This is a genomic window from Sphingobium sp. TomMM35A (assembly GCF_054771735.1).
This window is the reverse complement of sequence record NZ_BSRC01000001.1, coordinates 1,917,959-1,972,546: the sequence shown is the minus strand read 5'-3', so window position 1 is coordinate 1,972,546 and position 54,588 is coordinate 1,917,959. Positions and strand designations below refer to the sequence as shown.

Below are 54,588 nucleotides of genomic sequence, written 5' to 3'. Positions count from 1 at the left end.
GCCCCGGCGGTCCCAATGTCGGCATCGCCACGCGCACCCGCGCGCGCACCAAAAAGCCGTCTCTCTACAAGGTGTTGATGCTGAACGACGATTACACGCCGATGGAATTCGTCGTGCACGTCCTCCAGCAATTCTTCCGCATGGATATGGAGGAAGCGACCCGCGTCATGCTTCACGTGCACCAGCGCGGCGTCGGCGTGTGCGGCATCTTCAGCTATGAAGTGGCGGAAACGAAGGTGAACCAGGTGATGGATTTCGCCCGGCAGAACCAGCATCCGCTGCAATGCACGCTGGAAAAGGCCTGAGCTTCCGCTTCGGCAGGGGCTGATCGGCCTTATATCCTGTGATGCTACGGAGGCCCGCAGCGCCTGGCATGGTTATCATATTTTAAGGATGGATCGCTAGGCAGGCATCGTCATGTCTGCCGCTCTTCGTTCCCCATCTCCCAGACTGGCGCCGCTGATTGCCGGTGTTGCTTATTTCACGATCGCGTCGGTGGCCCTGCTTTGCTCCCGCTTCGAAGGCGGCATCGCGTTCATTTGGGCTGCGAACGCCTTGTTGATGGCCGAACTGCAGACGTCGGAGACCAGCTACTGGCCGCGCGCGATCACGGCATGCGGCATCGCCAGCATCCTGTCGACGGCGTTGTTCGGCATGGGGCCGTGGGCGGCCGCTCCGATGGCGATCATCAACATAGCCGAATCGCTGATCGTCGCCATCCTGTGCCGCCGCTTCATTCCCGTTCATCTGAGTGATGGGTCCAGGCGCTCCCTTCTGGTCTTCATCTTCGCGCTTTGTATTCCCGCCAACATCGTCGCCGGTACAGGGGCGGCTCTGGTTGCGTCGGTGTTTACCCCGGTCTCGTTCGGCGCGTCCTGGCTGCAATGGTATAGCGGGCATATTCTGGGCGGCCTTGTCTGCACGCCGATCCTGACGATGCTCCTGCAGGGGCAGGTGAGCGAATGGCTTGGCGAAACGTCCGGCCGGAAGAAGTTGGAGGTGCTATGCCTTCTGCTGCTCTTCTCGCTCGTCGCCGTTCATGTCTTCTTCTTCGCCCATTACCCGCTTCTGTTCCTGCTGGTGCTGCCGCTGGTCACGATCGCCTTTCGCATCGGTTCTTTGGGTGCCGCGGCCTCCATCGTGCTGCTCGCGCTGATTGGCGGAGGGGCGACCATGACGGGCCATGGACCGATCGCCCTGATCAGCAGCGACATTGGTGACCGCACGCAATTGTTCCAGCTGTTCCTAGCCCTGAGCTTCCTGCTTGCCATGCCGCTCGCCGCCGAACTGAACGGCCGCCGCCGCTTGTTCCAGACATTGCAGGCGAGCGAGGCGCGCTACCGCGCCATTGCCGAACATAGCGGCGACGTGGTGTTGAACATCAGCGTCGATGGCATCATCCAATATGCGTCACCCTCGGCTGCCGAGCAGATCGGCTGTGCGCCCGCCTTGCTGGTCGGCCGCGCGGCGGAAATCGTCGTGGATCCTCAGGACCGGGCTGAGGTGAAGGGGGCGCATCAGCGCGCGCTGGCGCGGCCGGGGGATGTGCAGACGGTCGAATTCCGCCCTGCTGCTTTCACCGACGGGGCCGACTGGTGCGAAATGGTGACGCGCGCCATGCTGGACGAACAGGGGCTGCCCACGGGCGTCGTCAGCACGATTCGGGACATGTCGCGGCACAAGGCGCGTCAGCGGGCGCTGCAACGGGTTGCGGCGGTGGATACGCTCACCGGGGCGGACAGCCGCTGGGCCTTTCTGGAAAAGCTGGACCAGGAAATCCAGCGGGTCTCGCGCGGCGCCCAGGCTTGCCTGCTGCTGATCGACATCGATCATTTCAAGTCGATCAACGATCGATATGGCCATGGTGTTGGGGATCAGGTGCTTTCCAGCTTCGTGGAACGGCTGCGGCCGGGCCTGCGCGGCGGCGACAGTATCGGCAGGCTGGGCGGCGAAGAGTTCGCCATCCTTCTGACCGGCGCCGACATCCAGCGGGCGAGCATGGTGTGCGAACGGCTACGGGACATGGTTTCGGAGCGGCGGATCAGTACCGTCGGCTGCGAATCCGTCATCGTCACCTTCAGCGCCGGGCTTGTGGAACTGAAGGGCAGGGCGGACCGGGCGGGGCTGCTCGACGCTGCGGACAAGGCGCTCTACCGCGCCAAGAACAGCGGACGCAATTGCCTGCGGCTTGCCGCCTGACTTTTCCCATTCCCGCGTCCGCCATGCCTTGAAACAAGCTCATATTTATACAGATGATATGTTGTAACTTCATCTGGTCTGGCCTATGTAGTGGCCACCATGCCGATCAGCATCCGCTCCAGCCTTTTGAATGGCCGCCTAGACCGCGCCGCGATCGCGCTATCGGGCCTGTGCGTTGCGCATTGCATCGGCACCGCCGTGCTGCTCGGTCTTCTCGCTTCTGCGGGCGGCATCTTCGAAAATCCGCTGTTCCACGAGGTCGGCCTCGTGCTCGCGATCATGCTGGGCGCGATCGCGCTCGGTCATGGCGCTATGAAGCATGGTTTCATGATGCCCGCCGCGATCGGATCGCTGGGCCTTGGCATCATGGCCGGCGCGATGACGCTCGACCATGGCTGGCAGGAAAGCGCCTATACATTGCTGGGCGTTGTGACGCTCGCCCTCGGCCACGATCTTAATCACCGCGCCGGACGTTAAAGACTTCAAACAACAGGCCTGATCGACCGGCAAAAAAAAGGGGACGATCCGCCCCCTTTTTTCCATTCACTCATGCATTCCCGCTCAGAAATGCTTGCGATCCACATGATGCTCGCCCTTCACCCAGCGGACGGTGCCCGTGCTCGCGCGCATGACGACGCTGTCCGTGGTCAGCTTGCCGCCCGGCAACCGCTTCACACCGGCCAGCAGTGATCCATCGGTCACCCCGGTCGCTGCGAAAATGCAGTCGCCCTTAGCCAATTCCTTCAGGTCATAGACTTTGTCGAGATCGGTGATGCCCCATTTGAACGCCCGCGCGCGCTCGTCATCGTTCCGGAACAGGAGCTTGCCTTTGAACTGCCCGCCGACGCAGCGAAGCGCGGCGCAGGCGAGCACGCCCTCGGGCGCGCCGCCCGATCCCATGTAGATGTCGATGTTGGTTTCAGGGTTGGTGGTCGCGATCACACCGGCCACGTCGCCGTCCGGGATCAACATGATGCCGCACCCGATCGCGCGCAGTTCCCCGATCAGCTTCTCGTGGCGGGGCCGGTCGAGAACGCAGACGATGATCTCGTGGGGATCGACACCCTTGGCCTTCGCCACGGCCTCGACATTTTCCTTCACCGACTTGTTGAGGTCGATGATCCCGTCGGGGTAGCCGGGACCTACCGCCAGCTTTTCCATGTAAACATCGGGCGCGTTCAGCAGGCCACCTTCTTCCGAGATGGCAAGCACCGCAAGGGCATTGGGCCCGGCCTTCGCCGTGATCGTGGTCCCTTCCAGCGGGTCGAGCGCAATGTCGATCTTTGGGCCGGATCCGATCGCGTTTCCGACCTTCTCGCCGATGTAGAGCATCGGCGCTTCGTCGCGCTCGCCTTCGCCGATGACCACCGTGCCATCCATGTAGAGGTCGTTGAACGCCATGCGCATCGCTTCGACAGCGGCAGCATCAGCCGCCTTTTCGTCGCCGCGTCCAATCAGCTTCGAGGCGGCGATGGCGGCCGCTTCGGTGACACGCACCATCTCAAGCACCAGGACACGATCGAGAACTGAGCTAGCCTGCACCATGATAATCCCTCTGCTGTCTCTTTGTGATCAGCGCGATAGGAGGTCCTCCTTGGCTTGTCGACCCATCCAGCGGACATGATCCCGCTTTTCGCGGCGCCAATGCAACGGAAGGTCGTCTGCGGCGTTGGGCGGGCTAATCAGGATAAAGGGTCGTGATGATGATCGCCGCGCTGCTTGCCGCCAGCTTCGTTCAACCTACAATCATCACGGCGCAGCATAAGGTACATGGTTCAGCACCGTGCCTGGCGTCTCCGCAACTGTGCGCTTCGGGATCATCCCCATCGGCGCGGCTCAAGGGCGACGCCATGGCTCCAGGGCCCGATAACAAGATGAGCGCCTACCGCTTTGACGCGCGCCCCTGCCGGATAATCGGCAACATGGGCTGCCCCAAACAAGCGCGGTTGCGGCTGTTCCGCTTGGGTGAACCTTTGCGCGATACGCTCATGCGCAGCTTCGGGCCGCGTTGACGCGCAGGCTCTTCAGTCGAGTATGTGCATGACCATCGGCGTTTGAAGCACGCTATCCGATCCTTTGAGCCGTTCCAGCGTGCTGCGGACGCACCGTTCTTCGCCCGCATGGGTGACGATCGCCATGAGCACGCTGTCGTCGTGGCTGGCGCCGCGCTGGATCATGCTCTCGATCGATACGCCTGCATCGCGCGTTGCCGCCGCGATTTCGGCGAGTACACCCGGCCGGTCCTGTACCTTGAACCGCAGATAGCTGCGGCCGATGCGGGCGCCTGCGTCTGCCGCGGGCTGTTGCGCCAGTGCAGCGACCGGCATGGCGAGCGCATCGCCATATTCATCGCGTGCCACGTCGATGAGGTCCGCCACCACTGCCGAAGCCGTCGGGCCGTCCCCTGCGCCCCGTCCCTGGAAGAACAGGCGGCCGACGAAATTGCCTTCCGCGACAACGGCGTTGAGTGATCCGTCGACATGGGCGAGGGGATGGTCGAGCGGCACCAGCATGGGATGAACCCGCTGGAACAAACCCCCGGGACCATTTTCAGCCATGCCGACCAGGCGGATTCGATAGCCCAACGCCGCTGCTTCGGCGATATCGGCGGCAATGACGTGGCGGATGCCCGTCACCGCTACATTGCCAAAGTCCAATTCAGTACCAAAGGCGAGGCTGGCAAGGATGGTCAGCTTGTGCGCGGCGTCGACGCCATCGATATCGAAGCTCGGGTCCGCTTCGGCATAACCCAGTTCCTGCGCTTCCTTCAGTACGTCGTCGAAGCTGCGGCCTTCCTTTTCCATCGTGGTCAGGATGTAGTTGCAGGTGCCGTTGAGAATGCCATAGACGCGGCTGATCTCGTTGGCGGCTGCCCCTTCGCGCAAGCCCTTGATGACCGGGATGCCGCCGGCAACCGCTGCTTCATATTTGAGCGCGATCCCGGCCTTTTCCGCTAGAGCCGCCAGATCCAGCCCATGATGGGCCAGCATGGCCTTGTTCGCGGTGACGAAGGGCTTGCCGGCAGCCAGGCACTGGCGGGCGAGGGTAAGGGCGGGGCCGTCGGCGCCGCCGATCAGTTCGACCACGACGTCGACATCTTCCCGGCCGGGCAGGGTGGTCATGTCGTCCACCCACTCATAGGGCGAGAGGTCCACCCCCCGATCCTTGTTGCGGTCACGGGCGGAAATGGCGACGATCTGGATCGGGCAACCTGCGCGGCGGGCAATCAGGTCCGCGTTCGTCTGCAACAGCCGGATCACGCCACCGCCCACCGTGCCGAGGCCGACAAGCGCGACGCGCAGCGGGGCATGGCGGTGCAGATTGGTCATGATGATGGCTGTCCTCAGGCTGATATGAAGCCGCGCTGATAGCCGCCAACGCGCTGCTGTCCAAGCAAAAGGACATGTAGCGCGCGTGGGACGGCCATCAATTGGCTGTTCTGGTGCGCCCGCAATTGCCTAGCGACTGGATGACGAAAGCATAGTCCGCGCGCGCCTGCTCTGCGTCGATCGGCGCGAGAGCCTTGACCGATGACATTGGCAATGTCGCTGGCAAGCTGCATGCAAGTCGATACCAGAGCAGGCTACCGGAAGCAGGGGGACGCGCTGCTTCATCGACGATTTCGCCGAGCGCGACGGCCCATCTGGGTTCCTGTCCCGGGCGCCGGAGAATCGAGAGCGACACGGGGTCTCCAGTGGCTGTCCGCAGGAAAATCTGTGTCTCGCCTTCACCAGCGACTGTCCCAGCGACATGGAATGCGTCGCCGATGCCGAGAATCCTGGGCGGAGCCTTCGTGGCGACAAGTTCAGACAGGATAGCCTTCACCTGCTGAATGTCCGAAGGCGTTGCAAATATCTGGGCGTCGCGGGCCACAAGCTGAATTTCGCCCGGCCGGGTCGCAGGTCGGGCAAAGAGGATGACCTGCGCTTTCTTGAGCTTGGGGAGCTTTCCGCGCGCGGTGAGGGTGGCATCATAAAGGTAACGAACGCGCGGGCTGATTCCCCCTTCACCGCGAATCAGTGACTGAATTTCGGCTTCGACATAGACTCGTTTTTGACCGGTAGGGACATTTTGAGCGGCTTTTTCGGGTAGTGCAATTATGCTTCGGATGCGTGCCACCGCCACCAGCGGCGCAGCGTCGGCCAAGTCCGCAAGATCAGCATAGGACAGAGTGGCGGATTCGGTCGGCTGGCTCGTTTGAGCCGCCGAAACCAACGGAGATGCGGCCAAAATGAGGCATGCTGCAGCAGCGGTCTTGAAGGTCATGGAGGATTTTCTTTTCATGTTCGTCCTGCCTAAAGTCATCCGTGACAATGTTGTCACAGGCAAGTCATTCTGTTTTAAAATGCTCATCGGAAATCAACCTATCGATAAAGCGTTTGCGTGCCACGATGCGCCGCGATAGGAGTTTCGACGGTAGCAAATGCGCGGATGGGGGCCAAAGGTGGCCAGGGACGACCTGGTCAACTGGGGCCGCTTTTGGCTTGTTTGCTTATAACAATGGTAAGTTGAGTTAAGGAGTGTCGTTGCCGAATGGCCTATGCTGACCACTCGCAAGGATCGAGTCGCACGATCTCGATTATCATCGTCGCCCTGATTCACGCTGTTCTGGGTTATGCCTTTGTTACCGGCCTTGGCATGAAATATGTCAAAAAGGCGGCGGAACAGCTGAACGTGATCGACGTGAAGGAGGAACCGCCGCCACCAGACGAGGAACCGCCGCCGCCGCCGCCAGACCAGCCGGTCGAACCGCCGCCGGTCGTCGCGCCCCCGCCGATTGTTCAGACGCCGGCTCCTGCGCCGCCCATCCAGACGGTGCGTACGCCGCCGCCGGTATTCAACCCGGTGCCGGTTGCCGCTCCGCCGCCGCCTGCTCCGCCGCCGCCGCCAGCCGTTCCGGCTTCGCGCGCTACGCCGCGCAGCTCGCCGGGCAGCTGGCTCAGCGATGCCGACTATCCGAGCCGCGCACAGCGCGAAGAACGTTCGGGTACGGCTGGTTTCCGGCTTGAGATTGGACCTGACGGTCGTGTCACGAGCTGCACCATCACCTCTTCTACGGGTCATCCCGACCTTGACGAGGCGACGTGCCGTCTCCTGCCGCGCCGTGCGAAGTTCAAGCCCGCTACGGCAGCCGGAGGCGGACCCATGTCCGACACCTACAATGGTCGCATCACCTGGCGACTGCCTGAATAATTGTAACGGGAAGGCTGGCGCTGCTGCCGCCTTCCCCTTTTATTGATCCTTTTGAGAGGGAAGTCTTGAAAATGTTGATGTATCTCGCAGCAGCTGCGGCGCCCAAGCCGGAAAATCCCTACGGCCTCATGGAAGCCCTGGAGCAGGGCGGCACCATCGCATGGACCGTGTTCATCATCCTGGTCGCCATGTCTGTCGGCACCTTCTACATCCTGTTCACCAAGCTGATCGAACAGCAGAAGGTTCTCAATCAGGGCAAGAAGGTTCGCGCAACCTTCTGGCGCGCCGCGACCCTGAAGGAAGGTTCGGCCAAGCTCGAAAAGAACTCGGCCTACAAGCAGATCGTCGACGACGGCATCAAGGCTCAGGAAGAACACACCAAGCTGACCGACCCGGTCGAAGCTCATGACTGGCTGCACGGTTCGCTCGCCCGTTCGGAAGCGTCGATCAACTCGAAGCTCGGCGGTGGCCTGGCGTTCCTCGCGACCGTCGGTGCGACCTCGCCGTTCATCGGTCTGTTCGGTACGGTTATCGGCATCTACCGCGCGCTCATCAAGATCGGTGCTGCCGGTCAGGCATCGATCGACGCCGTCGCCGGCCCGGTCGGTGAAGCTCTGATCATGACCGCGCTGGGTCTGGCCGTGGCCGTTCCTGCGGTGCTTGCCTACAACTTCCTGCAGCGCCGCAACAAGTCGATCGCCGAACAGCTGAATGGCTTCACCGTCGATCTGCTGGCTCACCTGGTGTCGAACGGCGCCGTCAAGCCTTCGTTCGCGACTGCTCCGGCTGCGCCTGCCGCCAAGCCGGCTGCTGCTCCGACCAAGGCCTGATAGGGTCAAGGAGCCGGTGCGGATCCGTAGGCGGCTGCGGCTACTGTTTCCTCACCGGCTATGGGCCCCACGAGAAGGGGCACCATCGACACGCATGTTAGGAAATTAATCAATGGCAATGAGTGTTGGCTCCGACGGCGGTGATGAAAAGCCGATGTCCGACATCAACACGACGCCGCTCGTCGACGTCATGCTGGTGTTGCTCATCATCTTCCTCATCGCGGTCCCGGTCGTCGTCCAGACGGTTCAGCTGCAGCTCCCCAAGGTCGCGTTCGAGCCGACGACGACGAAGCCGGAGAATGTCTCGCTGTCGATCACGCAAGCCGGAGACGGCAGCTGCGCGGTTTACTGGAACCTGACCAAGGTGTCTTCGGACGAGTTGCTCGACCGTGCGGTCGCGAAGCTCGAAGCGGACATCAAGAAGGCGGGCGGCGTTGAAAACCTGACGCCGGAGGATCTGCCTGAAGTGCATATCCGCGGCGACATCAATACGCCCTACCGGTGCATCGGCGGCACCATCTATACGATGCAGCGCGCCGGTTTCCCGAAGGTCGGCTTCATCTCCGAACCCGAACCGGGTTCGCAGACGCAGCGGCTCTAAGTTTTAGGAGTATCGCCCCATGGCAATGAGTGCCGGAAAAGATGATGGCGAGCCGATGATGGAGATGAACACGACGCCGTTGATCGACGTCATGCTCGTTCTCCTCATCATGTTCATCATCACGATCCCGATCCAGACCCACGCGGTCAAGATCGACCTGCCGCAAAACGCGCCGCCGACCGACAGCGTTATCGACCCTGTCAAGAACAAGGTCGCGATCGATGCCGGTGGCATCATCACCTGGAACGGTTCGGCCATCGACCTGCTGACCCTGCGTCAGTATCTGCAGCAGTCGCTGCGCTTGCCGGTCGAACCCGAATTGCAGTTCCAGCCCAACGCGGCCACCCGTTATGTGGTCGTTGATGAGGTGCTTGCGGAGATCAAGCGCGCTGGCGTCACGAAGCTGGGCTTCGTCGGCAACGAACAATATGGAAATTTCTAAAGGCTGGCTACGCCGCCGCCGTCTGGCCGGGAATGTTCGACTTCCCGTTTCCGGGCGCGGGCTGGGGTGACGCAATCAGCTTTTGGCAATTGATCAAGGGTCGCTTCGGCGGCCCTTCTTTTTTTGCCCGCTCATCTTCAAGACTTCTTAACTGCAATCAGCGACAATGCGCCGCAAGGGACGCATCTGACCATGGGCGCAGAAATTCACATTGAGCCGAACGCAAACGGCAGCCGCCTATCGGAGCGGCGCTATGTCCACGTGCCGGTGAAGGTGAGGCGGCCGGGTGAAACCTGGTTCAAAAGCCGCGTCGCCGATCTCTCCGTCAGCGGTTTCCGGTTGCAGAGCTTCATGAAGCTTGCTGCGGGCGATTGCCTCTGGGTGATGCTACCGGGTTTCGAAGGGCGCCGTGCCCATGTCCTCTGGACGCGTGGCCACGAAGCAGGTTGCCAGTTCGAACGGCCGCTCCACCCCGCCATCCTCGATCACATCGTGCGGATCAGCGACTAGTCGAGCGGCGAGTGGTGGAAGCCTTCAGGCCGGCGCTCCATCTTGAAACTGAAGGCTCGCCAGCCGCGCGTACAAGCCCTTTTCCGACATGAGTGCGGCATGATTGCCCTGCTCGACGACCCGGCCTCCATCAAGCACGATGATACGATCCGCAGCACGCACCGTCGCCAAACGATGGGCGATGACGATCGTCGTCCGGCCCGACATCAAACGCGTCAAGGCGTCCTGCACCAGCCGCTCCGACTCCGCGTCCAGAGCTGATGTCGCCTCGTCCAGCAACAGGATAGGCGCATCCCTCAGCAGGGCGCGAGCGATCGAAAGCCGCTGCCTTTGACCTCCGGACAGACGAGCACCCCCTTCGCCCAAAAATGTATCAAGCCCTTGCGGCAGCGCGCGCAGAAAAGTCTCCGCATTCGCGGCGCGCGCGGCGTTCCAGATCTCGTCGTCCGACGCATCCCATCGGCCAAAGCGGATATTGTCCCTGGCGGAGGCAGCGAAGATCACGCTGTCCTGTGGCACCATCGCCATCATGTCGCGAACGGCTGCCGGATCTGCTTCGGGCAGACGAATGCCGTTCAACCGGATTTCGCCCGCATCAGGATCATAGAAGCGGAGGGCGAGTTGGATCAGCGTCGATTTGCCGGCCCCTGACGGTCCGACGATCGCAACCGTCTCACCCGCCGCGATGTCGATCGATATGCCGTGCAGGGCCGCCTCGTCAGGCCGGGTCGGGTAGCTGAAATGCACATCATCGAATTGGAGGTTGGCGCCCGTTGGAAGCTGCGGGATTTGCCCGGGTGAGGCGGGCGCGACGATGTCGGGCTTCGCCGTCATCAACTCATGCAGGCGGCTTGCAGCGCCCGCGCCTCGCAGCAGGTCGCCCCAAGTTTCGGAAAGCGCCCCGAATGCGCCTGCCACAAGGCCGCCAGTCAGAACGAAGGCTGCGATGCTGCCTCCTGACAGACGGCCCGCAGCGACGTCCAGCGCGCCCTGCCACATCACCGCAGTGATCGACCCAAAGACCAGCGCGATGACCACGGCGGTCATGGCGGCGCGAAGAAGGATGCGGCGACGGGCCGTCGCAAACCCGGCTTCGACGGTTGCGTCGAAGCGCGCGGATTCGCGCGATTCCTGCCCGAATGCCTGAACGATCTTCATGGCTCCCAGCACTTCGGCGGTGACGCTGCCGACGGCGGCAAGCCTGTCCTGGCTTGCGCGGGAGAGCAGGCGGACGCGGCGGCCGAGGCTGATCATCACGACGAGGATGATGGGTATGCCGAGCACCAGTAGCCCTGCCAGCTTGGGCGCAAGCGCGAACAGGTAGATGAGGCCGCCGATCCCCGTGACCAGATTGCGCAAGGCGACGGACACGGTGGAGCCGACGATCTGGTCGATGATGGCGGTGTCGGCCGTCATGCGTGACGCGATCTCCGACGGGCGGTTCTCTTCGAAAAAGCGCGGTTCCAGGCGCAGGAGATTGGCCTGGGTGGCCGACCGGATGTCGGCGACCACACGCTCGCCAAGCCAGGATACGAAGTAGAAGCGCGCCGCCGTGGCAAGCGCCAGGATGAGCACGATCAGCAGCAGATATTGAAACCACCGGCTGATATCGCCACCGCCCATGAAGCCGCGGTCGATGACCAGGCGGAAGCCGCTGGGGATGGCGAGCGTGGCGGCGGAAGAAACGATGAGCGCGGCGAGCGCGGCCGCGATCCGTCCGGGATAATGCGAGGCAAAGCGCCACAGCATGGCGAGGCTGCCAAGGGACGAACGCGCGCCGCCGCGCGGCATGGATTGTTCCGCATCTTGCATGCGCGCGCGCTTAGCAGCCCGGGGCGCAAGCCTCAACGAGGATCAGTGGAGCGGGGGCTCAGCTGGCGGGCGTGATCTCCGCCGCCAGCGTCATGATGCGGCGGGCAGCGGTGCGGCCGGTAAGGGCGTAGGCCATGTCGCCCGCTTCCCAATAAGCGATGATGTCGGTCGCGCGCCGGGCGATCAGCGGCCGCGCTTCGGCGGGGGTTTCCGCCTTGTCCGCGAAGAAAGAGAGCTGTTCGCCCGCCGGTGTCACGAGAGATATCGCAATGGCCGGACTGTCCGGCGTCGGAAAAAGCTGAACGTCAGTGACGCGCCAGCTGCGCGGGAAAGAGGGTAGGATGATGCCGGTCGAACGGCGTATCTCCTCGCTGTTGAGGGTCGCGCTCTCCACCTGGGACGCCATGTTCTGGCGCAACAGGCCGGCACGGTGCGAGGCGGCGGCTTCGTCAAGGAAGGGACTGGCCTGAGCCGCCTGCGGAAATTCGCCCAGCGCGCCCCTCGCGATCCAGCCAGTCGCCAGTAGGGCGGCGATCGCGGCGGTCCGGCGTAGATGTTGCCAGCCGCGTCCGCTTTCATTGTCGTTGGCGACAGGGATCGACATGTCTCGCCTGCGGCCAACCAGCGTCCCTTTGGTGCCGTCATGCATCAGGCGGAAATCGATGTGCGGCCAGCGCTGGCGCCAGCGTTGCGCCACGATCCGTTCGCCGGGCCGGGCCGCATCATCCAGCAGGACAACGGCGTTGGGCGACAGCCGTGCAAACAGGCTGTCCGCTGCGCCCCGCACCAGCGGGTGAACGGACCATGGCGGCCCGTCGATGATCAGAAGGTCGATGCGCTCGGGCAGATCGTCCAGCGCATACCAGCGCCCCGGCCAATCGCTGCTTTCCGATGCCAGCGGCGCGTGGCGCAGATCGGCGTGGAGGCCATGGTCGGAAAGCCAGGTCCGGGTTGCGTCAACAAAGCCGCCATGCTGGTCAAAGCTGGTCAGGCGGCCGCCGCCATGCATCGCCAAAGCCTTTGCCGCGATCAAGGTGGACGCCCCTGCGCCCAGCTCCACCACCTGGGCGGGCCGCAGACGCGCTATTTCCCGGACGATATGCCGCAGGAAACCGACATCCGCTTTCCAGCTGCCGAGATGCGGGAGCGCGTCATGCGGCAGCTTGAGCTCATCCAGCAGAGCGCGTTTGTCAGCCTTCCGGCCGCCGGACAGGCTGGCGAGCAGCCAGGGCCAGCTGATGGCGCCGAAGCCGATGCGCCAGGCAAGGTCCGACATGCGGCTTTGCGCTGTCCCGGCTTCCTGCTCGGCCAAAGAAAGAAAACCAGTCAACTCACGGGAGGTCACGATGCACCCATCCTCATATTAGAATTCGGCGGGACTATGCGGCGCTGCGCGATTTTCGCATAGAGCCTTGTGTCCGCCCTTGTTCCGCCGCTCAGGAAACGCCGATGAACCGCATAATTTCCGCTACCGTCGAACGCTGGCCAGTCGCTGGCGCCTTCATCATCAGTCGGGGCGCGAAGACTTCGGTCGATGTCGTGGTCTGTACCGTCGGCGATGGAGAGCAGGTGGGCAGGGGTGAGGGCACGCCCATCTATTATGAAGGGGAGACAGCCGAGGCCTGCGCCGCTGCCATCGACGCCTATCAGGGGCCTCTCGACCGTGAGGCACTGCTGGGGACGATGCCCCGAGGTGCTGCCCGCAACGCGCTGGATTGCGCTCTTTGGGATCTGGAAGCCAAGCAAGCGGGCGTGCCGGTGTGGCAGTTGGCGGGCGTGCAGTCGCCCACGCCGCTGCCGACGGCTTTCACCATCAGCCTGAACGACCCGGCCCAAATGGAACAGGATGCACGTGCTGCCGCGGGCAGAGGCTTTGCCCTGCTGAAGTGCAAGCTGACCGGAGAGGGCGACCGGGAGCGGATCGGAGCGGTTCGTGCCGGTGCGCCGGGTGCGCGCCTGATCGTCGACGCGAATGAAAGCTGGCACGACCTCGACATCGCGGCTGAAGCGGAAGCGCTTGCGGCGCTTGGCGTCGAAATGGTGGAGCAGCCGGTTTTTCACGGGCGTGAGGACAGGCTGGCGAGCGTCAAGTCCCCATTGCCCCTTTGCGCCGATGAAAGCTGCCATACGCGTGCCGACCTGGATCGCCTGGGGGACTTCGATGCGGTCAATATCAAGCTGGACAAGGCGGGGGGCCTGACGGAAGCGCTGGCCCTCGCCCGCGCCGCAAGGGAGCGGGGTTTCCGCATCATGGTGGGCTGCATGCTTGGCACGTCGCTCGGCATCGCTCCCGCCGCGCTGGTGGCGCAGGGCGCGGACTGGACAGATCTGGACGGAGCGCTGCTGCTGGCCAAGGACCGGGAGGGCGGCCTGTCCTTGCAGAACGGCCTGCTGCAACCCGGAAGCCTTTGGGGCATGGGTCAGTAGCCGAGCGTCAGGCCCGCGGTATAATATTTGGGACCGACATTGCCTTTCACGCGCAGCTTGGGAAGGATCGGCATTGCGATGGTAGCATAGGGCCTGGCCTTGTCACTGCTGAAGCGGACGCCAGCGCCCACCGTCGCAAAGGCTGGCAGGGTGTATGTCGCCTCTACCCGGCCGTAAAGCTTCGCCGCGCCATCGCGCAGATAGACGCCCACGCCGGGGGTCAGGCTGAACCCGGCCACGTCCAGTGCATAGCCTGCGCCGATTTCAGTGCCCCAATGTCCGTTTGCCCGGCCGTAATTGGCTTCGGCTCCAAGCCCTTCGGCATGGACGGCGGGAGCGGTGGCAAAGGATGCCGCCAAAGCGGCGGCGGCGAGTGTAGCGCGTGAAATCATCTTCATGTCCCCGATCGGATTTGCCGCTGCCTGACCCGCTGGCAGGGGCGAGGCAAGCGAGGGGAAGATGAAGCGAATCGAAAACCGGTTCAGGTGAGCCGCGCGGTCCCTTCATGGTCGATATGCAGGGGATCGGGATAGGGCATGATCGTGCGTCCGTCCGGCGCGGCTGTGAAGCTTGTCTGCGTGGGATAGGCAAATTCGATGCCTTCCGCCTTGAACCGCTTCCAGATCGCCAGGCCGATGCGATGGCGCGACTGGAAATAATCATGCTGGTCAGGGTAGGGCACGTCGAAATTCAGCTCATAATCGAGCGAACTCGCGCCGAAACGCACCAGGCCCGCGTTGACGAAGTTCATCCCTTCGGCCGTCACGATTTCCTCAAGCAGGGCCGGGATGGCATCGGCCTTTTCATCGGGCGTCTGATAGATGATGCCCAGGGAAAAGGTCACCCGGCGCTGCTCCAGCGTTTGAAGGCTGGTGATCTCCTTTTGCAGGAGGTTGGCGTTGGAAATGACCTTCTTCTCGCCCGTCATCGCGCGCAGCCGCGTGCTCTTGAGGCCGATGCGTTCGACGCGCGCGGTCGTCTGGTCATAGGTAATCACCTCGCCCCGGCGGAAGGGTTTGTCGAAGATGATCGACAGCGCGGCGAACAGGTCGGAAAATATGCCCTGCGCCGCAAGGCCGATCGCGATGCCGCCGATGCCGAGGCCAGCCACCAGCCCGGTGACGTTGACCCCTAGATTGTCGAGCACGACCACGGCGGCGATGGCGAACAGGCCAAAAGTTACCAGGACGCGGATGAGCCCCATCGCGTTGGCAAGGGTTTCGCCGTGGGCGTCTTCACCGACTGTCTTGCGTTCGACAAGGCCCAGGATGATCTCGCGCGCCCAGATCGCCGCCTGGAAAACCGCAGCGATGGTGAAGAGGAAGCCTACCGTCTTCATCACCATCAGCGGAGGATTGGCATAGCTGACCACCAAGCGGGCAGCGACGAGAGCCATGAAGAAATGGGTGGTCCGGGCGATCGCGCGGCCAACCACGTTGGATACGGCCAGGGTGCTGCCCGGCTTGCCACGGAAGCGCTTGCCGAATCCGCGCAGTGCGGCGAGGCCGAGATAGATGGCTATGCCGATCCCGACGGCAATCACTATCTGCAACGAGTGAACCGCGAACCAGTTCGCCGTGGCATGCCACATTTCCGAAAGGTTGGGAGGGCGAACGGTGATTTCGGTGAATGCAGGCTCTTTCTTCGCGGCCATGGGGATCCCTGAAAATTGAAGAGCGGTCAGGCCGCCAAAGGAAGAGAGGGGCTGGCCCCGCGCTCTTCCAGAAAGGCGATCAAACCGCGTTCGTAACGGGTCAGATAGCGCGTACTGCGCGGCAAGCGAAGCCCCGCCCGTGGACGAGGCTTTGCGGCATGGGCTCCTTCTCAAGAGCCTCTAACCCGCCTTGCCGCTTTTACGTTCCCGGCTCTAACCCATGTGGGTCAGGAACGGCCACCGAAACGTGCCGCTGCTGCGCAGCCGCCAATGGTCCGGATGACGGCGAATGACGGACAGATGGGCGAGCGTCAGGGTCGTGGCCAACAGGGCGGCAGGCATGGCGATCATCGTGGCGCCGGGAATGAAGAGGGCGGCGCCGAAGCATCCGACAGCTGCCGCTGACGTGAGCAGAGTAGCCCGCGCTTCGCCATCCGGTCCGCGCATCCAGAATACGCAGCCGCTCACGCCCAGCGCGAACGCCATGGCGAGCCGGGCGGGCTGGCCCTGTCCGGCTAGCCCGCAGCCGATGATCAGCAGAATTATGAGCAGCGCGATTCCCGGGCGCGGCAGTCGGCCAAGCAGATAGGCACCGGCAGGATAGAGCATCAGCTCTGCCATTAGCACCGCCGCCAGGATCGATCCGGCCAGGATCGCCTGCTCGGGACCCGCGATAACCGCCACGACCGCCGTCGCCGCCCATGGGACGAGGCGTCCGGGCGCCATGCGTATGTGGCTGACCCAGCCCCGCAGTCCAGCGCGCGTATCCCATCGCCGGTCGGCCAGGCGCAGCTGGAACGCCGCGATGATGAACAATGCCTCAACGCCCCAGGGCAGGAATGCCTCGCCTATCATGGGCGAGGCCAAGACAAGGCCCAGCAGCAAGCCGTGCGCCATGCCCAGAATGCGGAGTTCTCCGCTCATCATACTCCCCCTGTGACCGGCTTGAGCGGCCGCAACGCCATGGCCGGGCTCCGCACCGTCTCCCGCTGCTTGCGCGCGAGATAGGTGTCGAGGCCGATTTGCAGCGATAGCATCATGAAGATGAAGGGTTGGTAAGCGATGCCGACGAACAGCGATCCGATCATGTAGATGACATGCCCCTGCTGAAGCGCCAGCGCGAAAGGCGCTATCCATGCCTCGCCTGGACCATCTCGGCCGCGATAGCGCCGCCGGATCGCTTCGGTCCGGATGAAGCAGATCAGATGTATGAGTAGCCAGACCGCGAAGCCGAAATAGCCTTGCTCGCCGAGCATTTCGAAATAAGCGCTGTGATAGGCTCGGCCCTTGTCGGTGACGAGCCGCCGCTCGACTCGCGATCCCCCACTGTCGATCACCCGTTCCTGCGTGAAATAGGTGAAGCTGTTCTGGAGATAATTGTCGAAGCCGCCGCCGCCCGGATGCTCCTTCACATAGTCCAACGTCCACTTCCACACGGCCAGGCGTGTGGAGGCGCTCTCATCGCCCTGATGATTTTCGATGGTGGACATGCGCTGGGTGAAGCTGGCGGGCAGGAAGGGGATGGCGGCCAGCGCTGCCACGGCCATGAGTGGGCCGTAGACAAAGCGCCGCTTCGACCGCATCAGCATCATGCCAGCGAGGATGACGATGCAGACGAGGCCCGTGCGAGCCTCCGTCCCGATCGGCATCAGCAGGCAGGCGAAGCATAGCGCATAGGCAAAGCCGCGCACCCGCCAGTCGGGGGGAAAGATAGTGCCATGCTTTGCCAGCCACAGGATGAGCGGAATGAGCGAGATGGCAACGCAGCTGATGATGCTGCCTTCATAAAGGCCGCTATTATTGTCGACCATCAGGTTGAGCACGCCATAGCCGCCGCCCGACAATGCCGTCTTCATGCCGCCATTGATGATGATCGTGCTTGCGCACAGCACCATGAACAGCGCCAGTGCCTCTAGCCGCAACCTCGTGCGGAGGGTGAGCGGCAGGAAGATGGCGAAGATCATCGCCTTCCACACCCATTCCCATTTCGTGTGAGCGTTGAGCGGGAAGTCGGCCGTCGCGGTCGTATAGCCGCACCAGGCCAGCAGGATCAGCAACAGAAGCTGGCGCATGGAGAAGCGGCAGTCCGTTTTCTTGTCAACCAGCAGCCAAGCGCCGACCGCCAACGCAAAGGCGATTGCGGAGATCGGGATGCGGTTCAGGAGGAAATAGGACAGCCGCTGCGGCGAAACGATGTCGATATAGGCATAGACGGCGACCAGCAGGAATGGACGCCGCAACCCCAGCAGGAAGAAGGCGCCAAGAAACGCGAGGAAGAAGAGATCACGCATCGGGCGATTGCTCCGCCCGCGATTCGTCATCCAGGTCCGGGCGCGACAGCAGCCGCCAGGCCGCCAGCATGATCACGCCATGGCTGACCAGCAGGGAAAGGGCGTCAATCATCGCGCGAAGGGTTCTTCCATGGCCACGGCCTTTCCCTAGCGCGGCAGAGTTGACGGGCCGTTAAACCTTTTCCGGCACAAGAAGCGTCATGACTCGGATACTCCATGTGCTCGATCACAGCCTGCCGATGCATAGCGGCTACACCTTCCGGACGCGTGCGATCCTGCGGGCGCAAATGGCGCAGGGCTGGGACGTGCGGGGCATCACCGGATTGCGCCACGGCGCCAAGGGACCAGCGGAGGAGGTCGTCGATGGCCTCCATTTCCATCGCACGCCGGGCCACCCGGCAACGGGCAACCCTCTGCTGCGCGAATGGCGAGACATCGCCGCGCATGCGGACGCGATCGATTCGCTGATCGGCCAGTGGCGGCCGGACGTCATCCACGCCCATTCCCCCGTCCTGAACGCCATGGCTGCCCAGCGCGCGGCCAAGCGGCACGACATTCCGATGATCTACGAGATTCGGGCCTTCTGGGAGGATGCAGCGGTCGGCAACGGCACCGGCACCGAGGGAAGCCCGCGCTATTGGCTGACTCGGCAACTCGAAACCCACGCGGTGCGCGCAGCCGATGCCGTAGCCGTCATCTGCGAGGGGCTGCGCGGCGATCTGGTGGCAAGGGGGATTGATCCCGCAAAGATCATCGTCTCGCCCAATGGCGTGGACATGGAGCAATTCGGGACGCCGGTGCCTCGGGACCCGGCGCTGACGACCCGGCTGGGGCTGGATGGCGCGGACGTCGTCGGCTTCATCGGCAGCTTCTATGATTATGAAGGGCTGGACGACCTGATCGCCGCCATGCCCCGGCTTGTCCGCGCCCGCCCCAGGGTGAAGCTGCTGCTCGTCGGTGGCGGACCCTGTGAACGGGCGCTGAGGGATCAGGCGACAGCTTCGCCCTTTGCCGACCATATCGTCTTCGTCGGACGCGTGCCGCATGACGAGGTCGAGGATTATTATGCGCAGGTCGATGTGCTCGCCTATCCGCGCAAGGCGATGCGGCTCACCGATCTTGTGACTCCCCTCAAGCCGCTGGAGGCGATGGCGCAGGGGCGGCTGGTGGCGGCTTCCAATGTTGGCGGCCATCGCGAACTGATCGAGCATGGGGTGACCGGCACGTTGTTCACGCCTGGTGATCCGGCCGCGATCGCGTCTGCATTGGCGGAAATGTTCGCCGATCGGGGCTTCTGGGATGATCGCCGTGCAACGGCGCGCGCCTTTGTCGAGCGGGAACGTAACTGGTCGTCAAATATTCTGCGCTATCAGCCGGTTTATGAGCGGTTGCTGGCGCAGCGGCCCGCCCATGTCCGTGCCGCCGCATGAGTGGGAGCTTGATTGTAGGACGATCTCATCAAGCGATGACCCCGGCCATATTGGCGGGGATCGCGGTGGGCATGATCCTGCTGACAATGCCCGCCGGGCTGGTCGAGACGATCGTGGCGTCCAGCGGCCTGAGCGAGGCCATGCCCGCTGCCGCGCCGCCATTGGGGTTGAAGGCACGCTTGCTGCTCGCCGGGTTCGGCGCGCTGATGGCGACAGGCGTTGCATGTTTGGGCGCTGCGCCAGTGCCGATGAAAAAGGATCGACGCCGTCACAGCGTCACGGGAGTGAGTGATATGGGTTTTGCATTGCCGAAGCTGAACTGGCTGTCTCGCGGCCGGGCGACCGGAGCGTCCAGAATATCGCGCCCGCTGGCGCGCCGTGCTGACGCGCATCCCGATGCGCCTGCACGTACGCCGATCTTCGCCAGCCGGGACTTTGGCGGGCTGGAGATCTTCCCCCGGATCGCGCCCGCGCGCGGGGAGCAACCGGAAGTGCCTGAGGTCGAAGAGCAGGCGATCATCCAGCCGGGCCTATCCTCTTTTGAAGAAGCTGGCCACGATGAGCCCACCTATGCCGAGTTCGAGGATATTGCTCCTCCTGCTCCCGTAGAAGCGACTCGGACGGAGGCTCCCGTATCGGCGATGCCGTCCCTTGCCGAGTTGACGGCCCGGTTCGAAAGGGGGCTAGCCGAACGCGTGCGGGGAAGCAGGACGGCTCTCGAGGCCGACGTCATTGCGGACATGCCCGTCGAACAGCGCGTCCCGGTGCGGGATCATGTCGAGGATGACGTCGATCAGGCGCTGCGGGCCGCGCTCGGCACATTAAGGGCCATGGCAGACCGCACGCGCTGATCCCCGCCGCTCACCAGTCTTCGATGGTGAGCGCGGAAAGCTCGATCCGTTCCTGATCGGCAGCCGAGCGGCCGCCGTCAATCTTGATGTCGGCAACGAAATGCCGGGTCAGGGACCACTCGGCATCCTCCAGCCCTAAGGCGAAGCGTGCCCGCCTTTCCTTCGCGTCCGGCCCAGTCATCCGCAGGGCGATGACGTGCCGACGTCCCTGAAACAAGGCGCTGGCCCATGGGCGGCTGGTCGCCCGCTCAATGCTGGCGGGCTCGCCTGCGCGTTCGATGAGTTGCGCGAGCAGCCGTGGCAGCGGGTCAGTGCTGCGGCGCATTCCTTCGTTTGCGACCGGACCTCGGCTCTGGCGGAGATGATCCATACTTGTCATTGGCCCGCGCTCCTGCGATATGTGTTCATGAAATGTTCTATACGTCTCTTGATCCGTTCCCCCGGCTCCCGCCCTTGGCGCAGGTCGAATACCAACCGCGGATCGCGGACGCTCTCCCGGCCAAAGCGGGTTGCTGGAATGCCGTTGTCCCGCAGGAACTTCTCTACGGCGCGAATCAACATGCGTTTCAATCTCCCTCTGCAACAGGATTCGCCCGCCGCGAATCTCTAGGATGTTTCCTATCTGTTCCTGCATTTCCTACTTGTCTAGGAAAAATCCTATCGATAGGATTCTGTCATGGCCGTTGATTTGGAAGATCCGCGCATAGTGCTGGAACGGCTGATCGCCGAACGAGGGGAGAATTATTCTGACCTCTCCCGGCGGCTGAAGCGCAACCCCTCCTATATTCAGCAATTCATCAAGCGCGGGACACCGCGCAAGCTGGATGAGGAAGACCGGCGGATTCTCGCCCGCTATTTTGGCGTTTCCGAGGACGTGCTGGGCGGACCGGCGCGGCAGGAGTTCATGGTGGAACGGAAATCGCGGCCGTTGCCTGCCGTGGTGCCGGTGCCGCGCCTCTCCTTGGGCGCTTCGGCTGGCCCCGGGTCGCTTGACGAGGACGAGCGCGCGGCCGGCGTGATGGCTTTCGACGCGAAATGGTTGCGCCATCTGGGCGTGCGGCCACAGCGCGTTTCGATCATCAGGGTGGACGGCGAATCGATGGCGCCCACGCTCAATGATGGCGATGAGATCATGGTCGATCATGATGATGACGCGATGCGGCTGCGCGACGGCGTCTATGTGCTGCGGCTGGATGGCGTGCTGATGGTGAAGCGGATCGCCATGGGGCCGCGCCGGGGATTGTTCAGCGTGCTCAGCGACAATGTCCATTATCCCGATTGGGTGGATATCGATCCGGCGCTGGTGGCCATCGTTGGCAGGGTCGTCTGGACCGGGCGGCGGCTGGTCTAGAGCGCGCCGCGTTTAATCGGACGCAGGTCGCGCGCTCTGGTTTTTGTTATCGCATCGTTTGAAGCGCGAACCCGGTCCCCACTTTTGCGCACGATGCTCTAGCTTGGCGCGATGGCGAAGGCTTCCTATGTGCGGACGGCGCAAGGAGGCTCCGATTGAACGACAATGACGCGGTGATCCGCAAGGCGATCGAATGGCATGGCCAGCCGATGGCGCTGGCCACGGTCGTATCGACATGGGGATCTGCGCCCCGGCCGCGCGGCAGCCATATGATCGTCCATGGCGATGGCCGCTTCGAAGGCAGCATTTCGGGCGGCTGTGTCGAAGCGGACGTGCTGCAACGCGCCGCGGACGTCATCGCCGGGCGTGCTGCGCATGTCGAACGCTATGGCGTTGCCGATGGCGATGCGTGGGCCGTGGGGCTTCCATGCGGGGGCGAGATCAGCGTGCTGGTGCAGCCAGTAGCCGAGGGGATTTTCGCGCCGCTGCTCTTCGACCGGATTGCGCAGGCGCGGCATGAGGGGCGGGCGCTCACCCTTTCCACCGACCTTGGCACAGGCATCACCCGTGAGGGCGTGGTCGAGGGTCAGTTCCAGAACCGGTACGATCCGCCGCGCCAGTTGCTGATCGTAGGCGCGGTGCAGATTGCCCAATCCTTATGCGCGCTCGCGCAAGCCATGGGGGTGAGGCCTGTGGTGATCGATCCCCGAGGCCGCTTCCTGACGCAGGAGCGTTTCCCGGGCGTCGAGTTGGACGATCGCTGGCCCGATGAAGCCATTGCAGCGCGAAGGCCGGGTGAAGCGACGGCGGTCGTGACGCTCAGCCATGATATCAAGATCGACGACCCCGCGCTGGCGGAGGCTTTGCGCGCGCCGACTGGCTATGTGGCGGCGCTGGGATCGCGCAAGAGCCATGCCGCGCGGCTTGAGCGGCTCTCCGCCATGGGGTTTTCCGAAGATCAACTGCGGCGGATCGATGGCCCGGCGGGCATCGACATCGGCGCGGCGGGTGCGGCTGAAATCGCCCTGTCGATCGCGGCGGGCATGATCGCAGGCTTCAACGCGCGCGGCTGACCCCAACGGTCAGCAGCATTTGCCGCCATTCTTGCCGCCATAGCGGGCTTCCTGCCGTTCCCGGAAAAACTGGGTGCGGGTCATGACAGGGGCGCCGGGATGGTGCGCCTGCATGTGGCCGACATAGCCGTCATAGTCGGGCATGCCGACCATCATCAGCGCTGTCTGGCGAAGCTTGGCGAACAGCCGGGTCATTCCGCTGGCACCAGAGATGCGGGGATTTCGCGTGCGGTGGGTGCATCAACGCGCCGCGCGGCGATGCAGGTGCGGATAGTGAAGAACAGCAGGGACAGCACCACCAGAAGGAAGATGCCTACCAGGGCCGCATCCACCCGATCGTTGAAGATGATCTGCTGCATCTCCGCCATGGACTTGGCGGGGCTCAGCAATTTGCCTTCATTCGCCGCCGTGGAGAATTTGGCTGCATGCGCAAGGAAGCCGACCTTCGCGTCCGCCGAAAACAGCTTCAGCAGCCCGGCCGACAAGGTGCAGACCAGCAGCCACGCCGCCGGGATCATCGTCACCCAGGCATAGCGGTCGCGCTTCATGCGGAACAGCACCGCCGTTGCCAGCATCAGCGCGATCGCCGCCAGCATCTGGTTGGAAATGCCGAACACCGGCCACAAGGTGTTCACGCCGCCCAAGGGATCGGTGACGCCCTGATAAAGGAAGAAGCCCCATGCCGCCACGGTGAGACCGGTCGCCACAAGGCCGGGGCCAATGCCGGACGTATCCTTGAAACGAGGCACGACAAGCCCGATCAGGTCCTGCAACATGAAGCGTCCCGCTCTCGTCCCTGCGTCCACCGCCGTCAGGATGAACAGCGCCTCGAACAATATCGCGAAATGATACCAGAAGGCCTTCATCGCAGGCCCGCCGATCACATGGGAAAAGATTTCCGCCATCGCGACGGCCAGCGTCGGCGCGCCGCCTGCGCGCGATATGATGCTATGCTCGCCAACATCCTTCGCGGTCTGGGTGATAAGCTCGGGCGTGATGGGGAAGCCCATCGCCGTGACCGCCGCCGACGCGCTTCCGGCGTCGGTGCCGATCACCGCCGCCGGGCTGTTCATCGTGAAATAGATGCCGGGATCTAGGATCGACGCTCCCACCAGCGCCATGATCGCGACGAACGCTTCCATCAGCATCGCACCATAGCCGATCAGCGGCGCGTCGCTCTCGCTCGCGATCAGCTTGGGCGTGGTGCCGCTGGCGATGAGGGCATGGAAGCCCGACACTGCGCCGCAGGCGATGGTGATGAAGAGGAAGGGGAAGAGCCCGCCCGACCAGACCGGGCCGTTGCCGTCCACGAACTGCGTGACGGCATGCATCTTGAGCGGCGGCGCCATGATGACGATGCCGATGGCAAGCGCGGCGATCGCCCCGATCTTGAGAAAGGTGGACAGATAGTCACGCGGCGCCAGCAGCAGCCAGACCGGCAGTACCGACGCCACCGCGCCATAGCCGATCAGTATCCAGCACAGCTGCACCGGCGTGAAGGTGAAGATCGGTCCCCACAAGGGTGATTCCGCAATCGCCTGCCCATAGATGATCGCAGCCAGAAGCCCGACGAGCCCGATAAGCGACACCTCGCCAATGCGCCCCGGCCTGATCCAGCGCGTGTAGGCACCCATCAGCAGGGCAAGCGGGACCGTCGCCGCCACGGTGAACATGCCCCAGGGGCTCTCTGCCAGCGCCTTCACCACGATCAACGCCAGCACGGCTAGGATGATCACCATGATCATGAAGGCGCCGAACAGCGCGATGGTCCCGGCGGCCTGGCCCATTTCCATGCGGATGAGTTCGCCCAGGGATCGCCCGTCGCGGCGCATGGAAATGAACAGGACCATGAAGTCCTGCACGGCGCCCGCCAGCACCACGCCCACGATGATCCAGAGCGTGCCGGGCAGATAGCCCATCTGCGCGGCAAGAACCGGCCCGACGAGGGGACCGGCACCGGCGATCGCCGCAAAATGATGCCCGAACAGCACCACCCGATCCGTCGCGACATAGTCCAGCCCGTCCGCCCGCCTGATTGCGGGCGTCGGCCGTGCGGGGTCGAGCCGCATCACGGCTCGGGCGATGTACAGCGCATAATAGCGGTAGGCGACGAGGAAACTGCTGACAGCAGCCACGACGATCCAGAGCGCGTTGACCGCCTCCCCGCGCGATACGGCAACCACCGACAGCGCCACCGCCCCGACTATCGCCATCAGGATCCAGGGGATGTGCCGGGTCATCGCTCTCTCTATCATTGTCGCAGTGTGGGCCGCCACAGTAGGGCCGCGCCCTCCAAAGACAATCACCGATGTGGGCACCGATGTGGGCGGCCCGCTGCTTTGCGATTGAACGGCCATTCGACCGCGGTGCTGGCCCAGAGCGCCCACCATATGATCAGCGGCTGCAACAGCAGGCGCGGGCCATGATACCACCAGCCAAGGTGCACGCCGCCCAGCGGAATGTCGTTCAGCGCGTGATTGATATTGGCGGGCCAAACGCATAGGGCGTAAAGCGCGAGGCCAATTCCGGCCGCTCTCCGGAATCGAGGGATGTGCAGCCCTATGGCGCCCGCAATCTCAGCGATCCCCGTGAGGGTAATGATGTCAGCCGGATATGGCACCCAATGCGGGGTAATGGCGATGAAGCCGCCCGGTCTGGCTATATGGGCGACGCCGGCGATCAGGTAGAATGCAGAAAGCAGCCAGCGCGAGGCCGTTCTTACATTATTGCCATCGCCTCGCGCATCGCCACCGTCAGAGCGTGATCTCCCCCTCATCTTCGCCATCCCAATAATGCGCCCTTTCCGCGCGTACCTTGATCATCACCAGGCCCGGCGTGTCGACGCCTTCGTCGAACCAGCGGTCAAGATCGCTGTTCCAATGCGCCGCAAACTGCGCCTTGTCACGGATCAGGTCAGCGCGCCCTTCGACCGCCACGAACAAGGGGCGCTGCTTCAGCAATCCGGCCGACCCCTGGAATGACAATCCCACCTTTGGATCGCGCTCGATATCACGAACCATGACGGTATCGTCCGTCGTGAAATAATAGCTGTCGCCGTCATAATCGACGTCACCATTGTTGCTCATCGGGCGAGCGGCGATCTGGCCGCCCTCAGCGCGGGTAGAAAGCATGGCGAAGTCGATGTCCTTCATCTTCTTTGCCAGCTGCGGCAGCGTCAGTTGAACCATCCAGTACACTCCTTTGACGAGATCATGCCAACGTCCCGCCGCAAAATAAGCTCCGGACTCGTCACCGAATGAATAAGAACATATAGTGAACAAACGAATCGGAAAGGATCAGCCATGCGCCACGACAAGCGCGCCGCAACTTTGTATCGTCTCTTCTTCGCGCTGAAGCCGCCTGTAACGGTGGCGCGGCAGACCGATCATCTGGCGGAAAAATTAGGCGGCGGCGAGCGGCGTATCCGCCTGGAACATCAACATATGACGCTCGCCGTCACGGCCGATTATGTCGAATATCCCTATGCAGTGATCAAGGCATTGCTGCGCGCGGGCACGAGCGTGGAGGCTGAACCCTTCGACATGCGGCTCGACCAGGTGAGCTTCAGCAACCGGTCGGTTGCACTGCGTCCGTCTCGATCCGTGCCGCTGCTCAATCAGCTACAGCGCTCGATTGCCGATGCGATGTGGAGGGCAGGGGTGGCCTTGCGTCCGGGCTGGAGCTTCAGCCCCCATCAGACATTATTTTACAGGGACGGGCCGCCATCGCAGCAGAGCATCGATGGCTTTTCATGGTCACTCGACCGGTTTGTCCTGGTGTGCAGCCATGTGGGCCGCACGCGGCACGATATTCTGGGCACCTGGACGCTTAAAGGCGACGGGCAGTATGAGTTGTTCTGATACTCAAGCGAAAGTGCGTCTAACAGGATCGCTCAAGCCGTTCGAGCTGAGCTTGCCGAAAAAAGCCCTCTTCTTGAAAAGTAGAGCCCCTCCGCAGGCTCAGGGCGAACGGCGTGGTGCCGGTATGAAGCACAAAACGTTAAGGCCGTAGCCGGGTATCGATGGTTATGCCGTGGAGCAGCGTGCAGATGTGCGGTTAGCAGGAGCGCTGCCAGATAGCCGCAGGTGGAGAGTTTCTCAGCCCTCGGTCACGCTGGCCAGCACGGCGGCTCGAAGTTCGGCTATGCCCATCCCCTTGTCGCTCGATGTTGGGATGATCTCCGGATGGGCGGCCGGCCGCTTGCGGATGGCATCGCTCGCGGCCTGCATGATTTCGGCCAGATGGCTTGCCTTCACCTTGTCCGCCTTGGTGAGCACGATGCGATAACTGACCGCTGCTGCGTCCAACATGTCCAGAATGTCGTTGTCGACATCCTTGATGCCGTGGCGACTGTCGATCAGCACGAGCGTCCGCTTCAGCTTGGCTCTGCCGCGCAGATAATCATTCACCAGGAAGCGCCATTTACGCACCATGTCCTTGGGCGCGCGGGCATAGCCATAGCCGGGCATGTCGACGAGGCGAAAGCGCAGCGGATCGCCCACATCGAAAAAGTTGAGCTCCTGCGTCCGCCCCGGCGTGTTGGACGTGCGCGCCAGGCTGTTCCGCCCGGTAAGAGCGTTGAGCAGCGACGATTTGCCCACATTCGAACGGCCCGCAAAGGCCACTTCATTGACCGACATGTCGGGCAGGAATTTCAGATCCGGCGCCGATTTAAGGAAGGCGATCGGCCCGGCGAACACCTTGCGCGCTTCCTCGATCAGTTCGGGGTCGACAATGTCGGTCACGTGATTTCCGTTCGTCTCGTGGACTATGCGCTATTTCGCCGGGGCCGCGCTCAATGCAGGATGGCGCTTGTAGAGCCACCACTGCTGCAACATCGACAGGCAGTTGTTGGTGATCCAGTAAACCAGCAGGCCTGCCGCGAACGGCGCCATGATGAACATCATCATCCACGGCATGATCGAGAAGATCTGCTGCTGCATCGGGTCCATCTGCGCCGGGTTCAGCTTGAACTGCAGCCACATGGAAATGCCCAGCAGCAGCGCCAGCACGCCGATCGCCAGGAAGGACGGCGGGGTGAAGGGCAACAGGCCGAACAGGTTGAGGATGTGCAGCGGGTCGGGTGCGGACAAATCCTTGATCCACAGGACGAAGGGCTGGTGACGCATTTCGATCGTCAGCTGCAGCACCTTGTAGAGTGCGAAGAAGATCGGGATCTGGATGAAGATCGGCAGACAGCCGGCGAGCGGGTTTACCTTCTCGCGCTTGTAGAGCTCCATCATCTCCTGCTGGAGCTTGGGCTTGTCGTCCTTATATTTCTCCTGCAGCGCCTTCATCTTCGGCTGAACCGCGCGCATCGCCGCCATGCTGGCGAACTGGCGCTGGGCGACGGGGAACATCAATGCGCGGACCACGAAGGTCAGGCAGATGATAGCGACGCCGAAATTGCCGATATGTTCGAACAACCAGTGCAGCAGCGCGAAGATCGGCTTTTCGAACCAGTAGAACCAGCCCCAATCGATCGCCCGGTCGAACAGCGGAATGCCCGCGTCCTGATAGGCTTCGAGCGTCTTCACTTCCTTCGCGCCGACGAACAGGCGCACGGTCTGCGTCACGGCCTTGCCCGGCGCCAGCATGGTGGGCGCAAGGCTGTAGTCGGCCTGATACTGCGTGCCTGCCCCTTTACGGAACTGGCCTTCAAAGGCGGCCTTCTGGTCGGGCACCAGCGCGGACAGCCAATATTTGTCCGTGAAGCCGAGCCAACCGCCCGTGGACTGGAAGCTCTGGCTGGAAGGACCCTTGTCCAGATCCTTGTAGTTCACGTCATAATTGGCCGCGCCGTTGAACACGCCCATGGGCCCTATATGGATTGTCCAGGTGTCGGGATCCTGGGGAATGCCGGTCCGGCTGATATAGCCGAATGGCTTCACGCCCACCACGCCAGTGCCGCTGTTCGCGACCTTCTGCTGCGCGGTGATCATGTAGTTTCCATCGACCGTCAGGCGGATTTCGAAGGTCTGGCCTGCGCCATTGTCCCAGCGCAGCGTCACGGGGCTGGTAGGCGTCAGCTCCTTGCCGTCGGCAGTCCAGACGGTGTTCGCATCGGGCGCCTTCAATCCTTCACCTTGCCAGCCGAAGCCCGCGAAAAAGGCGTCTTTCGTGCCAGAGGGGCTGTAAAGGCGGATCGCTGGGGAATTCTTCGCGATCGTCTCGCTGTAGGTGGGCAGCACGATGTCGTCGATGCGCGCGCCCTTCAGGTTGATCGAGCCGACCAGCTTGGGAGTCCGGATCGCAACGCGCGGGCTTTCCTTCAGGACGAGAGCGCGGTCGCGAATCGCGGCGGGGCTGCTCGCCACGGGACTCGATCCCTGCGCCACCGGCGTCGTCTTGCCGCCTTCGATCTTGGTCGCGGGCGGATTGGCGGCGGGGAAGAAATGATTGGCGATATAGGGCCAGCCGAACAGGATCGCTGCGGTCAGCAGCACCGCCAGAACAATATTCTTCTTGTCGTCCACGCTTGTCGGCTCCGCCGTCTTTTAATGAAAATTCGTGTCAGGGCACCGGGTCGTAGCCCGATCCGCCCCAAGGGTGGCATCGCATTAGCCGCTTCGTGGCGAGCCAGCTACCCTTCACCGCACCATATTTACGGACAGCCTCGATCGCATATTGCGAGCAGGATGGCGCGTAGCGGCAGCTTGGCGGCAATATGCGCGATGGGCCGATCTGCCAGAAACGCGCGATGAGTATGAGGAGGCGGGCGATCATGAGCTCGACTCACCCTGTTTCTGCGAAGCGGGGAAACCACTGCTGCCGTTGCCCGGCATCGCTGCGTCAGGACTATTCTGATCCTTTGCACGGGCGGGCCGCTTCTTCGCCTTGCGCGGTGCGTCGCCGACCGGTCGGCTCATCACCTTACCCAGCGCCTTTTCCAGCTCCGCGCGCAGCAGGGCGAAGTCCCGCTCAATCCCTTCGGACCGGCCGATCAGCACATGATCGGCCCCCGCCACGCCATGAACCGGCAGCAGTTCGCGTGCCAGAACGCGAAAACGGCGCTTCATCCTGTTGCGGATGACAGCGCCGCCAATCTTTTTCGTCACCGTGATGCCGATACGCATCGCCGGATCACCATCGGCCCGTTCGCGCACCAGCAGGACAAAGCCCGGCATTGGTGCGCGCCGCCCACGATTCGCCGCCAGGAAATCAGCGCGCCGCCGCATAATGGCTGGCGCGCGTTCCGGCGGCGCGTCGTTCAGGCGCTCAGGCTCTTGCGGCCGCGAGCGCGACGGGCACGCAGCACGTTGCGGCCGCCGGGCGTCGCCATGCGAGCGCGGAAACCGTGACGGCGCTTCCGAACCAGATTGCTCGGCTGATAGGTGCGCTTCATCGTTCATTCCTCAAAGCAAAACGTCAAAATCGGGCGTGACAAAAAAGGGCCGCCGTTGGGCGGCCGCATGTCAGGGGGCGTCCGATAGGCAAAAGCGGTGGACGAGTCAATGGCGGAGGAGGGTGATCGAAGAGGATGCGCAACATGTTCCCTCTTCCCTTCAGGGGAGGGGGAGTTCAGCGCCTCTACTTCGCCCGGACCGTCGCCACCGCCTGCTTGAGCGCATCATATCCCACCGCGCCGTTCAGCACCTGATCGCCCACGACGAAGGTCGGCGTGCCGGTCGCGCGCAGCTTTTGCGCCAGGGCGATGTTGGACTGGATCTCCGCGTCATATTTGCTGCTGGCCATGGCCGCCTCCGCAGCCTTGGCATCGATGCCGACCTTGGCGGCAGCGCCGAGGATCGCTTCCCGAGTAACCTTGCCACTATCATACAGCGCCCGGTGGAAAGGCATATATTGGCCCTTCTCCGCCGCCAGCAGCGACACCTTGGCCGCATCCGCGCTCGCGTCCGACAGGATCGGCAACTCGCGATAGACGACCTTCAACCCCTTGTCCTCGCCGACCAGCTTGGCAAGGTCCGCCAGAGATGCGCGGCAATATCCGCAGGCATAGTCGAAAAACTCGACCAGCGTGACGTCGCCATTGGCCGCGCCTTCCCAGGCACCGGCATAGGGCGTCTCGATCGCCTTGCGGCTTTCGCCGATGCTGTCGGCGACACGCTTCGCCTGGAGCCGTTCGACCGCTTCGGGAATGATCTCGGGATGCTCGAGGATATAGTCGCGCACGATTTTCTCGATCGCCGCCTTGTCTCCCGCCGCCACGCTGCCTGTGCTCTGCATGCCAAGGGCCGCGCCCGCGGCAGTGGCGGCGATGAAGGCGAGGGCGCCAATCGTCATCTGGATGGTCCTGTTTGAAAGTGCGGCGCGAAAACCGGGCCGAGAGGTTTCGGTCATTTCTTCTTCCGCTTCTGCTCGATGGCCGCACGTGAAACCATGGCGATATCCTGCGCCCGCAGATAGTCAACCGTGCCAGGCTTCAACGCCTGCATGGCCGCGTCCGCGCTGCGCAGCGCCATCTGGTCCTGGCCCATGAGCGCGTAGCGTTCCGCCGTGGCGAGCGCCGCACGGGGCGTATCGCCCCGCCGCTCATAAACGACCCCCAGCTGATACCAGGCGAAGGGATTTTCCCGATCCCGCGCGACGGCGTTGCGCAGCACCTGTTCGGCCTCGGCGAAATTCTTGTCATCCTCCGTCGCGATCAGCGCATGGCCCAGCATGGTTGCGATCAAGGGCTGCTGCGTCAGCTGCACGGCTTCGCGTAAAGGAGGGATGGCGTCGGCGGGCCTGCCGCTTTCCAACAGCACCTGGCCTTTCAACTCCAGAAAATAAGGGTCATGCGGCTGCGCTGCAAGCAAGGCGTTCACCTCGGCGATCGCCTTGTCGGGGTAGGCGCTCTTGTGCCAGGCATAGGCGCGCGCATAATGCGCCGGAAGAGACTGGTCGCTCTCGGGATATTTTATCAGCGTCTGGGTGGGTTCGGAAACGAAGCCGACCAGCTTGGCCTTGATCCTCTCGAACCGGGCTTCAAGCTTCGGGTCGACCGGCCTGTCCCAAGCGGGATCGACGGTGTACACCTCCCTCAGGACATTGATGCGCTCGCCCGACAAAGGATGCGTGCGGCCGTAGCTGTCCTCCTGCGGTATCGCGAGCCGATATTCCTGGTTCTGCAGCTTCTTGAAGAATTCCAGGCTGCCTTTGCCGGACAGGCCCGCCTTGCTCAGATAGCGCGCGCCCGCAAGGTCGGCGGAGCTTTCCTGCGCGCGGGAGAAGGCGAGGAATTTGCCCATCGCCGCCTGCTGGCCCATGCCCAAAATGCCCATGCCCGCTTCCGCGCCGCCCGCCGCGATCGCAGCGGCGCCAAGGACGAGGCTGAGCAAGGTAATACCCGTCGCCGCCTTCATGCCCTCCGACGAGCGGATGATGTGGCCGCCCTCGATATGGCCAAGTTCGTGCGCGACGACGCCTTGCAGCTGGTTCACATTGTCTGCCGCGGCGATCAGGCCACTATGAACCCAGACATATTGACCGCCCGCGACGAACGCGTTGATTTCCGGATCGTTGAGAACCAGCACCTGGACATTGCGGGGCTCCATCCCCGCCGCGCTCACCAGCGGTCCCGACATGTCCGCCATGAAGGCTTCGGTTTCGGCGTCGCGCAATATCTGCTGCGCCATCACCGGTTTGGCGACGAGTGCCAGCGATGCAAGGGCGATCGCAGCGGCGCGCAGCCAGCGGCGCATCATGGCCGATCACCATGGAGCAGGGATGAAGGCAGCATGCCCGCGCCGCTGCCAGCGCCGCGATGAACTCCGCCTGAAGCGAGAACGCCGCCGCCTTTCCGGAAAACCGGCAGGGCGGCGGCGTTGCTCATCAGACGGGCGTCCCTGCTTACTGGCCGAAGGTGCGCTGCCACCATCCACGGCGCGGTGCGCTTTCCGTTTCGGCCTGCTGCGCATCGGCAGTCTCGCCGCCATCAGCGGCAGCGACGGCATTCTCGTTCGCGCTGGCCGGTGCCGCATCACCTTCATGCGCCACGGTTTCCGCGATCGATGGGGCTTCCGCTGCTTCCTGAGCAACGGCCTCGACCTTCTTGCGCCGTGTGCGCTTGGGCTTGGCGGGTGCTTCGGCCTCGGGCTCCGCCGCAACCGCCGGTTCGGCAGGTGCCTCCGGAGCAGCTTCAGCCTTCTTGCGGCGCGTGCGCTTGGGCTTGGCGGGCGCTTCCTCTGCGGCCACTTCGGCAGGAGCCTCGACAGCCTCGACAGGGGCAGCTTCCGCTTCCTTCGGCTTGCGCGCGCGGGGCCGGCGGCGCGTCTTCGGCGCCTCTTCCTCAGCCGGTGCTTCCGGAGCGGCTTCTGCTACCATGTCAGCGACGGGTTCAGCCTCAGCGGGTTCCTCGGTGAGCTCGGCAGCCTCGGCGGCTTCGCTGATCGCCTCGTCCGAAACCACTTCGCCCTCGCGGCGGCGGCGTCCACCCCGGCGGCCGCGCCGGCCACGGCGTCGGCCCGCCTCTTCACCCTCGCGATCGGCTTCGACGGGCTGTTCTTCGGCCCCTTCGGCCACCGCTTCAGCGTCTTCGTCAGCCTCTTCGGCGGGAGCGGCGGCAGCTTCTGCCTGACCCTCTCCATGATGGTCGTCGCGCTGACCGCCCCGACGACGGCGACGACGGCGGCGGCGACGTCCACCCTCGCGGTCCTCGCCCCGGTCACCGCGCTCGTCGCGCTCTGCAGCCTCGACTTCCTCGATCTCTTCGTCGTCCAGTTCCTCGACGATGTCGAGATCATCCTCATCCTCGACGAGCGGCGCATAGGTCACCACCCGTTCCGGACGTGGACCGCTGGCCTCGACCGACATGCGTGCGCCTTCGACCTCGCCATCCGGCAGGATCGCGATGGTGACGCCATAGCGCTGCTCGATCTCGTCCAGCTCGCGGCGCTTGTTGTTGAGGACGTAGAAAGCCGCTTCCTGGCTCGCGCGCAGGGTGACGAGATTGCCGCGCCCGCGCGCCGCTTCCTCTTCCAGCATGCGCAGCGCGCTGAGGCCTGCGGACGAAGCGGTGCGGACAAGGCCGGTGCCTTCGCAATGCGGGCACTGGCGGGTCGATGCTTCCAGCACGCCGGTGCGCAGCCGCTGACGGCTCATTTCCATCAGGCCAAAGCCGGAGATGCGGCCGACCTGAATACGGGCGCGATCGTCCTTCAGCGCCTCCTTCATCGCCTTCTCGACCTTACGGATGTTGGAGTTCATCTCCATGTCGATGAAGTCGATGACGACCAGGCCCGCCATGTCGCGCAGGCGCAGCTGGCGGGCGATTTCCCGAGCCGCTTCCAGGTTGGTGGCGACAGCGGTCTGTTCGATGCCATGTTCGCGCGTCGAACGGCCGGAGTTGATGTCGATCGACACCAGCGCTTCGGTCGGGTTGATGACCAGATAGCCGCCGGACTTCAGCTGAACGACGGGATTGTACATCGCCGCCAGCTGATCCTCGACGCCCGCGCGCTGGAACAGCGACACGGCGTCGGCATATTGCTGCACCCGGCGCGCATGGCTGGGCATCAGCAGCCTCATGAAATCCTTGGCGGCCTTGTAGCCATATTCGCCCTCGACGATGACCTCTTCGATATCCTTGTTGTAGATATCGCGGATCGCGCGCTTGATGAGGTCGCTGTCATTGTGGATCAACGCGGGGGCTTCGGACTTCAGCGTCTTTTCGCGAATCTCGTCCCACAGGCGCGCGAGATAGTCGAAGTCGCGCTTGATCTCCGGCTTGGTGCGCTGGAGCCCGGCTGTGCGGACGATGCAGCCCATGGTGGAGGGCAGGTTCATTTCCGCGATGATCGACTTCAATCGCTTGCGGTCTGCGGCGTTCGAAATCTTGCGCGAAATGCCGCCGCCATGGCTGGTGTTGGGCATCAGCACGCAATAGCGCCCGGCAAGCGAGAGATAGGTGGTCAGCGCCGCGCCCTTGTTGCCGCGCTCCTCCTTGACGACCTGCACCAGCAGCACCTGACGGCGCTTGATGACGTCCTGGATCTTGTAGCGGCGGCGCAGCGCCATGCGCTTGCGGCGCAGTTCGTCGGCGGCTTCGTCACCACCGCGCTTGCGGCGGCCGCCCCTGTTGCCGTTGCCCTCGGAGCCCTCGCTGCTTTCAGCGGCCTCGCCTTCATCATCCTCATGATGCGTGGCTTCGACGACTTCCAGCCCATCGTCGTGATGATCCTCGTCATCCTCGACCTCGGCGCGCAGCGCGGCCTCTTCCTCGGCATGCTCGCGCTCTTCGCGCAGCAGCGCCTCGCGGTCTTCGCGCGGGATCTGGTAATAGTCGGGATGGATTTCGCTGAAGGCGAGGAAGCCGTGGCGGTTGCCGCCATAATCGACGAACGCCGCCTGAAGCGAAGGTTCTACGCGGGTGACCTTGGCGAGGTAGATATTGCCTTTGAGCTGCTTGTGCTCGGCCGATTCGAAATCAAACTCCTCGATCCGGTTACCCTTGACGACCGCGACCCGGGTTTCTTCCCGGTGGCGCGCATCGATCAGCATACGCATTGTCATTCATTATTCTCCGGCGAAGGCGGCCAGCGGCACTGGGCCGGGCTGCCACGCGATAGTGGGGGGACGAACGCAGTCGCGCCGCCAGCGGCGCGGGTGTTGCTATCGTCCGGTTTGACAGGAAAAACTGCGCTTCTGCTGCATTGGCAGGGCCGGGCAAATCGCCGGTCCGCTCCGTCCAAGCCGCATCGCCCGTCATCGGGCTCAGCGTGGAACGGAAATCATGCCTCATGCAGCGTCAACCTGTTCGTCGCATCGGGCCAGAGCGTTGGGCGCTCGCCGATGCTGCCGTAAATGTTCCCGATGAAGAAGCCCATCTGACATGGGCGTTTCTTTCAGGAATGTGAATGGGTAGCAGCCTAAGGCCAGCCTAGCAATGTCCCGGGCGAAATTGTTTCGTCCAGGATGAATGCCGCCATTCTGCCGTTCAATCGCCGAACATGGTGAAGCAAAGGTAAACGCCGCGCGGATGCACGCGCATGGAGAAGGGGCTGGACGTCATGGCGCGGCGCGTTGCAAAAGCGCGCCATGCTTCACGCGCTAGCTCTGGCAGCTGCTTTCCTGACCGGCCCTCAAGGGTCCGGACGCATCCTCTTCGCTCCTCCAGCGGCCATGGCGCCGCGCCCTGCCAAGCGGTGGCACAGTATCACCGTGCCGATCCCGCCGGTCGCGCGAGGCCTGTCTCTGCCGAAGGTGGAAGGGTCGACCGATCCCTCGCGCCCGCTGATCGTCATCGACGCGGGCCATGGCGGGCATGATCCGGGCGCGATCAGCGCCGAAACGGGCGAGAAGGAAAAGGACCTGACGCTGTCCATCGCGCAGGCGATCCGCGATCAGCTGGTAAGGTCGGGCCGGCTGCGGGTGGCGCTGACGCGGGATGACGATCGCTTCCTGGTGCTGCAGGAACGCTATGGCATCGCACGGAAGATGAACGCCGATCTCTTCATTTCGGTGCATGCCGATTCGGCCGACAATCACGAAGCGCGGGGCGCGACCATCTATACATTGTCGGAAGTCGCCTCGGACCGGGAAGCAGCGCGGCTGGCGGCGCGGGAGAACAGGGCGGACGTTCTGAACGGCGTCAATCTCAGCGGCCAGACCGATGCTGTGTCATCCATCCTCATTGATCTGACGCAGCGTGAAACAATGAAGGAATCAGCGAATTTCGCTCGCCTTCTCCAGCGGGAGGGGAGGCCGTTCATGCTGTTCCGGCCTGCGTTTCATCGCTATGCCTCACTCATGGTTTTGAAGGCGCCCGACACGCCGTCCGTGCTGTTCGAAACCGGGTATCTCAGTAATAAGGACGACGCCGCTTTCCTCGCCTCGCCTGAAGGGCGGAGCGGCATCGCGAAGGGCGTGGCAAAAGCGGTCGAGATCTATTTCGCCCGCAGGCTCGCGCCCGGCGGCGGCTGAGCGCCAAGATCCCGTCGATCTGCACTCCGTCGATCCGCACTGGCGCTGGCCGCATTTTGACCTTAGAGCCTCCTGTCGTCATGGAAGAGGCCCGTCCCCATACCGCCCGTTTGTCCTTCGCCGACCGCCTGAGGGGCAGGCTGGCGCCCCTTTGGCAACGACGCCGGTTCCGCTGGGCAGCCATTGCGCTGGGCGGGATGTTCACTGCGATACTGCTGTTCTGGCTGATCTTCGCGCGCGGCTTGCCCGACGCCGCCACGCTGCTGGAATATGAGCCGCCGCTCCCCACGATCGTGCGCGACATCAATGGCCAGCCGGTGCACAGCTATGCCCGCGAACGCCGCGTCCAACTGCAATATAGCGATTACCCGCCGCTGCTGATCCGCGCCTATCTGGCGGCGGAGGACAAGACCTTCTTTGATCATCATGGCGTCGATATTCCCGGCTTTTTTGGCGCAGTCTTCGACTATGCCAGCAAGATCGGATCGGGGCAGCGCGCCAAGGGCGGGTCGACCATCACCCAGCAGGTCGCCAAGAACCTGCTGATCGGCGACGAATATTCCCCCACGCGCAAGGTGAAGGAGATGATCCTCGCCTACCGCATGGAAAATGTTCTGACCAAGCAGCAGATCCTGGAACTCTACCTGAACCAGATATTCCTGGGCCGGAACGCCTATGGCGTGCAGGCCGCGGCGCGGGCCTATTTCGGCAAGGACGTCGCGGACCTCAAGCTGCAGGAGATGGCCTATCTCGCGATCCTGCCCAAGGGACCGGCCAATTACCGTCCGGAAAGCCCGACGGGCCATGAGCGCGCGCTCGACCGGCGCAACTGGGCGCTTGGCGAGATGTACAAGAATGGCTGGATCAGCCAGGCGCAATTGACCGAGGCGCAGGCTCAGCCGCTCGGCACGGTCGCACAGCATGGCTCCAGCTTCGACGCGCGCGCCGGTGGCTATTATATGGAAGAGGTGCGCCGCCGCCTGATCGACCTGTTCGGCGAAAAGGCGGAAGATGGCCCCAACAGCGTCTATGCGGGCGGCCTTTGGGTCCGCAGCCCCTATGATCCCAAGCTGCAGGAAGGCGTCGCCACTGCCCTGCGCAACGGCCTTTTGCGTTTCGACGCAGGGAAGGGTTGGTCTGGTCCCGTAGGCAAGATCGACCTGGCGCGGGGGTGGAAGCGCGAACTGGCCGCCAGCTATATCGGCATCGATTATGCCGGTTGGCGCGTGGCGGCGGTGATCGACCGCAGCTCTTCAGGGGCCGAAATCGGCTTTTCCGATGGGACCACCGCAACCCTGCCTGCGAGCGCGGCGCAAATGCCCTATCGCCGCGCTGGCGGGCCTGCGTTCAACAGCATGAAGCCTGGCGACCTGATCGTGGTCGCGCGCAACGGGTCCAGCTGGGCGCTGCGCAACGTGCCCGAAGTGTCCGGTGGCATGTTGGCCGAGCAGGTCCATTCCGGACGGGTGCTTGCCATGCAGGGCGGGTTCGACAACCGCCTGTCGTCCTATAATCGCGCGACGCAGGCGATGCGCCAGCCCGGATCGACCATCAAGCCGTTCGTCTATGCCGCCGCGCTGGACAATGGCATGACGCCTGCCTCGATCATCGTCGATGGGCCCTTGTGCGTCTATCAGGGCGCGGGGCTGGGGCAGAAATGCTTCCGCAACTTCTCCGGCGGCAGCGCCGGGCCGCAGACGATGCGCTGGGGCGTCGAGCAATCACGCAACCTGATGACGGTGCGCGCCGCCAGCCAAACCGGCATGGATCGCGTCGTGCGCACCATAAAGGCGATGGGGATCGGCGATTATCAGCCCTACCTCTCCTTTGCTCTCGGCGCTGGCGAAACCACGGTCGAGCGGATGGTGAATGCCTATGCGATGCTCGCCAACCATGGACGCCAGCTATCGTCCAAGGTCATGGACTATGTGCAGGACCGGCGCGGCAAGGTGATATGGCCGCTCCGCTGGCGCGCCTGCGACGGGTGCAACATGGCGAACTGGGATGGCAAGCCCATGCCCCGCTTCGGCTTCGAAGGGCGGCAGGTGATGAACCCGATGACCGCCTATCAGGTCGTGCATATCACCGAAGGCGTGATCCAGCGCGGCACCGCAACTGTTCTTGCGGATCTCAAGCGGCCGCTGTTCGGCAAGACGGGCACGACCAACGGCCCGACCAATGTCTGGTTCGTGGGCGGATCGCCCGACATCGTCGCTGGCGTCTATATCGGCTATGACCAGCCACGCAGCCTGGGTGGCTGGGCGCAGGGCGGCCGGGTCGCCGCGCCGATCTGGAAAGCGGCCATGGCCCCGGTGCTCGAAACCATGCCCAAGACGCCCTTCGTCGCGCCCGCGGGCATCCGCATGGTCACGATAGATCGCCGGTCAGGCAAGCGCGTCTATGGCGTGTGGCCGACCGACGATCCCAAGCCCGCCGTCATCTGGGAAGCGTTCAAGCCTGAAAGCGAACCCCGCCGCTCCATCCGCAAGGAAGAGGTCGCCGCGCAGGAACAGGCCGCCCAGCGGCGTGAGGCAAGAGCCCAGACGCGGCAGCGGACGGACAGCGACTTCCTGCAGGAACAGGGCGGGATTTATTGAGAGGTGGAGGGGGACGCCGGGCTGGGTTTCGCGCGTCCTTCGACAGGCTCAGGACGAACGGAATTTGTCTTACTGGTCCAAGTTGACGGTCTTTCCAAACCCCCGTTCGTCCTGAGCCTGTCGAAGGACGCGCGCGCCAGCTGGACGCAAATCATGGCCTTCCATGCATATCTTCTCCGTTGCAGCGACGGCTCCTTTTACACCGGTCATACGGATGATCTGGAAAGCCGGATCGCGGGCCATCAGGCGGGCGTCATCCCTGGATATACTGCAGCGCGGCGGCCCCTTGCATTGGTCTGGTCGGAAAGCTTTGGTACGAGGGAAGAAGCTCTGGCCGCTGAACGTCGTATCAAGGGCTGGAGCCGCGCCAAGAAGCTCGCGTTGATTGATGGGGACTGGGATAGGATGAGAATGTTAGCGCGTAACCGCCAAGGCAGCTCAGCGTCCTTCGACAGGCTCAGGACGAACGGGGGTGGTATAAGCGCGCTGAAGGATTGAACCTTCCCAAAATCGCATCCCTCGGATAGGGGCTGGCGTTTAGCGCGTTTAGGATGCGCCCCGAAGTTTCTGGAGACTCCCCATGCGCGCCGAAGCGCAGCAATATATCGATCGTATCGACGCCGCGCTGGACTTGCTGCGCCGCTTCCTTGACTGGGACCGCGCCTTGCGTCGCCTGGACGAATTGAATGCCCGCGTCGAGGACCCGACGCTCTGGGACAATCAGAAGATGGCGCAGGAAGTCATGCGCGAACGCACGCGCCTGGAAGCCGCGATCGGCGCGACCCGGGCGATCGACAGTGAAAAGACCGACACCGCCGAACTCATCGAAATGGCCGAGGCCGAAGGCGACGAGGAGATGGTGAACGAAGGCGTCGCTTCGCTGAAGGCGCTGGCCGACCGCGCGGACGAGGACAAGATCAAGGCGCTGCTGGCCGGTGAGGCGGACGCCAGCGACACCTATCTGGAAATTCATGCGGGCGCGGGCGGCACGGAAAGCCAGGACTGGGCGGAGATGCTGTCGCGCATGTACCGCCGCTGGGCCGAACGGCGCGGCTACAAGGTCGAACTGGTCGACTATCAGGCAGGCGACCAGGCGGGCATCAAGTCCGCGACCTTCCTGTTCAAGGGCGAGAATGCCTATGGCTATGCCAAGACGGAAAGCGGCGTCCACCGGCTGGTGCGCATCAGCCCCTATGACAGCTCGGCGCGACGGCACACCAGCTTCTCGTCGGTCTGGGTCTATCCGGTGATCGACGACAATATCGAGATCGAGGTGAATGAAGGCGACCTCAAGATCGATACCTATCGCGCGTCGGGCGCGGGCGGGCAGCACGTCAACACGACCGACTCCGCCGTCCGCATTACCCACATCCCTTCGGGCATCATCGTCGCGTCGCAAAATGACAGGTCGCAGCACAAGAACCGCGCGACAGCGATGAACATGCTCAAGGCCCGGCTCTACGAGGCCGAGTTGCAGAAGCGCGAGGCGGCGGCTTCGGGTGAATATCAGGCGAAGACAGAGATCGGCTGGGGCCACCAGATCCGGTCCTATGTGCTCCAGCCCTATCAGCTGGTGAAGGACCTGCGCACCGGCGTTACCTCAACCTCGCCCGACGACGTGCTCGACGGCGCGCTTGACCCCTTCATGGCGGCTGCCCTGTCGCAGAAGGTGACGGGCGAGAAGGTCGATGTGGAGGATGTCGACTGATGATGCGGGGCGCGCTGGCGGGATCCTTGTTCCTGCTGGCAGGCTGCGGCCTGTTGTCGTCCGCCAAGCAGGATGACCGGCCCGCCGCCGCGCGGGACTTTCCCCGTGCCGACAGGCCGGTTGCGCCCATCGTCTCGACCCGCTGGTCCAACGAGGAAGCGCGCGACCGCGTCAACGAGGCCGAAGACATCATGGATCGTGCGGGCATCCGGCCCGGCATGACCGTTGCCGACATCGGCGCTGGCGAAGGCTATTATACCGTTCGGCTCGCCAACCGCGTCGGCGCCAAGGGCAGGGTGCTGGCCGAAGACATCATGCCCGAGGTGATCGAGGCGCTGTCCCGCCGCATCACGCGCGAGGATTGGCGCAATGTCAGTGTCAGGCTGGGCGCGCCAGAAGACCCGAAGCTGCCGGAAAACAGCTTCGACCGCATATTCATGGTCCATATGTATCATGAGATCGCCGAGCCCTATGCGTTCCTGTGGAACCTCAGTCCCGCGCTCAAAAGTGATGGCGAACTGATCGTGGTCGATGCCAATCGGCCGACGGCGCAGCACGGGACGCCGCCGCGCCTGCTGGTCTGTGAACTGGCAGCCGTCGGTTTCCGTCTGGAGGAACTGGTGCCCAAGCCCACCGCAGGCGGCTATTTCGCCCGCTTCCGCCGGGTCACGGCGCGGCCATCGCCGCAAAGCATAGTACCCTGCGCCATGAAAAGTGCGACTAACGTAAATTAGCAGTTTCCCTAGGGTAAAAGGTAGCTAATGGCGGGTTAACCATGATTCTGTGCGCCGTCTTGACCTTTTCATGGTTGGATGGCCCGTGGGAGAAGCTCGGTATGAACAACCAAAGCCCATTCCTGGCGGGCAACGCCGAACAGCGGCGGCACAGTGCACGGCACAAGATGTTCGGCCCCGTCACCCTATGCGTGGCCAATGCCGAAATGCGCGGCCATTTCCTGGACCTGTCCACCTCCGGGGCGCTTGCTCATTGCGAAACACCGCCCGCTGCTGGCAGCTATGTCGAGGTGAAGGCCTTTGGCGTGGAAACCAGCGGCCGCGTCGTATGGGCGCGAGGCAAGCGTTTCGGCATTCAGTTCAGCCAACCGATGACGGATGAAGCGATCGACACAGTCATCCGGGGAAGTTGAGCGTCAGCCGCGCTTGCGCCATTTCCGGAAGAGTGAAGCACTGACCAGACCGCCGCCCAGCAGCGCGGCGATGGCGCCACCGGCGGAGGCGAGCGCCCAGGCACCGGCGGCGAGCAGGCCGGTCAGGAAATCGACGATGATCAGCGTCAGATGGATCATGGCAAGAGGACGGCTGGCCTAGCGGCCAAGTTCCTTGGCTTCCTGATATTTGAGTTCAAGGAAGCGGTTCTGCACCGCCAGCTTGTCGATATCGCCGCTGGCCAGCGCCTCGCTGATCCGGGCGAGCTCTCCGTCGATGACCTTCAGCCCTTCGATCAGCTGCTGCTCGGGCACGCGGCCGTTGCGTTCCTCGCGGCGAAGCGGGGCGGGAATGGATTCATAGCCGGTGACCAGTTCGGGCAGGTGATCGGACAGCAGCTTGCGGATTTCCTGGGCGGCAGGCTCCTGATCATTGAGGCGTTCGAGCTGCGGCGCGAGCGTCTCCAGCTTGACGCCGATGCTGTCGGCCAGGGTGACGGCGGGGGCGGGCAAGGCTTTGCGCTGATTGTCGAGCCAGATTTCGGTCTGGAGCGGGAGGGCGGTGATGGGGGCGGTGGCAAGCGCCTGCGTCCCGACGCGTGGTTCGGAGGGGAGGAGGGCGATCAACAGCAGCGCCGCGATGGCAAGACCCAGCGCGACCATGACGCCAGTCGTGCCGAGTGGGATGAAGAAGCCTGCAACCATGCTGCCGATAAGGATGGCGAGTATCGACCAGAAGGCCCATTTCACCTTGCGCATCAGCGCGGTGCCGCGCCTCTGCCGCGCCCGGGCCGACAGGCTGCGCCCACGCTCGCCGTGGCGGCGCAGCACTGCTTCGGCATCGGCCAGGACACGGTCGGATCGGCTCACTGCCTTAGGCCTCGATCGCGCTCAATAGCGGGTTGTCGGCGCGCGCCTGTTGCGCGGCCTGGGCCTGGCCCTCTGCGCGGGCGATGTAGCCCTTCGACTTTTCTACCTCCGTCGACAGCGTGTTCACCGTCGTCTTCATATTCTCCAGCGCCTTGGCCTTGAACGTGTCGATATTATCCATGGTGTCGTAGATATTCTGGAATGCGCGTTGCAGCGTCGCGATGGGGATGGTGCTGGACGCGGCCTGCTCATGGATTTGCGCCGTCTGGTTCTTCAGCATCTCGCCGGTCGAATCGATCATGTTCGCCGTGGTCGTGTTGAGCGCGCTGATCTGTTCGAGCACCAGCTTCTGCCCCGCCAGTGCCTGCGCCACGGTGACGGCGGTGCGCAGCGCGGCAACGGTGGTGGTGCTCGCGCGGTCGACGCCCTTCACCAGTTCGACATTGTTCTTCTTGACGAGGTCGAGCGCCAGATAGCCCTGAACGGTCACGGCCATCTGCGTCAGCAGGTCCTGCGTGCGCTGGCGGATATAGAAGAGCGCGCTCTCCCGGATCGCCTTGGCCTTCGCCGGATCGGTCGCGTCCAGTTCAAGCGCCTTCGCCTCCAGCCGGGCGTCGAGCGTCTTGGAGATGTGGATCATCTGTTCCAGGCGGCCCATCGCCGCCCACATATTCTGCCGCTCGACATCGATGGCGGCATTGTCCTTGATCAGCACGTCCTTGCCGCTGGCGAGGCTGCCGAGGATCGAATTGATGTGACCCTGCGCACTTTTATAGCCGTCGAAATAGTCGCGCAGCCGGTTACCGAAGGGAATGATCCCGAACAGCTTCTTGGGCGCAAGCAGGCTGCCGCGCTTGCCCGGATCGAGATCCTCGACCGTGCGGCGTAGCTCAGCCAAGTCCGCGCCGACCTTGTTGTCGCTGTCCATCGCGCGCACGGGGCGATCGAGGAAGCGGTTCGAATGGCCCGCCGCCTCTGCGATTTCCTTGCGGCCCATATTGGTCAGCTGGTCCACCCGCTGGCCGAATTCGGGCGAGTTGGCGTCCTGGGCGACAAGGTCGTCGATGAAGGCATCGACCTTCTCGTCCAGCTTCGAGCGCTGTTCGTCATCGATCGGGACTAGGCCCGCCGCCTTTTCCGGCGCGACCGGCGGCACGGGATCGGGCGGCGTCAGGTTGAGCGTGTCGGCGGTCGCCGTGGTGGGCGCGGTGCTGGCCATAACGTCTCCTTCATGCTGTTATATGTAGCTATAACAGTGGCGCTTCAATCCGGAATATGGTCCTGCGTCCGGGCCGATGCAAATCCTTGCCCTGCCCTTGCCGCAACGCATCATTTCCTGTAGGGGCGCGCGCGATACTCTGGTCAGGCGTGGTGCCGGCCGGGAAAACAGAAAATCCCAAAGGCACATGCATGTCCCTGCGTAATATCGCCATCATCGCACACGTCGATCATGGCAAGACCACATTGGTGGATCAGCTTTTCCGCCAGTCCGGCACCTTCCGCGACAATCAGCGCGTCGAGGAACGCGCGATGGATTCGAACGACCTCGAAAAGGAACGCGGCATCACCATCCTGGCGAAGCCCACCTCGGTCGAATGGAACGGCACTCGCATCAACATCGTCGACACGCCAGGCCACGCCGACTTCGGCGGAGAGGTGGAGCGTATCCTCTCGATGGTCGATGGCGTCATCCTGCTGGTCGATTCGTCTGAAGGCGCGATGCCGCAGACGAAGTTCGTGACCGGCAAGGCGCTGGCTCTGGGCCTCAAGCCCATCGTCGTCGTCAACAAGGTCGACCGTCCCGACGAGCGCATCCAGGAAGTGCTGGACGAAGTGTTCGACCTGTTCGTGACGCTGGACGCCACCGACGAGCAGCTCGACTTCCCGGTGCTCTACGCCTCGGGCCGCAACGGTTACGCCAGCGAAGATGCCCAGCGCCGCGAAGGCACGCTGGAGCCGCTGTTCCAGAAGATCGTCGATCATGTGCCACCGCCGTCGCTGGACGTGGACGCGCCTTTCAGCTTCCTCGTGACGCTGCTCGATCGCGACAACTTCCTTGGCCGCATCCTGACCGGCCGGGTCCAGTCCGGCACGGTCAAGGTCAACCAGCCGATCCACGCGCTCGACGCTGACGGCAATGTGATCGAAACCGGCCGTGCGTCGAAGATCATGTCCTTCCAGGGCCTGGACCGCGTACCGGTGGACGAAGCCAAGGCGGGCGACATCATCAGCCTCGCGGGCCTGACCGTCGCCACCGTCGCCAACACCATCGCCGACCCGCAGGTCAGCGTTCCGATCAAGGCCCAGCCGATTGATCCGCCGACCCTGTCGATGCGCTTTGCGGTCAACGATTCGCCGATGGCTGGCCGCGAGGGCAGCAAGGTGACGAGCCGCATGATCCGCGATCGCCTGGCCCGCGAAGCCGAATCCAATGTCGCCATCAAGGTGACGGAATCGGAAGACAAGGACAGCTTCGAAGTCGCAGGCCGCGGCGAACTTCAGCTCGGCGTTCTCATCGAGACGATGCGCCGCGAAGGTTTCGAGCTCGGCATCTCGCGTCCGCGCGTGCTGTTCGGCGAGGACGAAAATGGCAACAAGACCGAGCCTTATGAAACCGTCGTCATCGACGTCGACGATGAATTTTCGGGCACGGTCGTCGACAAGATGAACATCCGCAAGGCCGAGATGACCGACATGCGTCCCTCGGGCGGCGGCAAGACCCGCATCACCTTCTCCGCGCCCTCGCGCGGCCTCATCGGCTATCATGGCGAATTCCTGTCCGACACGCGCGGCACCGGCATCATGAACCGCCTGTTCGAGAAGTACGGCCCCCACAAGGGCAAGATCGAAGGCCGCAAGAACGGCGTCCTGATCTCGAACGGCGCGGGCGAAGCCAATGCCTATGCGCTGGGTCCGCTGGAAGATCGCGGCATCCTGTTCGTCGGCGTGGGCGAAGCGCTCTACGAAGGCATGGTGATCGGCGAAAACGCCAAGCCCGAAGACCTTGAAGTCAACCCGATGAAGTCGAAGGCGCTGACCAACTTCCGCGCCAGCGGCAAGGACGACGCCGTCCGCCTGACCCCGCCGAAGAAGATGACGCTGGAGCAGGCGATCGCCTATATCGATGATGATGAAATGGTCGAGGTGACGCCCAAGACCATCCGCCTGCGCAAGCGCTATCTCGATCCGAACGAGCGCAAGCGCATGTCGCGCGCCAAGGCGGCTTGATCCAGGAGGCCGGTGTCGAAGGACACCGGCCTTTTTGTCATGGGGCCCTATCAGCAGTGCATGTCCGGCGATGCGGCATGCCGACAAGCCACTACCGCTCAACTATAAACTAAGTTATAGTTAACCCATGGGGGACAAACGCTTAATCACGTTGGCGGCGATGCTGTCGGCGTTCATCGCATCCGCGCCGCTGGCAGCTCAGGCACCACGGCCCGGCGCCATGGAAACCTACAAGGATTGGACGATCGGTTGCGACAATCGCAGCCGATGCGAGGCCGTGTCACTGCTTCCCGATGGCGGTGAGTGGCCGGACAAGCCTGTCGCGCTCGGCCTGGTGCGCGAGGCGGGGGGAGCGGCCGACCCGGAAATATGGATCAGCCGCGATGCGCGGGGGCAGGAGGACGTCAGCTTTCTGGTCGATGGTCGCAAGATCGCCACGGCTGCGGGCAGGGATGGCGAAGCCCGGCTGCAAGGGCCCCAGGCGGCCGCTCTCGCCATCGCCATGGCGCGGGGCACGAAGCTTGAACTGCGATCGGCCGGTGCAGTCATTGCCCGGCCGTCCCTTGCCGGAGCGGCGGCGGCAATGCGCTATATGGACGCGCGGCAGGGGCGTGCAGGCACGCAGGCGGCGCTGGTCGCGACAGGAGCGCTGGCGGCGAATGCGGTTCGCCCGGCGCCTCCGCTTCCTTTGATCCGCCGGGCGGTCATACCGGCAGGCGCGGCGCCCGTTACCCTGTGGCGCGAAGAACTGGCGGCTGTGGGGAAATTCACGGGTTGCGCGGACGAGATGCGTGATGCGTCGCCGCCGGAACTGCATCGCCTCTCAAAGACGGAAACGCTGGTGCTGGTCCCCTGCGGCGCGGGCGCTTACAATCATTCGGCTGTTCCGGTGATCGCCACGGGCATTCCGGGACGGCGCAGCTTCCGCCATGCGGCCTTCGACTATCAACCCGGCTGGAGCGAGGATGCCGCGCATCCGACCTTGGTCAACGCTTCATGGACGCCAGAAAGCTCGTCGCTTGAAAGCTATGCGAAGGGTAGGGGCATTGGCGACTGCGGCAGCAGCGAAAGCTATGTCTGGGATGGCATCCGCTTCCGCCTGGCATCCGCGAGCGCGATGGGCGAATGCCGGGGGGCCTGGCATTGGATCACCACCTGGTCGGCCAAGGTCGTCCCATAGCAGGTCACGCCGCAGCGGCGAGGACGAGGGAGAAGAGCCCGTCGGGATCGGTCCATTGCCGCGCCGGTTCCCATCCTCCTGCACGCAGCAGCAGCTGTTCGTCGCGCGGCCCATATTTGTGGCTGCTCTCGCTATGGATGGTCTCGCCCTGCTCCATCGCGAACGCATGGCCCGCAACGTGAAAACGCAGAGGCCGCAGTGCCTCCAGATGCATTTCGATCCGGGCCTTCCCGTCATTCCATATCGCGCGATGGGCAAAGTCTTCGATCGGCAGGTCGCCTTCCAACTCGCGGTTGATGCGCGCCAGAAGGTTGAGATTGAAGGCGGCTGTGACGCCCGCTGCGTCGTCATAGGCCGCGATCAGCCGGGCAGGGTCCTTGATCTGGTCCATGCCGATCAACAGCATCGCGCCCTCGCCAAGCAGCCTGCGCATCGATCGAAGCAGGTCGACGGCCGATGACGGTTCCATGTTGCCGATGGTCGATCCGGGGAAAAAGCCGAGCCTTGGCAGATCATTGACCATATTGGGCAGCGTCAGGTCGGCATGAAAGTCGCCGACCAGCGGCAGCACGGGCAGGCCGGGGAATGCGGATGCCAACGCCGCGCTGCTCGCATGGAGAAAATCGCCGCTGATATCGATCGGCACATAGGCGGATGGATCGATCGCCCGAAGCAGATGCGGCGTCTTGCGCGCGCTGCCTGCGCCGAATTCGATGACGGCCCGGCCGGGGCCGACGGCATCGGCGAAGTCCTCGCCATGGCGTTCCAGCAATGCCGTTTCGGTGCGGGTGGGATAATATTCGGGCAGGTCGGCAATTTCCTCGAACAGTTCCGATCCGCGCCGGTCGTAGAACCAGATCGGTGGTGTCGCCTTGGGATGGCGGGAAAGTCCCTCCACTATGTCACGGCGAAAGCTGCTGTCCGCGACGGGGTTCGCGGCGGGGGCGTCGAGTGTCAGAAGCACAGGCTAGAGATCCTTGGCCAGGCGCAGGCCAGTGAACTGCCAGCGTTGATGGGGGTAAAAGAAATTCCGGTAACTCGGCCGCACATGCCCGCGCGGGGTGGCGCAACTGCCGCCCTTCAGGACGAACTGCCCGGCCATGAACTTGCCATTATATTCGCCTGCCGCGCCCTCATTGGGGCGGAAGCCGGGGTAAGGACGATAGCCACTGCCGGTCCATTCCCACACATCGCCGAACATCTGGGTAAGCGAGGCGCGGCCGTCCGTGGCTTGGGGGCGGGGACATTCAGCGCCGTCGAGTTGATTGCCGCTGGTCAGTGCAACATTCAGCGCGCCGCTTTCCCACTCCTCTTCGGTCGGCAGCCGCGCTCCGGCCCAGCGGGCATAGGCATCGGCCTCGTAGAAGCTGATGTGACAGACCGGCGCGGCGGGGTTGACCGGTTTACGGCCGTCCAAACCGAAGCGGGTCCAGCCTTGAGCATCGTGGCGCCAGTAAAGGGGCGCTTCCACGCGCTCCGCCTGAACCCATGTCCAACCGTCCGACAGCCAGTGCGCGGGATCGCGATAGCCGCCATCCTCGATGAAGGCGATCCACTCGCTGTTCGTGACCAGCCGGTGGGCCAGCGCATGCGGGTGGAGAAGCGCCCTGTGCCGTGGCCCCTCGCAATCGAACGCAAAATCGCCTTTGCCATCGTCGCCTATTTCCACAAGGCCCTGGCGTCCCTCGATCCAGTGGATGGACCCCGGAAGCGCCGCTGGCTTGGACCTTGGTGTTTCAAACAAGACAGGTTCCAGCGGGTTCAGCGAAAAGAGGTGCTGCATGTCCGTCAGCATCAATTCCTGATGCTGCTGTTCATGATGAAGACCAAGGAGGGCGAGCGACTGCGCGGGCGCAGGTAGGGTAGGGAGGGCCGCCAGCAGCGCTTCATCCACATGGGCCCGGTAAGCGAGAATATCCTCAAGCGGCGGGCGGGTCAGCATGCCGCGCAGCGGGCGGGCCTGGCGGGGGCCTTCCGCTTCATAATAGCTGTTGAACAGAAACGCGTATCGGGGATCGAACGGACGATAGCCCGGCACATGGTCGCGCAAGACGAAGGTTTCGAAAAACCAGCTCGTATGCGCCAGATGCCATTTGGCTGGCGAGGCATCGGGCATGGACTGGACGGTCGCATCGGCATCCGACAGCGGGGCACACAGCGCTTCACTTAGCGCGCGCACGTCGCGATAGTGTTGCGTCAGATCATGCTGACCCGGTGCGACCCGGCTTTTCGCCATGCTGGCCCCTTCCCATAGGCTTGTGCTGCAATCGCAAAAACAAGCGCATGGGAGGCGATTTCGGTTCCGCTGGGCAGCGGAGCTTCTTTGAAGCTAGCGCGAGGCGCCGGGCACCCATTTGACATCGGCCGCGCCATTGCCGTTGAGGCGGCGCGCCATGACGAACAGCAGGTCCGACAACCGATTGAGATAGGCGAGGGCCTGAGGATTGAGCGCGACCTCCGCCGCAGCCGCCGTAGCGCTGCGTTCGGCCCGGCGCGTGATGGCGCGGGCAAGATGGACGGCGGCCGCGGCAGGCGACCCGCCGGGCAGGATGAAGCTGTCGAGCGGCTGCAAATCGGCGTTCATCGCATCGATCTGGTCTTCCAGCCGCTTCACCTGGGTGGCGACGATGCGCAGCGCCCAAGGTTCGTCCTCCCCCTCCGGCACTGGCGTGGCGAGATCTGCGCCGAGGTCGAAAAGATCATTCTGGATCTTCGTCAGCCAGTCCGCTTCGGGTGCTGTGCCGATAGCGAGGATGGCGAGACCGATCGCGCTGTTGGCTTCATCGACATCGCCGACCGCCTGCATGCGCGGCGCATGCTTCGGCAGCCGCGATCCATCCACAAGCCCGGTGGTCCCCGCATCGCCGGTGCGGGTGTAGATCTTGTTCAGCTTCACCATCGGCGGATCAGCCGTTGCCCTTCATCAGCAGCAGGATGGCCACGATGATGACGGCCGCCGCCTGAAACAGGATGCGGTTCATCATCATCTTGTTCTGCTTCAGGCTGGAAGGGCTGGGCGTGCCGTCCGGCGCGTTCAGCTGCTCCTTGGTCGTCTGCAAAAAGGCGATGATGCCCCGGACGAGTGCAAAAAGCGTCGCTGCCATGGCAAGGACAAGCGCGATGACGAGAATGATGTTCATGGCCTGAATCTAGGCCCTGGCCAGTGAAATGCCAACCGGAAAGCGACCGCCGCGCAGATCGGCGGCAAGGACTGCGGGATCGGTGCCCTGCGCGCGCAGATCCGCCAGGGCGATCGATCCGTCGCGCTTGGCAAGGCGCTTGCCGTCGGCGCCGACGAGCAGAGGATGGTGGCAGTAGACAGGTGTCGGCAGGTCGAGCAGCGCCTGAAGCAGCCGGTGGACATGCGTCGCGGCAAACAGGTCATCCCCGCGCAGCACATGGGTGACGCCCATGGCCGCATCGTCGAGGGTGCAGGACAGATGATAGCTGGCGGGCGCATCCTTGCGCGCGAGGACCACGTCGCCTGCGGTCTGGGGCTCCGCCTCGATCATCCATCCATCCCCGGCACTCAGCCCGAGCGGGGGGAAGGGAGCGGCCTTCCAATGCAATTCACCTGTAGTCGCAATCGCCTTGGCCATATCCAGCCGCCACGCATGGGGTTCGCCTGCCGCAACCCGCCGTTCCCGTTCGGGCGAAGGCAATGCGCGACAGGTGCCCGGGTACACAGGCCCCTCCGGCCCATGCGGCGCACTGGCGCTGGCGGCTATGTCGGCGCGCGTGCAGAAACAGGGATAGAGAAGGTCCATGTGCCGCAATCTCTCCAGCGCCGCGTCATAAAGGTCGAGCCGCTCCGATTGAAAGACCAACTCGCCGTCCCACGTCACCCCCAACCAGTTGAGGTCCTCCCTTATGCCCGCGACATGCTCCGGCCGGCTGCGCGTGCCATCGATATCTTCGATCCGAAGCCGAAATAAGCCGCCATTTGCGCGGGCAAAATCCATCGCCAGCAATGCCGACCAGCCATGGCCGACATGCAGCTTGCCGGTGGGGCTGGGGGCGAAGCGCGTTACCACATGCTGTGGCGGGGAGGATTGGATCATACAGGCCCTTGACGGGTCGGGGTGGTTAATGCTGTCATGTTGCCGTCACGTTCCTGATCGATCAGGATCTGGCAATTGGGGGTTCGAGGGTTCTTATGTACCATCCCGACCTGATACGACATCCGGAAAACTGTCCGGCGCTGGTCCTGAACGCTGATTATACGCCGTTAAGCTATTATCCGCTGAGCCTCTGGCCATGGCAAACCGCTATCAAGGCGGTTTTTTTGGAGCGGGTGGACATCGTCGCCAATTATGAGCGGGAGGTGCACAGCCCCAGCCTGCAGATGAAGATCCCGTCGGTGATCGCGCTCAAGCAATATGTGAAGCCGTCCGAACACCCCGCCTTCACCCGGTTCAACCTGTTCTTGCGGGATCGCTTCGCCTGCCAATATTGCGGATCGCCGCACGATCTGACCTTTGACCATGTCATTCCGCGCCGGGCAGGTGGCCGTACGACTTGGGAAAATGTCGCCACGGCCTGTTCACCCTGCAATCTCAAGAAAGGCGGCCGCACGCCAAGGGAAGCGGGCATGCGGCTGCATGTCGAGCCGATCCGGCCGACCAGCTGGCAGTTGCAGGAACATGGCCGGGCCTTTCCGCCCAACTATCTGCACGAAAGCTGGCACGACTGGCTCTATTGGGACGTCGAACTGCTCGCCTGATGCTTGGCCCGCCGGGTCGCCAAGAGCCGGTCAGATGTAACCAGGCAGCCAGTCGAGATCCACATCCTTGCGCCTGTTCGTGTAGTGGCCGATCTCTTCCAGCCGCTGCATATCGAGCAGGGTGATGCGACCATTCGCGCGGCTGATCAGACCTTCCTGTTCCATCTGCCGCACCATCCGGTTCACATGGACGGAGGTCAGGCCGATCGCGTCGCCAATCTCCTCTTGCGTCAGTTTGAGGTCGAAGCTGTCGGTGACACCGTCATCGGTAACGCGCAGCCGGTCGAAAATGTCGAGCAGGAAGGACGCGACCCGCGCCTTGGCCGACGTGCGGCCCAAGGACGCGAGCCGGTCGGTCAGCGCCACCCTTTCCGTGTTGGACAGCAGGAACAACAGGGCTGCGACCCGCGGATATTCCTCCAGCAACCGGCGCAAGGCATGCTTGTCGAAAGGGCAGACGATCGCGTCGGAAAGCGCCACCAGTGATTCGGGCGCCTTGCTGTAGATGGTGCTGGCGGAGCCGATGAAATCGCCGGGGAAATAGACCCTCAGGATCTGCCGGCTGCCATCGGGCAGGATGACGAAACTCATCACCCGTCCCTCGCGCAACACGAACAATTCGGTCACCGTTTCATTGACGCGCTGAATCATCGCCCCGCGCTTCACCTTGCGCGGATTTTCCTCAAGTCTGGTAAGTGCGTTCTTTTCCTCGTCGGACAATGGCACATGCTTTGCGAGCCTGTCCGCGAAACAACCTGTCGCCACCCAAAGCACCTTTTATCAAATTTGTCGTTACGGTGGCAAAACGCCCCTTACGTCTTTTGGCTGCATTTTGGGGCCGCGCACTAAACTCGATTAATTTCGCTGGCCCGAAAGTGCAAATGTTTCCCCAGCGTATCCCAACGATCACATGCGGCTGCTTGGGCGCGCTGGTCGCTCCCGCCTTGCGCCGAACGCAATTAACGTTAAGAACCCAGCCGATGGACCGCATTCATATTCGCGGCGGCAAAGTGCTGAGCGGCCGCCTTCCCATCTCCGGTGCGAAGAACGCCGCGCTGACATTGCTGCCTTGCGCATTGCTGACCGATGAACCGGTGACGCTGCGCAACCTGCCTCGTCTGGCGGATGTCGACAGTTTCGGTCATCTGCTGAACCAGCTTGGCGTATCGACGATGATCGAAGGCGCGCGGCCGGAGGATTTCGGGCGGGTCATGACCATGCGCGCGGGCCGGGTCACATCGACCGAGGCGCCCTACGACATCGTGCGCAAGATGCGGGCGTCCATTCTGGTGCTCGGCCCCCTGCTCGCGCGTGCGGGCGAAGCGCGGGTTTCGCTGCCCGGCGGCTGCGCCATCGGCAACCGCCCGATCGACCTGCACCTGAAGGCACTGGAGGCTTTCGGTGCGGTGATCGAGATCAACGCGGGTTATGTGCGCGCCTCCGCACCTGATGGCGGCCTGCCCGGTGGCATCTATACTTTCCCTGTGGTGTCCGTTGGCGCGACCGAAAATGCCGTCATGGCGGCGGTGCTCGCAAAGGGAACCTGCGTCCTTGAAAATGCCGCGCGCGAGCCGGAAATCGTCGATCTTTGCAAATTGCTGATCGCCATGGGCGCGGATATTGAAGGGGTCGGGACCGACAAGCTGATCATCCATGGCCGGGACCGGCTGCATGGCGCGACCTACAGCGTCATGCCGGACCGCATCGAGGCAGGCAGCTACGCCTGCGCGGCGGCGATCACCGGGGGCTCGCTTGAACTGGCCGGGGCCTGTGCCGACGACATGCATGCCATCCTGGCCGCCCTGCGCGACGCGGGTGTTCAGGTCGATGAGCTGAAGAACGGCATCAGGGTTTCGGCAGACAGCAAGCTCAAGCCGCTGACCTTGTCCACCGCACCTTTCCCCGCCTTCCCGACCGACATGCAGGCCCAGTTCATGGCGATGCTGACGAAGGCGGACGGCGCATCCGTCCTGACCGAGACGATCTTCGAAAACCGCTACATGCATGTGCCTGAACTCGCTCGCATGGGGGCGGACATCGGCGTGAACGGCCGCACGGCCGTGGTGCGCGGCGTGGATCGTCTGGTCGGCGCGCCGGTGATGGCGACGGATTTGCGTGCCTCCATGAGCCTGATTCTCGCCGGGCTCGCGGCGGAAGGGGAGACGCAGGTCAACCGCGTCTATCATCTCGATCGCGGCTATGAGCGGCTGGAGGAAAAATTGTCGGCCGTCGGCGCGGACATCGAACGGGTAAGCGATGGCTGACGGCACGGGGCTGGAGACGGATCGGGCGGCCTTGCTGGCGCGCTATGATCTGGATGCCGGCGGCTTTCGCACGCTGGACCAGATCACCGACTTCGCCGCTGCGCTTTGCGAGGCGCCGATCGCGCTCGTCAGCATCGTTGAGGAGGAGCGTCAGCGTTTCCTTGCGCGCACGGGCCTTGATGCCGAAGAGACGTCGCGCGACGTGTCCTTCTGCGCCCATGCCATGCACGGCAGCGATATTTTCGTGGTGCAGGATGCCAGCGCCGATCCGCGCTTTGCGGAAAATCCGCTCGTCACGAGCGCGCCGCACATCCGTTTCTATG

General features: G+C 63.5%; 59 protein-coding genes and 2 pseudogenes (2 of these 61 only partly in view). 26 read left to right on the top strand and 35 right to left on the bottom strand.

The genetic code is table 11. The features are described 5' to 3' along the window. From clpS to ACYU8T_RS09895, 3 genes are all read left to right on the top strand, one after another. Nucleotides 1-305, top strand: partial view of an ATP-dependent Clp protease adapter ClpS gene (gene clpS, locus ACYU8T_RS09905; protein WP_176502233.1) — the 3' portion only. Its footprint begins 64 nt before the window's first position; 305 of the gene's 369 nt are visible here — the last part of the coding sequence; the start codon falls outside the window, past its left edge; its stop codon occupies nt 303-305. Between the two features lie 112 nt (nt 306-417). Continuing rightward, on the top strand, nt 418-2,199 hold the full coding sequence (locus ACYU8T_RS09900) for a sensor domain-containing diguanylate cyclase (protein WP_461159311.1): 1,782 nt from the start codon (nt 418-420) through the stop codon (nt 2,197-2,199). Nucleotides 2,200-2,298: 99 nt separating this feature from the next. After that, a complete protein-coding gene (locus ACYU8T_RS09895; protein WP_201515655.1) occupies nt 2,299-2,676 on the top strand; it encodes a MerC domain-containing protein in 378 nt (125 codons plus the stop codon). Nucleotides 2,677-2,760: 84 nt separating this feature from the next. Here ACYU8T_RS09895 and glpX read toward each other — a convergent pair whose 3' ends face one another. After that, the gene (gene glpX, locus ACYU8T_RS09890) at nt 2,761-3,744 is read right to left on the bottom strand and encodes a class II fructose-bisphosphatase (RefSeq protein WP_201515654.1); all 984 of its coding nucleotides are present in this window, start codon (nt 3,742-3,744) and stop codon (nt 2,761-2,763) included. 152 nt (nt 3,745-3,896) lie between these two features. Here glpX and ACYU8T_RS09885 point away from each other — a divergent pair, with 152 nt between their 5' ends. After that, nucleotides 3,897-4,211 carry a hypothetical protein gene (locus ACYU8T_RS09885; protein ID WP_461159310.1) on the top strand — a complete coding sequence of 105 codons (315 nt, stop codon included), beginning with the start codon at nt 3,897-3,899 and terminating at the stop codon, nt 4,209-4,211. A gap of 12 nt (nt 4,212-4,223) precedes the next feature. Here ACYU8T_RS09885 and ACYU8T_RS09880 read toward each other — a convergent pair whose 3' ends face one another. Further along, on the bottom strand, nt 4,224-5,528 hold the full coding sequence (locus tag ACYU8T_RS09880) for a homoserine dehydrogenase (RefSeq protein WP_461159309.1): 1,305 nt from the start codon (nt 5,526-5,528) through the stop codon (nt 4,224-4,226). Nucleotides 5,529-5,625: 97 nt separating this feature from the next. Then, a complete protein-coding gene (locus tag ACYU8T_RS09875; RefSeq protein ID WP_461159308.1) occupies nt 5,626-6,483 on the bottom strand; it encodes a hypothetical protein in 858 nt (285 codons plus the stop codon). Between the two features lie 249 nt (nt 6,484-6,732). Here ACYU8T_RS09875 and ACYU8T_RS09870 point away from each other — a divergent pair, with 249 nt between their 5' ends. The 5 genes from ACYU8T_RS09870 (at nt 6,733) to ACYU8T_RS09850 (ending at nt 9,775) form a co-directional block, all read left to right on the top strand. Further along, nucleotides 6,733-7,392: an energy transducer TonB gene (locus ACYU8T_RS09870; RefSeq protein WP_097092376.1), complete on the top strand. Its 660-nt coding sequence runs from the start codon at nt 6,733-6,735 to the stop codon at nt 7,390-7,392. A 71-nt stretch (nt 7,393-7,463) separates the two neighbouring features. Continuing rightward, the gene (locus ACYU8T_RS09865) at nt 7,464-8,222 is read left to right on the top strand and encodes a MotA/TolQ/ExbB proton channel family protein (protein ID WP_176502232.1); all 759 of its coding nucleotides are present in this window, start codon (nt 7,464-7,466) and stop codon (nt 8,220-8,222) included. Between the two features lie 112 nt (nt 8,223-8,334). Continuing rightward, on the top strand, nt 8,335-8,823 hold the full coding sequence (locus ACYU8T_RS09860) for an ExbD/TolR family protein (protein ID WP_097092374.1): 489 nt from the start codon (nt 8,335-8,337) through the stop codon (nt 8,821-8,823). Nucleotides 8,824-8,842: 19 nt separating this feature from the next. Next, nucleotides 8,843-9,265 (top strand): ExbD/TolR family protein, encoded by a 423-nt coding sequence (locus ACYU8T_RS09855; protein WP_097092373.1) that lies wholly within the window; start codon nt 8,843-8,845, stop codon nt 9,263-9,265. 192 nt (nt 9,266-9,457) lie between these two features. Beyond that, nucleotides 9,458-9,775 (top strand): PilZ domain-containing protein, encoded by a 318-nt coding sequence (locus ACYU8T_RS09850; protein WP_461159307.1) that lies wholly within the window; start codon nt 9,458-9,460, stop codon nt 9,773-9,775. Between the two features lie 24 nt (nt 9,776-9,799). Here the strand turns inward: ACYU8T_RS09850 and ACYU8T_RS09845 are convergent, their stop codons facing one another. Both ACYU8T_RS09845 and ACYU8T_RS09840 read right to left on the bottom strand, forming a co-directional pair. Further along, nucleotides 9,800-11,587 carry an ABC transporter transmembrane domain-containing protein gene (locus ACYU8T_RS09845; RefSeq protein ID WP_461159306.1) on the bottom strand — a complete coding sequence of 596 codons (1,788 nt, stop codon included), beginning with the start codon at nt 11,585-11,587 and terminating at the stop codon, nt 9,800-9,802. Nucleotides 11,588-11,645: 58 nt separating this feature from the next. Further along, a complete protein-coding gene (locus ACYU8T_RS09840) occupies nt 11,646-12,932 on the bottom strand; it encodes a class I SAM-dependent methyltransferase (RefSeq protein ID WP_201515648.1) in 1,287 nt (428 codons plus the stop codon). A 104-nt stretch (nt 12,933-13,036) separates the two neighbouring features. On the opposite strand from ACYU8T_RS09840, the gene dgcA reads away from it, so the two are divergent. Next, nucleotides 13,037-14,014 (top strand): N-acetyl-D-Glu racemase DgcA, encoded by a 978-nt coding sequence (dgcA, locus tag ACYU8T_RS09835; RefSeq protein ID WP_461159305.1) that lies wholly within the window; start codon nt 13,037-13,039, stop codon nt 14,012-14,014. Here the strand turns inward: dgcA and ACYU8T_RS09830 are convergent. From ACYU8T_RS09830 to ACYU8T_RS09810, 5 genes and pseudogenes are all read right to left on the bottom strand, one after another. Further along, nucleotides 14,008-14,412 carry a hypothetical protein gene (locus ACYU8T_RS09830; RefSeq protein WP_461159304.1) on the bottom strand — a complete coding sequence of 135 codons (405 nt, stop codon included), beginning with the start codon at nt 14,410-14,412 and terminating at the stop codon, nt 14,008-14,010. The two genes, dgcA and ACYU8T_RS09830, sit on opposite strands and share 7 nt — an antisense overlap. A gap of 83 nt (nt 14,413-14,495) precedes the next feature. Next, a complete protein-coding gene (locus ACYU8T_RS09825) occupies nt 14,496-15,668 on the bottom strand; it encodes a mechanosensitive ion channel family protein (protein ID WP_201515645.1) in 1,173 nt (390 codons plus the stop codon). A gap of 26 nt (nt 15,669-15,694) precedes the next feature. Then, nucleotides 15,695-15,808: pseudogene (locus tag ACYU8T_RS09820) on the bottom strand (DNA topoisomerase IB); the annotation flags it as partial. A gap of 73 nt (nt 15,809-15,881) precedes the next feature. Next, nucleotides 15,882-16,592: a hypothetical protein gene (locus tag ACYU8T_RS09815; protein WP_461159303.1), complete on the bottom strand. Its 711-nt coding sequence runs from the start codon at nt 16,590-16,592 to the stop codon at nt 15,882-15,884. Further along, on the bottom strand, nt 16,592-17,959 hold the full coding sequence (locus ACYU8T_RS09810) for a putative O-glycosylation ligase, exosortase A system-associated (protein WP_461159302.1): 1,368 nt from the start codon (nt 17,957-17,959) through the stop codon (nt 16,592-16,594). The genes ACYU8T_RS09815 and ACYU8T_RS09810 overlap by 1 nt, the downstream gene beginning before the upstream one ends. Nucleotides 17,960-18,159: 200 nt before the next feature. Here ACYU8T_RS09810 and ACYU8T_RS09805 point away from each other — a divergent pair, with 200 nt between their 5' ends. Together ACYU8T_RS09805 and ACYU8T_RS09800 are read left to right on the top strand one after the other, a co-directional pair. Next, entirely contained in the window at nt 18,160-19,389 is a 1,230-nt protein-coding gene (locus ACYU8T_RS09805) for a TIGR04063 family PEP-CTERM/XrtA system glycosyltransferase (RefSeq protein WP_461159301.1), read from the top strand. A gap of 35 nt (nt 19,390-19,424) precedes the next feature. After that, complete coding sequence (locus ACYU8T_RS09800; RefSeq protein WP_097092366.1) at nt 19,425-20,240, top strand: hypothetical protein; 816 nt, start codon at nt 19,425-19,427, stop codon at nt 20,238-20,240. A 10-nt stretch (nt 20,241-20,250) separates the two neighbouring features. On the opposite strand, the gene ACYU8T_RS09795 is transcribed toward ACYU8T_RS09800, so the two are convergent. Both ACYU8T_RS09795 and ACYU8T_RS09790 read right to left on the bottom strand, forming a co-directional pair. Then, a complete protein-coding gene (locus ACYU8T_RS09795; RefSeq protein WP_461159300.1) occupies nt 20,251-20,619 on the bottom strand; it encodes a hypothetical protein in 369 nt (122 codons plus the stop codon). Continuing rightward, nucleotides 20,616-20,801, bottom strand: coding sequence for a hypothetical protein (locus ACYU8T_RS09790; protein WP_097092364.1), 186 nt, complete (start codon nt 20,799-20,801; stop codon nt 20,616-20,618). Before ACYU8T_RS09790 ends, ACYU8T_RS09795 begins: the two co-directional genes overlap by 4 nt. Before the next feature lie 115 nt (nt 20,802-20,916). On the opposite strand from ACYU8T_RS09790, the gene ACYU8T_RS09785 reads away from it, so the two are divergent. After that, a complete protein-coding gene (locus ACYU8T_RS09785; protein ID WP_097092363.1) occupies nt 20,917-21,591 on the top strand; it encodes a S24 family peptidase in 675 nt (224 codons plus the stop codon). Nucleotides 21,592-21,746: 155 nt separating this feature from the next. Further along, complete coding sequence (locus tag ACYU8T_RS09780; RefSeq protein ID WP_461159299.1) at nt 21,747-22,664, top strand: XdhC family protein; 918 nt, start codon at nt 21,747-21,749, stop codon at nt 22,662-22,664. Between the two features lie 9 nt (nt 22,665-22,673). On the opposite strand, the gene ACYU8T_RS09775 is transcribed toward ACYU8T_RS09780, so the two are convergent. From ACYU8T_RS09775 to ACYU8T_RS09760, 4 genes are all read right to left on the bottom strand, one after another. Next, the gene (locus ACYU8T_RS09775) at nt 22,674-22,859 is read right to left on the bottom strand and encodes a YbdD/YjiX family protein (RefSeq protein WP_247230213.1); all 186 of its coding nucleotides are present in this window, start codon (nt 22,857-22,859) and stop codon (nt 22,674-22,676) included. Further along, nucleotides 22,856-24,904 carry a carbon starvation CstA family protein gene (locus tag ACYU8T_RS09770; RefSeq protein WP_461159298.1) on the bottom strand — a complete coding sequence of 683 codons (2,049 nt, stop codon included), beginning with the start codon at nt 24,902-24,904 and terminating at the stop codon, nt 22,856-22,858. The genes ACYU8T_RS09775 and ACYU8T_RS09770 overlap by 4 nt, the downstream gene beginning before the upstream one ends. Nucleotides 24,905-24,966: 62 nt before the next feature. Continuing rightward, a complete protein-coding gene (locus ACYU8T_RS09765; RefSeq protein WP_461159297.1) occupies nt 24,967-25,440 on the bottom strand; it encodes a DoxX family protein in 474 nt (157 codons plus the stop codon). Continuing rightward, nucleotides 25,418-25,852: a pyridoxamine 5'-phosphate oxidase family protein gene (locus ACYU8T_RS09760; protein ID WP_201515636.1), complete on the bottom strand. Its 435-nt coding sequence runs from the start codon at nt 25,850-25,852 to the stop codon at nt 25,418-25,420. The genes ACYU8T_RS09765 and ACYU8T_RS09760 overlap by 23 nt, the downstream gene beginning before the upstream one ends. Before the next feature lie 114 nt (nt 25,853-25,966). Here ACYU8T_RS09760 and ACYU8T_RS09755 point away from each other — a divergent pair, with 114 nt between their 5' ends. After that, entirely contained in the window at nt 25,967-26,524 is a 558-nt protein-coding gene (locus ACYU8T_RS09755; RefSeq protein WP_461159296.1) for a 2'-5' RNA ligase family protein, read from the top strand. 237 nt (nt 26,525-26,761) lie between these two features. Here ACYU8T_RS09755 and yihA read toward each other — a convergent pair whose 3' ends face one another. The 9 genes from yihA to ACYU8T_RS09710 form a co-directional block, all read right to left on the bottom strand. Next, complete coding sequence (gene yihA, locus ACYU8T_RS09750; RefSeq protein WP_443018578.1) at nt 26,762-27,400, bottom strand: ribosome biogenesis GTP-binding protein YihA/YsxC; 639 nt, start codon at nt 27,398-27,400, stop codon at nt 26,762-26,764. A gap of 39 nt (nt 27,401-27,439) precedes the next feature. Then, a complete protein-coding gene (gene yidC / locus ACYU8T_RS09745) occupies nt 27,440-29,140 on the bottom strand; it encodes a membrane protein insertase YidC (RefSeq protein WP_461159295.1) in 1,701 nt (566 codons plus the stop codon). Between the two features lie 37 nt (nt 29,141-29,177). Further along, nucleotides 29,178-29,390 carry a membrane protein insertion efficiency factor YidD gene (yidD, locus tag ACYU8T_RS09740; protein WP_097092356.1) on the bottom strand — a complete coding sequence of 71 codons (213 nt, stop codon included), beginning with the start codon at nt 29,388-29,390 and terminating at the stop codon, nt 29,178-29,180. Then, nucleotides 29,387-29,842: a ribonuclease P protein component gene (rnpA, locus tag ACYU8T_RS09735; protein ID WP_461159294.1), complete on the bottom strand. Its 456-nt coding sequence runs from the start codon at nt 29,840-29,842 to the stop codon at nt 29,387-29,389. The genes yidD and rnpA overlap by 4 nt, the downstream gene beginning before the upstream one ends. Nucleotides 29,843-29,874: 32 nt before the next feature. After that, nucleotides 29,875-30,009, bottom strand: a complete 135-nt coding sequence (rpmH, locus tag ACYU8T_RS09730) for a 50S ribosomal protein L34 (protein ID WP_007683189.1) — start codon at nt 30,007-30,009, stop codon at nt 29,875-29,877. Between the two features lie 185 nt (nt 30,010-30,194). After that, nucleotides 30,195-30,965 (bottom strand): DsbA family protein, encoded by a 771-nt coding sequence (locus ACYU8T_RS09725; RefSeq protein ID WP_097092354.1) that lies wholly within the window; start codon nt 30,963-30,965, stop codon nt 30,195-30,197. Further along, nucleotides 30,962-32,311 (bottom strand): M48 family metalloprotease, encoded by a 1,350-nt coding sequence (locus ACYU8T_RS09720; protein WP_247231636.1) that lies wholly within the window; start codon nt 32,309-32,311, stop codon nt 30,962-30,964. The genes ACYU8T_RS09725 and ACYU8T_RS09720 overlap by 4 nt, the downstream gene beginning before the upstream one ends. Then, complete coding sequence (locus ACYU8T_RS09715) at nt 32,311-32,442, bottom strand: hypothetical protein (RefSeq protein ID WP_461159293.1); 132 nt, start codon at nt 32,440-32,442, stop codon at nt 32,311-32,313. Before ACYU8T_RS09715 ends, ACYU8T_RS09720 begins: the two co-directional genes overlap by 1 nt. A gap of 17 nt (nt 32,443-32,459) precedes the next feature. Next, the gene (locus ACYU8T_RS09710; RefSeq protein ID WP_461159292.1) at nt 32,460-35,120 is read right to left on the bottom strand and encodes an Rne/Rng family ribonuclease; all 2,661 of its coding nucleotides are present in this window, start codon (nt 35,118-35,120) and stop codon (nt 32,460-32,462) included. A gap of 573 nt (nt 35,121-35,693) precedes the next feature. On the opposite strand from ACYU8T_RS09710, the pseudogene ACYU8T_RS09705 reads away from it, so the two are divergent. Both ACYU8T_RS09705 and ACYU8T_RS09700 read left to right on the top strand, forming a co-directional pair. Continuing rightward, a pseudogene (locus ACYU8T_RS09705) lies at nt 35,694-36,530 on the top strand (N-acetylmuramoyl-L-alanine amidase family protein); the annotation flags it as partial. An 80-nt stretch (nt 36,531-36,610) separates the two neighbouring features. Continuing rightward, on the top strand, nt 36,611-39,127 hold the full coding sequence (locus tag ACYU8T_RS09700; protein ID WP_461159291.1) for a penicillin-binding protein 1A: 2,517 nt from the start codon (nt 36,611-36,613) through the stop codon (nt 39,125-39,127). 69 nt (nt 39,128-39,196) lie between these two features. Here ACYU8T_RS09700 and ACYU8T_RS09695 read toward each other — a convergent pair whose 3' ends face one another. After that, a complete protein-coding gene (locus ACYU8T_RS09695) occupies nt 39,197-39,370 on the bottom strand; it encodes a hypothetical protein (protein ID WP_461159819.1) in 174 nt (57 codons plus the stop codon). Between ACYU8T_RS09695 and ACYU8T_RS09690 the strand changes: the two genes are divergently transcribed. The 4 genes from ACYU8T_RS09690 (at nt 39,347) to ACYU8T_RS09675 (ending at nt 41,982) form a co-directional block, all read left to right on the top strand. Then, nucleotides 39,347-39,625, top strand: a complete 279-nt coding sequence (locus ACYU8T_RS09690; protein ID WP_461159786.1) for a GIY-YIG nuclease family protein — start codon at nt 39,347-39,349, stop codon at nt 39,623-39,625. The two genes, ACYU8T_RS09695 and ACYU8T_RS09690, sit on opposite strands and share 24 nt — an antisense overlap. 82 nt (nt 39,626-39,707) lie before the next feature. Further along, on the top strand, nt 39,708-40,835 hold the full coding sequence (gene prfB, locus ACYU8T_RS09685; protein WP_097092349.1) for a peptide chain release factor 2: 1,128 nt from the start codon (nt 39,708-39,710) through the stop codon (nt 40,833-40,835). After that, entirely contained in the window at nt 40,835-41,569 is a 735-nt protein-coding gene (locus ACYU8T_RS09680; RefSeq protein ID WP_097092348.1) for a class I SAM-dependent methyltransferase, read from the top strand. The genes prfB and ACYU8T_RS09680 overlap by 1 nt, the downstream gene beginning before the upstream one ends. A 101-nt stretch (nt 41,570-41,670) precedes the next feature. Beyond that, a complete protein-coding gene (locus tag ACYU8T_RS09675; RefSeq protein WP_097092897.1) occupies nt 41,671-41,982 on the top strand; it encodes a PilZ domain-containing protein in 312 nt (103 codons plus the stop codon). A gap of 3 nt (nt 41,983-41,985) precedes the next feature. Here the strand turns inward: ACYU8T_RS09675 and ACYU8T_RS09670 are convergent, their stop codons facing one another. The 3 genes from ACYU8T_RS09670 to ACYU8T_RS09660 are packed head-to-tail and all read right to left on the bottom strand — an operon-like array spanning nt 41,986 to nt 44,089. Then, a complete protein-coding gene (locus ACYU8T_RS09670) occupies nt 41,986-42,141 on the bottom strand; it encodes a hypothetical protein (protein WP_176502231.1) in 156 nt (51 codons plus the stop codon). A gap of 18 nt (nt 42,142-42,159) precedes the next feature. Beyond that, complete coding sequence (locus tag ACYU8T_RS09665; protein ID WP_461159290.1) at nt 42,160-42,870, bottom strand: hypothetical protein; 711 nt, start codon at nt 42,868-42,870, stop codon at nt 42,160-42,162. Between the two features lie 4 nt (nt 42,871-42,874). Continuing rightward, nucleotides 42,875-44,089, bottom strand: a complete 1,215-nt coding sequence (locus ACYU8T_RS09660; protein ID WP_461159289.1) for a toxic anion resistance protein — start codon at nt 44,087-44,089, stop codon at nt 42,875-42,877. 191 nt (nt 44,090-44,280) lie between these two features. Between ACYU8T_RS09660 and typA the strand changes: the two genes are divergently transcribed. Next, nucleotides 44,281-46,098, top strand: a complete 1,818-nt coding sequence (gene typA / locus ACYU8T_RS09655; protein WP_097092896.1) for a translational GTPase TypA — start codon at nt 44,281-44,283, stop codon at nt 46,096-46,098. 127 nt (nt 46,099-46,225) lie between these two features. Continuing rightward, complete coding sequence (locus ACYU8T_RS09650; RefSeq protein ID WP_461159288.1) at nt 46,226-47,278, top strand: DUF1176 domain-containing protein; 1,053 nt, start codon at nt 46,226-46,228, stop codon at nt 47,276-47,278. Between the two features lie 4 nt (nt 47,279-47,282). On the opposite strand, the gene egtD is transcribed toward ACYU8T_RS09650, so the two are convergent. From egtD to gluQRS, 5 genes are all read right to left on the bottom strand, one after another. Beyond that, nucleotides 47,283-48,242, bottom strand: coding sequence for an L-histidine N(alpha)-methyltransferase (gene egtD / locus ACYU8T_RS09645; RefSeq protein WP_461159287.1), 960 nt, complete (start codon nt 48,240-48,242; stop codon nt 47,283-47,285). 3 nt (nt 48,243-48,245) lie between these two features. After that, entirely contained in the window at nt 48,246-49,514 is a 1,269-nt protein-coding gene (gene egtB / locus ACYU8T_RS09640) for an ergothioneine biosynthesis protein EgtB (protein WP_461159286.1), read from the bottom strand. 93 nt (nt 49,515-49,607) lie between these two features. Continuing rightward, nucleotides 49,608-50,177 carry a cob(I)yrinic acid a,c-diamide adenosyltransferase gene (locus ACYU8T_RS09635; RefSeq protein WP_461159285.1) on the bottom strand — a complete coding sequence of 190 codons (570 nt, stop codon included), beginning with the start codon at nt 50,175-50,177 and terminating at the stop codon, nt 49,608-49,610. 7 nt (nt 50,178-50,184) lie between these two features. Further along, nucleotides 50,185-50,418 carry a twin transmembrane helix small protein gene (locus ACYU8T_RS09630; RefSeq protein WP_097092341.1) on the bottom strand — a complete coding sequence of 78 codons (234 nt, stop codon included), beginning with the start codon at nt 50,416-50,418 and terminating at the stop codon, nt 50,185-50,187. Nucleotides 50,419-50,427: 9 nt separating this feature from the next. Then, entirely contained in the window at nt 50,428-51,339 is a 912-nt protein-coding gene (gluQRS, locus tag ACYU8T_RS09625; RefSeq protein WP_461159284.1) for a tRNA glutamyl-Q(34) synthetase GluQRS, read from the bottom strand. A 95-nt stretch (nt 51,340-51,434) separates the two neighbouring features. On the opposite strand from gluQRS, the gene ACYU8T_RS09620 reads away from it, so the two are divergent. Then, complete coding sequence (locus ACYU8T_RS09620) at nt 51,435-52,001, top strand: HNH endonuclease (RefSeq protein WP_097092339.1); 567 nt, start codon at nt 51,435-51,437, stop codon at nt 51,999-52,001. Nucleotides 52,002-52,031: 30 nt separating this feature from the next. Here ACYU8T_RS09620 and ACYU8T_RS09615 read toward each other — a convergent pair whose 3' ends face one another. Then, nucleotides 52,032-52,766, bottom strand: coding sequence for a Crp/Fnr family transcriptional regulator (locus tag ACYU8T_RS09615; RefSeq protein WP_461159283.1), 735 nt, complete (start codon nt 52,764-52,766; stop codon nt 52,032-52,034). A gap of 215 nt (nt 52,767-52,981) precedes the next feature. On the opposite strand from ACYU8T_RS09615, the gene murA reads away from it, so the two are divergent. Both murA and ACYU8T_RS09605 read left to right on the top strand, forming a co-directional pair. Then, the gene (gene murA / locus ACYU8T_RS09610; protein ID WP_097092338.1) at nt 52,982-54,265 is read left to right on the top strand and encodes a UDP-N-acetylglucosamine 1-carboxyvinyltransferase; all 1,284 of its coding nucleotides are present in this window, start codon (nt 52,982-52,984) and stop codon (nt 54,263-54,265) included. Beyond that, on the top strand, nt 54,258-54,588 hold the start of the coding sequence (locus ACYU8T_RS09605) for a sensor histidine kinase (RefSeq protein WP_461159282.1). Its footprint extends 1,193 nt past the window's final position; the window shows 331 of its 1,524 coding nt (coding positions 1-331); its start codon is at nt 54,258-54,260; the stop codon falls past the right edge of the window. The genes murA and ACYU8T_RS09605 overlap by 8 nt, the downstream gene beginning before the upstream one ends.

Excerpts from the sequence above, each read along its gene's own strand:
- ACYU8T_RS09900 (WP_461159311.1), top strand. The coding sequence starts at position 418 with ATGTCTGCCGCTCTTCGTTCCCCATCTCCCAGACTGGCGCCGCTGATT.
- ACYU8T_RS09895 (WP_201515655.1), top strand. The coding sequence starts at position 2,299 with ATGCCGATCAGCATCCGCTCCAGCCTTTTGAATGGCCGCCTAGACCGC.
- glpX (WP_201515654.1), bottom strand. The coding sequence starts at position 3,744 with ATGGTGCAGGCTAGCTCAGTTCTCGATCGTGTCCTGGTGCTTGAGATG.
- ACYU8T_RS09880 (WP_461159309.1), bottom strand. The coding sequence starts at position 5,528 with ATGACCAATCTGCACCGCCATGCCCCGCTGCGCGTCGCGCTTGTCGGC.
- ACYU8T_RS09875 (WP_461159308.1), bottom strand. The coding sequence starts at position 6,483 with ATGAAAAGAAAATCCTCCATGACCTTCAAGACCGCTGCTGCAGCATGC.
- ACYU8T_RS09870 (WP_097092376.1), top strand. The coding sequence starts at position 6,733 with ATGGCCTATGCTGACCACTCGCAAGGATCGAGTCGCACGATCTCGATT.
- ACYU8T_RS09865 (WP_176502232.1), top strand. The coding sequence starts at position 7,464 with ATGTTGATGTATCTCGCAGCAGCTGCGGCGCCCAAGCCGGAAAATCCC.
- ACYU8T_RS09860 (WP_097092374.1), top strand. The coding sequence starts at position 8,335 with ATGGCAATGAGTGTTGGCTCCGACGGCGGTGATGAAAAGCCGATGTCC.
- ACYU8T_RS09855 (WP_097092373.1), top strand. The coding sequence starts at position 8,843 with ATGGCAATGAGTGCCGGAAAAGATGATGGCGAGCCGATGATGGAGATG.
- ACYU8T_RS09850 (WP_461159307.1), top strand. The coding sequence starts at position 9,458 with ATGGGCGCAGAAATTCACATTGAGCCGAACGCAAACGGCAGCCGCCTA.
- ACYU8T_RS09845 (WP_461159306.1), bottom strand. The coding sequence starts at position 11,587 with ATGCAAGATGCGGAACAATCCATGCCGCGCGGCGGCGCGCGTTCGTCC.
- dgcA (WP_461159305.1), top strand. The coding sequence starts at position 13,037 with ATGAACCGCATAATTTCCGCTACCGTCGAACGCTGGCCAGTCGCTGGC.
- ACYU8T_RS09830 (WP_461159304.1), bottom strand. The coding sequence starts at position 14,412 with ATGAAGATGATTTCACGCGCTACACTCGCCGCCGCCGCTTTGGCGGCA.
- ACYU8T_RS09825 (WP_201515645.1), bottom strand. The coding sequence starts at position 15,668 with ATGGCCGCGAAGAAAGAGCCTGCATTCACCGAAATCACCGTTCGCCCT.
- ACYU8T_RS09815 (WP_461159303.1), bottom strand. The coding sequence starts at position 16,592 with ATGAGCGGAGAACTCCGCATTCTGGGCATGGCGCACGGCTTGCTGCTG.
- ACYU8T_RS09810 (WP_461159302.1), bottom strand. The coding sequence starts at position 17,959 with ATGCGTGATCTCTTCTTCCTCGCGTTTCTTGGCGCCTTCTTCCTGCTG.
- ACYU8T_RS09805 (WP_461159301.1), top strand. The coding sequence starts at position 18,160 with ATGACTCGGATACTCCATGTGCTCGATCACAGCCTGCCGATGCATAGC.
- ACYU8T_RS09800 (WP_097092366.1), top strand. The coding sequence starts at position 19,425 with ATGACCCCGGCCATATTGGCGGGGATCGCGGTGGGCATGATCCTGCTG.
- ACYU8T_RS09795 (WP_461159300.1), bottom strand. The coding sequence starts at position 20,619 with ATGACAAGTATGGATCATCTCCGCCAGAGCCGAGGTCCGGTCGCAAAC.
- ACYU8T_RS09790 (WP_097092364.1), bottom strand. The coding sequence starts at position 20,801 with ATGTTGATTCGCGCCGTAGAGAAGTTCCTGCGGGACAACGGCATTCCA.
- ACYU8T_RS09785 (WP_097092363.1), top strand. The coding sequence starts at position 20,917 with ATGGCCGTTGATTTGGAAGATCCGCGCATAGTGCTGGAACGGCTGATC.
- ACYU8T_RS09775 (WP_247230213.1), bottom strand. The coding sequence starts at position 22,859 with ATGACCCGGCTGTTCGCCAAGCTTCGCCAGACAGCGCTGATGATGGTC.
- ACYU8T_RS09770 (WP_461159298.1), bottom strand. The coding sequence starts at position 24,904 with ATGACCCGGCACATCCCCTGGATCCTGATGGCGATAGTCGGGGCGGTG.
- ACYU8T_RS09765 (WP_461159297.1), bottom strand. The coding sequence starts at position 25,440 with ATGAGGGGGAGATCACGCTCTGACGGTGGCGATGCGCGAGGCGATGGC.
- ACYU8T_RS09760 (WP_201515636.1), bottom strand. The coding sequence starts at position 25,852 with ATGGTTCAACTGACGCTGCCGCAGCTGGCAAAGAAGATGAAGGACATC.
- ACYU8T_RS09755 (WP_461159296.1), top strand. The coding sequence starts at position 25,967 with ATGCGCCACGACAAGCGCGCCGCAACTTTGTATCGTCTCTTCTTCGCG.
- yidD (WP_097092356.1), bottom strand. The coding sequence starts at position 29,390 with ATGATCGCCCGCCTCCTCATACTCATCGCGCGTTTCTGGCAGATCGGC.
- rnpA (WP_461159294.1), bottom strand. The coding sequence starts at position 29,842 with ATGCGGCGGCGCGCTGATTTCCTGGCGGCGAATCGTGGGCGGCGCGCA.
- rpmH (WP_007683189.1), bottom strand. The coding sequence starts at position 30,009 with ATGAAGCGCACCTATCAGCCGAGCAATCTGGTTCGGAAGCGCCGTCAC.
- ACYU8T_RS09725 (WP_097092354.1), bottom strand. The coding sequence starts at position 30,965 with ATGACCGAAACCTCTCGGCCCGGTTTTCGCGCCGCACTTTCAAACAGG.
- ACYU8T_RS09720 (WP_247231636.1), bottom strand. The coding sequence starts at position 32,311 with ATGCGCCGCTGGCTGCGCGCCGCTGCGATCGCCCTTGCATCGCTGGCA.
- ACYU8T_RS09715 (WP_461159293.1), bottom strand. The coding sequence starts at position 32,442 with ATGAGCAACGCCGCCGCCCTGCCGGTTTTCCGGAAAGGCGGCGGCGTT.
- ACYU8T_RS09710 (WP_461159292.1), bottom strand. The coding sequence starts at position 35,120 with ATGACAATGCGTATGCTGATCGATGCGCGCCACCGGGAAGAAACCCGG.
- ACYU8T_RS09700 (WP_461159291.1), top strand. The coding sequence starts at position 36,611 with ATGGAAGAGGCCCGTCCCCATACCGCCCGTTTGTCCTTCGCCGACCGC.
- ACYU8T_RS09695 (WP_461159819.1), bottom strand. The coding sequence starts at position 39,370 with ATGGCCCGCGATCCGGCTTTCCAGATCATCCGTATGACCGGTGTAAAA.
- prfB (WP_097092349.1), top strand. The coding sequence starts at position 39,708 with ATGCGCGCCGAAGCGCAGCAATATATCGATCGTATCGACGCCGCGCTG.
- ACYU8T_RS09680 (WP_097092348.1), top strand. The coding sequence starts at position 40,835 with ATGATGCGGGGCGCGCTGGCGGGATCCTTGTTCCTGCTGGCAGGCTGC.
- ACYU8T_RS09675 (WP_097092897.1), top strand. The coding sequence starts at position 41,671 with ATGAACAACCAAAGCCCATTCCTGGCGGGCAACGCCGAACAGCGGCGG.
- ACYU8T_RS09670 (WP_176502231.1), bottom strand. The coding sequence starts at position 42,141 with ATGATCCATCTGACGCTGATCATCGTCGATTTCCTGACCGGCCTGCTC.
- ACYU8T_RS09660 (WP_461159289.1), bottom strand. The coding sequence starts at position 44,089 with ATGGCCAGCACCGCGCCCACCACGGCGACCGCCGACACGCTCAACCTG.
- typA (WP_097092896.1), top strand. The coding sequence starts at position 44,281 with ATGTCCCTGCGTAATATCGCCATCATCGCACACGTCGATCATGGCAAG.
- ACYU8T_RS09650 (WP_461159288.1), top strand. The coding sequence starts at position 46,226 with ATGGGGGACAAACGCTTAATCACGTTGGCGGCGATGCTGTCGGCGTTC.
- egtB (WP_461159286.1), bottom strand. The coding sequence starts at position 49,514 with ATGGCGAAAAGCCGGGTCGCACCGGGTCAGCATGATCTGACGCAACAC.
- ACYU8T_RS09635 (WP_461159285.1), bottom strand. The coding sequence starts at position 50,177 with ATGGTGAAGCTGAACAAGATCTACACCCGCACCGGCGATGCGGGGACC.
- ACYU8T_RS09630 (WP_097092341.1), bottom strand. The coding sequence starts at position 50,418 with ATGAACATCATTCTCGTCATCGCGCTTGTCCTTGCCATGGCAGCGACG.
- gluQRS (WP_461159284.1), bottom strand. The coding sequence starts at position 51,339 with ATGATCCAATCCTCCCCGCCACAGCATGTGGTAACGCGCTTCGCCCCC.
- ACYU8T_RS09620 (WP_097092339.1), top strand. The coding sequence starts at position 51,435 with ATGTACCATCCCGACCTGATACGACATCCGGAAAACTGTCCGGCGCTG.
- murA (WP_097092338.1), top strand. The coding sequence starts at position 52,982 with ATGGACCGCATTCATATTCGCGGCGGCAAAGTGCTGAGCGGCCGCCTT.